Below are 56,894 nucleotides of genomic sequence, written 5' to 3' on the forward strand. Positions count from 1 at the left end.
CTCTGCTGGGAGCGGGTGCGGCCTGTAGCAGCAAAGCACCGGAGAACAAGGCGGTCGTTGACCCCGGGCCGGTCAGCCTGCGGCTCGGAACCGCGGACGACTCGGACGCGCCGGGTGGTGCAGCCATCACAGAGTTCGTCCGCCTGGTCCGAACCGCGTCCGGCGGGAAGCTGTTGATCTATCCGGTGTGGCAGGCCTCCGGCTCCGAAGTCCGCGAATGGGACCAAGGGGTCGCGCGGATGGTCAAGAACGAACAACTGCCCATGGGAATGATCCCGGCCAGGGCGTGGGATACCGAGGGAGTGACCAGCCTCCGCGCACTCAACGCGCCGTTCCTGGTGACCTCTGACGCACTCGCGGACGAGATCGTGGGTACTTCGGACCTTGCGGGGGAGATGATGGCCGGCCTCGACAAGGCGGGCGTGTCGGGGCTCGCGTTATTGCCGGAGGGGCTGCGCCATCCGTTCGGATTCGGGCACGCGCTGGTTACGCCCAAGGACTACGCCGGCAAGGGCGTCCGCGCGCCGCGCTCCGACCTCGGGGACGCGACGATCCGCGCGCTCGGCGGCAAGCCGGATGACGCGGTCGGAGACGGGTACGCCGCAGGTGCCCGAGACGGAACGCTGACCGGTGCGGAGACTGGGTTCGTCCTTTCCCTCGACCTTCCCGCCCCGGCCGTCGCGGTCGCCAACCTGACCTTCAACACCAAGGTGAACACGCTCGTCATCAACTCGAAGGTGCTGAACGGGCTGTCCGCTGTGAACCGGAAAATCCTGCAGGACGCCGCGACCGCAACCCAGCGCTGGGTCCTCACCCACCGAACCACGGAGTCAGCCAACGCGACCGCCTTCTGCAACAACGGCGGAAAAATCGTCAACGCAACACCCGCACAACTACAAGCCGCCACCCAGGCCGTCCAACCCCTCTATACCGCCCTCGAAAAAGACACCGCCACCAAGACCCAACTCGACCGCATCCGCCAACTCAAACAATCCCTCAAGATCCCCGCCGAGGACAAAGCCACCCTCTGCCCATGAACTGAGCTGCTTCCCCGGAGCCGCTAGAAGCTGAGCTGCCGCGGCGGCAGACCGACTGACATCTCTTCGATGGCCGAATACAGGTGATGCCAGCCGAGAGTGATCGCGACGGTGCCGTGCCCTGGGTACAGCCCGGCGGGCTTCAATTCGGCAAGTCGGCGGACGGTCTGTGTGGAGTCGGCAATCGAGCAGTCCCAAATGTCCTGGAGGAGGATCCGTCCATTGGCGAAGGCAGCGTCCCCGCTGAACAGGTCGACACCCCCGGAGCGGTGCAGGGCGTAGGAGATATGGCCGCTGCTGTGGCCTGGGGTCGAGAGCACCTCGAGCTCCAGAGCGCCGAGAGTGAGGCGTTGGCCGTCGGTCAGCTCAGCGTCTACTGGGCAGGCCCGGAAGCTGTAGTCGTCGGGATAGCCGCCCGGACGCTTCATCCGGTCGAAACTTGCTGCCCGTTCGTCACCGTCACGCAAGTACGACGCAACCTCCGGTGAAGCCAGCACCTCCGCATCAAGCGCGTCACGGAGCGCCGCGGCCCCGCCGGAGTGGTCGGCGTGTGCGTGCGTCAGGACAATACGGCCGACGGCCGACCGCAGTACTCCGCTGCGCTCGATCTGCGCGAGAATCGGTGCAACGTCGACACCGGCACCCGCGTCGATCAGCACGGCATCCCCTTGGTCAGCCACCAGGTAGACATGGCAGTCGCGGGGATGCGTCATCGAGAAGCCACTCGCACCGCTGCCGACGAGCCAAATGTTGTCGGTCAGTTTCATGAACCCGAAGCCTAGACGCAGCCCTCGCATCCCGCGGACGTATTCAACGCCGTACGGCTCGAACACCAGCTGCTTTGTTGCGGCTCGATGCACTTGATGAGGATGCGAGTGGTCTGACTTTCGTCCGCCAAGGTGTTCCTCCGGGGAAGCATTCATCGAGCTGTTGCGGGCGGGAATTCGATGCCGGCGGGTTCGAGTGCGACGTTCAGGAGGGTGGTGCGTTGGAGGGCGGTGGTGCAGCGGGGGCTGACGAGGATGGACGTCTCGTTGGCGGGGGTGAAGATGTCGCTTCCGTCGAGTGTTGTTGGATCTAGGAGGCGGCCTGCGGGCGCGACAGGTCCGCATCGGCCGGTTACGCGGAGGACCTGCGAGAAGCGGGAACTGATGAGGAACAGGGACGCCCAAAAGGTTCCGACCAGGTCGCCCACTGGACCGTGCTCGTGTGCGACTGCGCGTAACGGAGGAAGGACGGCGGCTCCGGTCAACACACTGCGCGGATCGAACTCCGCCAGCGCCGGGATGTCGGCCCGAAGCCACGAATAGTCGTCCGTGGTGAGCCATCGGAGGTCGGCTGCCTCGACCTCGGAAGGGGACCTGGAAGCCATATCTCCCGCCCATCGTTCGTCCGAACCCCAAGGACAGTTACGAGCGTACTCGGCTGTTACGACGTCAAGCCTTCTAGTACCACGTCCGCTGCGGAGAAGACTGCGTAGAGCGTGTGGGTGCCGGTTGTCGGGGGGAGGGGGCCGGTGAATGGGGTGAGGTGGGGGGTTGGGGGGATTTGGGTGGTGGTGAGGAGCGGGCCGTGGAGGGGGTCGTCCAGGCGGAGTTCGATGGTGGCCTGGGTGGGGCCTCGGTTTGCGGCTGAGAGGGTGTAGTTGCTTTGGGCGTCCATTGCTACGTCGTGGAACGCCAGCCAGGCGTGGGGTTCCAGGGAGATGACGGCGTCGCCGCGCTCGGGGCTGCCGGTGGTCAGGGTGATGGCGCTGTAGTCGTCGAAGCTGGTTGCCGGGAGGTGGGCGAAGGAGCGGGGTGGGATCTGTTCGCCGATGACGTCGAAGGTTGCCGTCAGGCGGACGTCGGTGCTCGACCGGCCGACCATGATGCTGTGCGGGGCCGTCTCGACGCAGTGGCGGTCGCGGGTCACGTCCCAGAAGCCGAGGTCGGTCGCGGCGATGGTCAGCTCGACGTCGGTGCTCTCACCAGGGAGCAGCGGCACGCGCCGGAAGCCGCGGAGTTGCCGTAGCGGTTGCTTGACGCGCGACCGTTGCTGGTGCGTGTACAACTGAACGACTTCGCATCCGGCCCGGTCGCCGGTGTTCGTGACGGTGAACGTGACCCGGACCTCACCGTCCGCCGGTATCGACGGTGTGCTCAGCCGCAGATCGCCGTACGTGAAGGTGGTGTAGCTGAGGCCGTGGCCGAAGGGATAGAGCGGGGTGCCGCGGTAGTACAGGTACGTCGCATCAGCCGCGATGATGTCGTAGTCGAGCAGGCCGGGCAGGTCCGCGGCGGAGTGGTACCAGGTCTGGGTCAGCCGCCCGGACGGGTCGTGGTCGCCGAACAGGATGTCGGCCAGCGCGCGCCCGTACTCCTGCCCGCCGTGCGCGGACCAGAGGATCGCCGGCAGGTGCCGCTCGGCCCAGCCGATCGCGAACGGGTAGCTGCTGCTCAGGACCAGGACCGTCCGCCGGTTCGCGGCGTGGACCTGACGAATCAGCCGATCCTGGGCGGCCGGCAGGTCGAGGCTGTCCCGGTCCTCGGTCTCCCGGCCGTTCACCAACGGGTGGTTGCCAGCGACAACGATCGCGACGTCGGCGCCGGCCGCGAGCTCGGCGGCCCGTGCGGCCCCGTCGACCACGACATCGAGCACGAAGGCCGAGCCCTCGTCGGCGAGAACGACCGTTCCGTCCAGGTGGACAGATAGGTAGCGACCACTGTGCCGATGCTGGATCAGCACCTCATCAGCCTGCCGGACGAGCCGGAACGTCTGCTTGACCTCCCACCCGTTCGGCCCCGGCTGATCCGCTACGACCTCGCCGTCATCGTCAACGCTCACATGGAGCCCGTTCAGCACTGACCGCAGCGCCCACGCACCCCCGCCCCAGTCGAACAGGTCGAACTCATCGCGCTCGGCGCTGGTTCGCAGTACCGCGTCCGGGCCGACGGTGACGTACGACGACGTACCGGCAACCCGGAGCGAGATGCGGTCGACGCCCTCGTGGTACTCGACCCGGTGGTGACCCAGGCGTTCGAGGAGGCCGTCGAGCGCGGTGATCTGATAAGGCAACGTGCCGGCGTACGCGTCCGCGGACAGCGCGCCGGCCAGCGGGCCGATGACGGCAACCCGTGTGAGCGTCGACGCAGCGAGGGGCAGGGCTTGACCGTCGTGCTTGAGCAGCACGATTGCCTGCCGGGCCGCGTCGTGGGCCAGCTGACGGTGGGCGGGGCAGTTGACCACTTCCGGCTCGAGCGCGTGGTACGGGTCGAGCTCGGGCGGATCGAACTCGCCGAGCCGGAACCTGATCGCGAGCACGCGCCGTACTGCGGCTTCGAGGTCTGCAGGCGCGATCAGGCCGCGGTCGAGCGCCGCCGTGAGATGTTCGATCGTCGGGCCGGAATCGGAGTCGTCCTGCGTGAAACTGTCCACGCCGGCGACGACCGCGGCTGCGTACGCGGTCGGGCCGTCGGGCAGGTAGTGCTGCAGGCCGAAGAGGTTGGCGGGCGCGTAGGCGTCGCTGACCACGAGCACGTCGTCGGTCGTCCAGGTCCGGAGTACGTCGTTGATCAGTGGCGTGAGGTGGGCGGGCCGTCCGTTCACCAGGTTGTACGACGGCATCACCGCGACGGCCGCGCCGGCCTCGATCGGCGCGCGGAACGCAGGTAGCTCATAGTCGTGCAGCACCCGCGGGGGCAGGTTGCTCGAGCTCGTGCACCGGCCGGTTTCGTTGTTGTAGGCAAGGAAGTGCTTGAGCGTCGGCGCCGTCTTCAGGTACCGCTGGTCGTCGCCGGCCAGCCCACCGCCGTACGCCGTGGCGATCACCCCGGTCAGCCACGGATCCTCGGCGTACCCCTCCTCGTTGCGGCCCCAGCGCGGGTCACGCAACGGGTTGACCACCGGCGCCCAGACGTTCAGCCCGACACCGGCCGGGTCCTTCTGGTGGAACACGCGGACCTCGTCGCCCACCGCGTCGCCGACCGCGCGAACCAGGTCTGGACTCCAGCTCGTGGCAAGGCCGATCGCCTGCGGGAAGACCGTTGCAGGCCCGTGCCAGGCGACGCCGTGCAGGGCCTCGGTGCCGGTGCGGAACGCCTCCAGGCCGAGCCGCGGGACCGGCGCCTGGTACTGGTGCAGCAGCGCGATCTTCTCGGCCGGAGTGAGCCGGGCGAGCAGGTCGGCGATCCGCTCACCGATCGGCCGCGCCGGGTCGCGGAACGGGGGAGCTGGAGTACTCATGGCGATCGACTCCGTTGGCTGGGTGAGTCGAAACGTCTCGACGGTGCCCTGACAACGGCGGTTATCGAAGCGCTTCGACAAAACGGGCTGAACCGAGGGTTGCATCCCGCGCGCCCAGGGTCAAGACCTCGGGCACTGGCCCGAGGTACGCGTTTTCCCGAGCGCTCAGCCGGGGAGGCGCCCGCTGGTCAGCGGGGTGAAGGCGTGCGCAGTGGCGCCCAGGGGAGTAGCGGTATGAGGGAAGGTCGACGCGACGACGGTGCAGCCGCCGGCATCAGGGGCGATGGTGGCTTCGCGCAGGGCCTTGTCGATCGCGGGAACCAGGTGGTCAGCGAGCAGGGCGTAGGCCCCGCCGAGCACAACGACCTCCGGGTTGAGGATGTTGACAAGGGCCGCGATGCCGTGGCCGAGGTGGGTGCCCGCCTCGGTGAGCACTTGGATGACGTCCGCCTCCCGGTCATCGGCACGCCTCAGCAGCGCCTCGAGTTGGTGCTGTGAGTCGTCCTCCTCCGCCGAGGCGTCGACGCGGGCGAGGATGGCGGGGAGGCTGGCGAGGGCTTCGAGGCAGCCGTGGCGGCCGCAGGGGCAGAGCGGTCCGTCGGGGATCAGGCGGAGGTGGCCGATCTCCCCGACGTACCCGAGATGTCCTTCCAGCGGCCGGCCGTCGGCGATGATCCCGGCGCCGACGCCGGTGTCCCCGGTGAGCTGGATCAGGTTCGGCGTACCGGCGTACTCGCCGTACAGGTGCTCGGCCAGCACCCCCAGCGACGCGTCGTTGTCCACGGTCACGGGAATGTCCGGCCGCGCGAGCGCCGCGGCCAGTTCGGCACACAGCGGCACGTCCCGCCATCCCAGCCCGGCGGCCAGCACGACCGCACCCTCGCGATTCACCAGCCCTGGTACGCCGACCGTGATGCCGAGCACCCGCCGCCCGGTCGACTGCACCGACGTGATCGCGCGGCGAGCCAGGGCAGCGAGCGCCGCGATCGTCTTCGCCGGCCCGGCGTCGACGCCCGGTCCGGCGCGGTGCCAGCGCAGTACCTGCTCGCCGGCCGCGTCGCAGCCGATCGCGGTCAGGCCGCGGGCGCTCACCTCGAGCCCGATCGTGGCGTACGCCGATCCGTCGAGCACGAGCAGCGTTGCCGGCCGGCCGACGTGGTTCTGGGTCTGCTGGGTCTCGCGGACCAGCCGCCGGTCCAGCAGCTCGCCGACGATGCTCGTCACGGTCGCCTTGTTCAGCCCGGTCCCGGACGCGATCGCGGCCCGCGAGCAGGGCGCCGTACGGCGCAGGAAGCCCAGCACGGCCGCCAGGTTGGTGGCGCGGATGTCGGTGTGGTCCGCGGTCTGTGTGATCAAGGTCCGTCCCGTCGAAAGAAGTTCTGGGTCAGTTCTACACCTTGTCGTACCGTCTGCTCTGCGTTAATTTGTTTGGCTACCAGCCCAACTAAGTCTAGGGGATGCGACGTGACCCGACCAGTGATCGGCGGAACCAGCCGCCGGACCTTCATCACCCTGCTCGGCGCCGGTGCGGCGGCCGCCGCCGGCGGGGTCACGCTGACCGGCTGCTCCAACGGCAGCTCAGGTTCCAGTACGACGGGGCGCGCCGAGACCGAGGACAAGCTGTCCGGCCTGTTACCGAAGTACGTCCAGTACGAACCGGTGAAGCCGGACCTGCCGGGGGAGAACGGCGCGTCGCCGGGGTTCACGCACTACCCGAGCGAGCTGAAGCGCGCGGTGCCGGACAAGATGGTGCCGAGCGGCAAGGAAGTGTCGGCGATGACGCCGCTGTGGAGCCCGATCCCGCCGCTGGCCAACAACTCGTACTTCGACGCGAACAACCAGCGGATCGGCGCGCCGGTCAAGTTCAACATCCTGAACGGCAACGACTACGGCGACAAGCTCGGCCCGATCCTTGCGGCCGGCAACGTCCCGGAGCTGCTCTGCATCCCGGGCTGGAACATCTCCGGACTGACCCGGTTCGGGCAGGCCGTGGACAAGCTGTTCGAGGACCTGACGCCGTACCTGGCCGGCGACAAGGCCTCGGCGTACCCGATGCTGGCCAACCTGCCGACCCGCGCCTGGGCCTACGGCGTCTGGAACAGCCAGCTCAAGGCCGTCCCGTTCCCGTCGGACGGGTTCCCGTGGATGATGATGTACCGCAAGGACCTCTTCGACCAGCTCGGCGCGGAGCCGCCGAAGAACGCCGACGACCTGCTGGCGCTCGGCAAGCAGCTGACCGACTCCAAGGCCGGCCGGTGGGCGTTCGGCAGCGTCTCCGACGAGGTGATCCGGTCGTTCGGAGCACCGGGCGGCTGGCGCAAGGACTCCAGCGGCAAGCTGGTCAACAAGATCGAGACGCCGGAGTTCGAGGCAGGCGTGGCCTTCGTCCGGAGGCTGTTCCAGTCCGGGTACGTGCACCCGGAGGTCGTCGCCGGCGGCGGCGCGGACGAGAACGCACTGTTCGAGGGCGGCAAGTTCCTGATCCGGCAGAACGGCCTCGGCGGCTGGCACGAGTCGCTGCAGCGGCAGCTGCCGATCAACCCGAAGTTCAACCCGCAGCCGGTGCTGCCGTTCGCCCACGACGGCGGTACGCCGATCGTCTGGAGCGGTGAGCCGGCCGGGATCTTCACCTTCGTGAAGAAGGGCCTCGGCGAGGCGCGGGTCAAGGAACTGCTCGGTGTCCTGAACTACACCTCCGCGCCGTTCGGGACCGAGGAGTACCAGCTCTACAACTACGGGGTCGAGGGCAAGCACTACACGCGGCAGAGCAACGGCGCGCCGAAGCTGACGCCGCTCGGGCAGAAAGAGGTCTCGCAGACCTACATCTTCCTCGGCGGACGTCCGCTCGCCATCACCGAGAGCGAGTACCCGGGGTACGTCCAGTCGATGTGCGGCTGGCAGAACGCGGCGATCAAGGTGCGGGAGAAGAACCTGTTCGAGGGCATCCGGGTGGAGCAGCCGGCCAAGATGGCCGCGCTGGCCAAGCCGTTCGACGACGCGCTGCAGGACATCTACCGCGGCCGCAAGCCGGTCAGTTACCTGAAGACTGCCGTCAAGCAGTGGCAGGACAACGGCGGCAACGAAGGCCGTGACTTCTACGCCAAGGTTCTCAGTGACAACGGTCGTTAAGCCTCCGGTGGAGGCGGAGCAGACACAGGAGACCAAACAGCCCAGCCATCGGCGCAAGCGCGGTGGAGCGACGTTCCGGCACCGGTTGCGGCGGGACTGGCCGTTGCTGGTGATGGTGGCACCGGTGATCGTGCTGCTGGGCGTGTTCCACTACTTCCCGACGCTCGGCAACGTGATCGCCTTCCAGGACTACTCGCCGTACGCCGGGATCCGCGGCAGCGACTTCATCGGGTTCGCGAACTTCGGCCGGATGTTCGCCGAACCCGCGTTCTGGCGCGCGGTCGCGAACACGCTGTCGATCACCGCGGTGCAGCTGGTGTTCTTCTTCCCGATCCCGATCGGGCTGGCGTTGCTGCTGAACGGCGTCCTGTCCGCGAAGATCCGCAACGTTGTCCAGGGCATCGTCTACCTGCCGCACTTCTTCTCCTGGGTGCTGGTCGTTTCCCTGTTCCAGCAGATGATCGGCGGCGCCGGCCTGCTCTCGCAGACCCTGCGCGATCACGGTCACCAGGCCGTCGACCTGATGACGAAACCCGACACCTTCATCCTGCTGGTCACCGCGCAGGCCGTCTGGAAGGACGCCGGCTGGGGAATGATCGTGTTCCTCGCCGCGCTCTCGACTATCAACCCGGAGCTCTACGAGTCCGCCGCGGCCGACGGCGCGAACCGCTGGCGCCGGTTGTGGCACATCACCCTGCCCGGTCTGCGCCCGGTGATCGTGCTGCTGCTGATCCTGCGCCTCGGCGACGCGCTGACCGTCGGCTTCGAACAGTTCATCCTGCAACGCAGCGCCGTCGGCGGCAGCGCCGCGGAGGTGCTCGACACATACGTCTACTACCAGGGCCTGCTCGTCGGCGACTTCGGCTACGGCGCCGCCGCCGGCCTCTTCAAGGGCGTCGTCGGTCTCGTCCTGGTCCTGGTGGCCAACCGATTCGCGCACATGGTGGGCGAACAGGGGGTGTATTCGCGCTCATGACGACACGAGCTGTCTGGGAGGAAGAACCGACGATCATCGATCGTCTGAGCAAGCCGGTCGTGCTGACGCTGATAGCGCTCGCGGTCGCGTTTCCGCTGTACGTCGTCGTGGTGACCAGCCTGTCCTCGACCGAAGCCGTGACGCGAGCCGGCGGGCTGGTCGTCGTACCACGGGAGCTCACTGTCGCGGCGTACGTGCAGCTGCTCTCCGGCGGGGTGGTCACGCGGGCGCTGGTCATCAGTGTGGCGATCACCGCGATCGGTACGGCGTTCAGCCTCGGAATCACCGTGCTCGCGGCGTACGGGCTGTCCCGGCCGGGATCGTTGTTCCACCGGCCGCTGCTGTTCGTTGTCCTGCTGACGTTCCTGTTCGGGCCCGGCATCATCCCGAGCTACCTGCTGGTCAACTCGCTCGGACTGATCGACCACTACGCCTCGCTGATCCTGCCGGCCGCGATCTCGGCGTTCAACCTGATCGTGATGCGGTCGTTCTTCATGGGCATCCCGACCGAGCTGATCGACAGCGCCCGAATCGACGGAGCCGGTGAGCTCGCCATCCTGCGCCGGATCGTGCTGCCGCTGTCGAAGGCTGTCGTCGCGGTCGTCGGTTTGTTCTACGCGGTCGGCTACTGGAACGCGTTCTTCAACGCGCTGCTCTACATCAACGACAACACCAAGTGGCCGCTGCAAATGGTGCTGCGGACCTACATCGTGCAGCAACAGGCCCTCCCGACCGGGGCCGGCGGCATCGCGACCGGCGTCGGCCTGGGCCTGCAACCGGCACCTGGGCTCGCGATCAAGATGGCGATCGTGGTGATCGCGATCGTGCCGGTGTTGCTGGTCTACCCGTTCATCCAGCGGCACTTTCAGAAGGGCGTCATCATCGGCGCGGTGAAGGGGTGAGCATGAGCTTCGGACGCAGACAGTTCCTTGCCCTGGGCACCGGTACGGCGTTGGTCGCCGCCGGGGGCACTCAAGCGGCTGCGTCGCCGTCGACATTGGCTGGGGGCTATCGCTGGCGCAATGTGGAGATCGTCGGTGGCGGCTTCGTCACCGGGATCATCCACCACCCGGCGAAACGCGGCGTGGTCTATGCACGGACCGACATCGGCGGCGCCGCCCGCTTCGACGGCCGCACCCAGCGCTGGGTCCAGCTGCTGCACTGGATCGGCTGGGACGAGTGGAACTGGACCGGGGTCGAGAGCCTCGCGCTCGACCCGAAGGATCCGCAACGGCTGTACCTGGCGGTCGGCACGTACACGAACGAGTGGTCGCCGATCAACGGCGCGATTCTGCGGTCCTGCGACCAGGGCCGGACGTTCGAGCGCACTGACCTGCCGTTCAAGCTCGGTGGCAACGAGCCTGGTCGTTCGATGGGCGAGCGCCTGGTGGTCGATCCCCTCGACGGCCGCGTGCTCTACCTCGGCACTCGCAACCAGGGCCTCTGGCGGAGCGCCGATCGCGGGGTCACCTGGGCGCGGGTGGACAGCTTCCCGGCCGTCGGCAGCCCCGGCATCGGTATCGGCTTCGTCTTCGTGGACCCGCGCAACGGCACCGTCTACGCCGGCGTGTCCGACCCTGCGAACCCGCTCTGGCGCAGCACGGACGCCGGCGCGACCTGGTCACCGCTGGCGGGCCAACCGACCGGTCTGCTTCCGCACCACGGTGAACTAGGGGCCGACGGCAACATCTACGTCACGTACGGCGACCTGCCGGGGCCGTACGAGATGCATGACGGCGCCGTCCACAAGTTCAGCACCGCAACCGGCGAGTGGACCGACATCACCCCGCTCCGGCCGAACACCGGCGGCGAGTCAGGGTTCGGGTACGGCGGTCTGTCGACGGATCCCCGCAGTCCCGGCACCGTGATGGTGTCCACGATGAGCCGTTGGGGACCGGTCGACGACATCTTCCGCTCGATCGACGGGGGCCGGACCTGGCATTCGATCGGTGAGCGGATCGTGCTGGACACATCGGGAGCGCCGTACCTGAACTTCCACGGCACGGCCAAGCTGGGCTGGATGATCGGGGACATCTCGATCGACCCGTTCGACTCGGACAGGGTCCTCTATGTCACCGGCGCGACGATCTTCGGTACGGACGACGTGACCGAGGCGGAGGCGGGCCGCAGTACGCACTGGTCCGTCGCCGCGCAGGGGCTCGAGGAGACCGCCGTACTGGACCTGATCAGTCCGCCGTGGGGGCCGCCGTTGATCAGCGCGCTCGGCGACATCGGCGTCTATCGGCATGACCGGTTGGACGTCGTACCGCCGGACGGACAGGCGGCGAATCCGGTCAGCGGGACGTCTCCAAGTCTCGACTATGCGGCCCTGGCACCGGGCTTCGTCGTCCGGCTGGCGAATGCGAACGCCGGCGAACGCGGCGCCTATTCGACCGACGCCGGGAAGAGTTGGCAGCCGTTCACCGGCGAGCCGGCCGGGATGACACAGACCGGCCGAGCCGCGGTCGGTGCCGACGCGCGGACGATCGTGTGGTCGCCGGGTGACGTCGTCGCGCACTATTCCCGGGACCGTGGGGCGACCTGGACCGAGATCACCGGGCTGCCGGTCACTGCGGTGGTGGTGGGGGATCGGGTCGATCCGGCGATGTTCTACGCCTTCGATCCCGCGGCCGGCCAGGCGTACGTCAGCTCGAACGGTGGCGCAACCTTCACCGCGACGGCAGGCGGCCTGCCGATCGGAGCGGGGAAGCTCGAGACCGTGCTGGATCGTGCCGGCCACTGCTGGCTGGCGACGGGGGCGGGCGGATTGTTCCGCTCGGTCGACCGCGGGCTGACGTATTTGCCCTTGGCATCGATCCAGGAGGCGTACACGATCGGTTTCGGCAAGGCCGCGCCGCGGCGGCGGGAGATGGCTGCGTACACGTCGGGCAAGGTCGCCGGGGTGCGCGGCATCTTCCGTTCGGACGACAGCGGTGCGTCATGGGTGCGGGTGAACGACGACCGCCATCAGTACGCCTCGACCGGCGAGGCGATCACCGGTGATCCGCGCGTGTACGGGCGCGTTTACCTGTCGACCAACGGCTTCGGCATCCCGTACGGAGAGCCGGCCTGACCAGTTCTGCTTCATCTCAACGCCCAAGGATGAGAGGAACCGTAATGACAAAGTGGTGGAGAGCCGTAACAGCAGTGGTGGCAGTACTCGCGGCGGGCGCGGCGGGCCTGGTGGCCGCCGTACCGGCGAACGCCGCGGCCTGGTCGTCGTCGGACAAATGGGCCACCTGGTCCAACGGCGGCTACACGATCCGCAACGACGTCTGGGGCGGCGGCGCCGGCCCGCAGACGATCTGGGCCAACTCCTACAGCAACTGGGGAGTCTGGGCCGACCACCCGAACACCGGCGGCGTGAAGGCGTACCCGCACTCCGCCCGCAACATCGGCCGGCGGGTCAGCGCACTCGGCAGCCTGACCAGCAACTTCTCCGTCAACAGGCCCGGCAGCGGTGCGTACACGACGACGTACGACATCTGGGCCGACAACAACGCCTACGAGATCATGCTCTGGGCCAACAAGCAGGGCGCCGTCGGCCCGATCGGCTCCAGGCAAACCACGACGACGGTCGGCGGCCACACCTGGGACGTGTACCGCGGCAGCAACGGCTCGAACGCCGTCTTCTCCTTCGTCCGCACGTCCAACACCAACTCCGGAACCCTCGACATCAAGGCGATCCTGAACTGGATCCGCAACGCCGGCTGGATGGGCGACGCCACCGTCGGCGAAGTCCAATTCGGCTTCGAGATCACCTCCTCATCCGGCGGCCAGAACTTCACCACCAACTCGTACTCCGTCAGTTCCTCCTAACCCCCCAGCCGGGGCTCCCTGACACCGCTGCCCCTCAGGGAGCCCCACCGGCGGGACTCCTGTGTGCGCTCGAGTCGGGCGTCATGGGCGTGGGCGTTGTTTGGTTTGGGCTGCGAGTAGGTTGACCACTTCAGCGATGCGGGCTGCGCGGAGATCTGGTCGGCGGGTGGTGGCGTCGATCCAGCGGAGGTACGCCTTGCGGTAGAACTGCGCCAGGGTGTCGAAGAAGGCGGCCGCGGCTGGGTCGGCTTCCAGTGCTGCGGCGATGTCGTCGGCAAGGTCTTCGCGTTGCGGGCCCTCGGGGGCCAGCTCGACCGTCACCTCATCGCCGATCGCGACGCCGGTGTCTCGTAACCACAGCGGGGTGACGGTCAGTACCCATCCGCTCCCGGTCGACGTCAGCCTCCCGCGGACCCGCCTGCCGTCGATCGTGCCACCGACGGGATGATCGGCCTTGGCGCCCCACGTCTGGTCCGGATCGAACGGCACAACGATGACCGCGCGGTCACGCGGACCCGCGGCGACTACGGCGCGAAACTCCTGTCGACTCACAACCTCGAGCCTGGCACGCTTCCGACAACCGTGAAAGGCCACCTCCGGGCTGTCGGGACCCGCGGTCTTCTGGGCCAACGCCTGGTTAGGGAACCAGGTGGATGTCGATGATTGCTTGGTTGTCGCCGGCGTACGGTGCGCGGAGGGTGACGCCGGGCGGGTCGTCGGATCGGGGTTGGATGGCGCCGATGACTACGGTGTCGCCGAAGGTGTGCGGGTCCGCGGTCAGAGTTCCGCTGCCGCCACGGATTGCTCCGGTCAGGGCGAAGGTGGCGGTGTCGCCGGCGACGGTAATCGCCAACGTGCTGCCGCGAAACTTGATCTTCTGGCCACTCCTGACCAGGACCTGGCAGTCACCGTCAGCACAGGCCGATAGGTTCCTGCCGTCTTTGGCGTGGGGTGCCGGTCGCGGCTTCGGGGTCGGCTTGGGCGGCGGAACGGGGGGCGGCGTGGCAGTTGGCGTCGGCGACGTGCCGGCTGGGGTGGATGGGCTTTGTGTACCGGTGGGCTCCTCGACGGAACCGCAAGCGGCGAGCAGGAGGGCGGCCAGTGCGACCGGTACGAACTTCATGACGGTCAGCATGACGAGCCACGCAGATCAGCTGAGCCGGTTGGCCGCAACCGGTCAGTCGGGCTGATCGGTTCTGGGTGTTGTTCTGCGCCGGCGCGGTCCGGCCGACCGCGGCGGTGTCCGACGCATGTGGTCTCGGGCGCGACCGAGGATATCGGCGAGGGTCTCGATGTCGGAGCCGGACAGCGGGGAGAACAGCAGGTCGTCGAGGACCGCGATGTGCCCCGGGAAGACCTTCGCGAGCACAGCCCGTCCGTCGTCGGTGAGGCTGACGGTGATGCTGCGCTCGTCGTCGGAGGACTGGATGCGGGTCACCAGACCCCGCTTCTCGAGCGTCTGAGCCTGGTAGGTCAGTCCGCTGCGGCTGTAGACGACGCCGTCAGCCAGATCGGTCATCCGCCGGCTGCCCGCCGGAGCGTCGCCCAGCGTGGCCAGCAGTTGGAACTGTACGTAGCTGAGATCCCCGGCGTCGCGCAGCTGCTGCTCAACCGCGTGCTTCAGCAGGCTGCTCGCCTCGATGAGGGCGAAGTAGGCGCCCAGCTGCGTGGCATCCAAGGGCCGCGGCGAAGAGGTCATGGGGTCATCGTATCAGTGCTTCTAATTCGAAGTACTTGCTTCTAGTTCGAAGCAATGCTACGGTCGATCTCAGTTGCTTCGAATCCGAAGCACATACTGAGGAGACAGATCATGAAGGCAGTACGGTTCCACCAGACAGGCGGCCCCGAGGTGCTGCGCTACGAGGACGCCGACCAGCCGCTTCCGGGCAGGGGTGAGGTGCGGATCCAGGTCGCCGGCTCGGCGTTCAACCCGGCTGACGGCGGGATCCGCGGCGGCTTCGTGCCGATCCCGGTGACGCTGCCGCACATTCCGGGGTACGACGTCTCGGGCACGATCGACGCGCTCGGCGACGGCGTGGACAGCTTCACGGTGGGCGAGAACGTCGTCGGATTCATCCCCATGAACGCCGACGGTTCGGCAGCGCAGTACGTCGTCGCTCCGGCGGACTCCCTGGTCACGGCTCCGACGCGCATCCCGCTGGCCGATGCCGCCGGGCTGCCGTCGGTCGGGCTCACCGCCTCACAGGCGCTCTTCGAGGCCGGCGGGTTGAAGGCCGGCCAGCGGGTCCTGATCAACGGTGCCGGCGGCCCGGTGGGCGGGTACGCGGTCCAGCTGGCCAAGCGCGCAGGTGCGTACGTCGTCGCCACAGCCAGCCCGCGCAGCATCGAGATCGTCAAGGCGGCCGGTGCGGACGAGATCATCGACCACACCGCGACGTCCGTGCTCGAGGCGGTGACCGAGCCGGTCGATGTGCTGCTCAATCTGGCACCGATCACGCCCGACGGGTTCGCTGCCCTGGTTCCACTCGTCCGGGACGGGGGTGTGGTCGTCTCCACGACACCTACGGTGCCGACACCCGGCGACGAGGCTCGCAACGTGCGCGCGGTAACGATCTTCGTCCATCCCGACGCCAACGTGCTCTCGCAGCTCGTGGCGCTGGTCGACAGCGGCGACCTCGACGTGGCGATCGCCCGGCGCGTGCCGCTGAGCGAACTACCCACGATCCACCAACAGGCCGAGGCAGGCGAAACCCACGGCAAGATCGTGGCCATCCCACCCGCCGTCTGACCATCCCTTCAAGGCCCCCGCCCCCTGGGCGGGGGCCTGGCGGATCATGGACCCGCCGGAATGGCAGATCCCCGGGGCTGATGTCGGCAGATTCGCAGGCCGGCGCGAGGCGAAGAACCTCCCCCAGCCGCCACACGAACAGGGCGGTGTACCCCGCGATCCTGGAGCCGGGCTTCGAGTTAGTCTCCGTCCAGAGTCGCGGACCGGCTGCGACGACGGTGCGAAACTCCTGTCGACTCACAACCGCTTGCCTGGCACGCTCGCAACGGCCGTGAAGACCACCTCCACGCACAGAGGGGGCTCGCTTCGAGGCACCAGGTGCCGCTCCCAAGTACGCCGCCCGATGTCGTAGGCATCCAATTGGAGACGACACTCGTATGAGTTCCCGCGAGAAGCGTTGCTATTGGGGCTCGACGTGGATGACGTAACGATTGTCGCCATTGTCCTCGTCGCGAACCAACTCAGGCAATTCCGGGATGTCTGCGAGGTGGATCGCCCAATCGAACCGCGCTTCGACGGCGCCACCAAGCACGTTCTCCTCGCAGACGACCCGCGCGTTCCAAGGGTGATATTGCTGGACTCCACGCAACTCTGACTGTTGCGCCTGGGTAGGTGAACCCGGTCCTGAAAGTATGCTCTTTCGGCCAACCCTCGGACTCTCCCTCTCCATCGTTCGACCTTCCCGACGCACTCTCGGACATCTCCTCCAGCTTTTCAATACCGAGAAATACTTCCACGCGTAGGTCCGGGAGAGCTGGACCGCGGACTCTGATCTTGCCTTCCAGGCAAATTCTCCCAAAGATCAGCGGAAAGCTGCCCGGCACGTTCTGAAACGAAGTTCCGCGCATGAAGAGGACGCTGGCGGCTCCTGGAGGAAGCGCTGTTATTCCAAGCTTCGCAGCGGGAAGTTCAATGCGGCCATCGCCATGAGGCTTGCCAATCTTCGCCAGCTGGTCGCGGTTGTAATCCACTGAATGGGACTTCTCGATTCGCAATCCAGGTACTGGCGATGACACTCGGTATCGGTATTCCTCGAAGTACCCCTGCGGCGCGCCCTCGGTTGAACTGATCAACCATGGACTGCGCGGCTCAGCCTCAACGCTGGAGATGTTGCGGCCAATCGATTCGTTGTCACACGTTACCTTAAGTGTTCGAGGCTTCTCTTCCCATTCCAAATATATCGTCCATTGTGCGCTCGTTGTGATAGCGCGCACCGACTCCAGTTCGAGCTGTAGATTACTTATATATTCCTGCGGTGCATTTGCCCCGAAGATCGTGGTGAGTGCAAGTTTAGCTATCTCTCGCACCAGAATAGATTTTAGTAGGCGATCAACTGTGAATCCTAAAATGCTGGCGACAAACAATCCCTCGGCCAGGGCGGAAACTCCCTCGGACCACCAAGAATCGCCGAAATCGTGGGTTGGCCCCCTGAGGAGCAGGGTCAATGCGGAGACGGCCATAACTAAACCAAGGAAAATATAGAAAGTCCAAGGCTTTTGTTCGCGTTGAGTTGCTCGTCCCGACCAATCTGTCACACTCCCACTCCGATCTCTCTACCCGCAGAACGCACGGACGGCAGTGCCCCCCACCTGTGTCTTGTCCTTGTATCGGAGCCTGAACTGTCCTCGTTACCATCCAGGCGAGCAGTGTGACTGAGCGCCACGCTGAGGACGGTTGGACGCGGATAGCTGAGGTCGGCCTATGTCAGGCGACACACTCTGCTTCCTTGACTCGAGGTGCCGGAGTCGGTCTTCAAGTCGTCAGCGGACCCCCTGCGCGAGGCTTCGCAGGTAGAACGTTCTGTCTTGACAGGGAGGCAGAACGATCGCCATCCTGTAGATGGAACGTTCGGTCTACCTGCTGAGCCGCGTCCGCTTCCACCACTTGAGAGGATCATCGTGACCACCGTTGACTCAACGACCGCCGGAGGAGTCGCCTCGGCGCTGCGCCGGCTGTACTTCGTGCGGTTCGCGTTCGCCATCGTCTGGGCCGCCCTGCTGTTCACCACGAAAACGCACCTCGGACCGCTCGCCGTCATCCTGGTCGTCGTCTATCCCTTGTTCGACGTCGCTGCGGCTGTCGTGGACGCTCGTTCGTCCGGTGCCGCCGGGTCGGCTCGCGGCCTGTACGTGAACATCGCGATCAGCCTGCTCGCCACCGTCGGCATGGCGATCGCCAGCTCGTCCGGTGTGCCTGCGGTCCTGCGTGTGTGGGGCGCGTGGGCGATCGTCGCCGGGCTGATCCAGTTGGTCGTGGCCGTCGGCCGCCGCAAGCTGGGCGGTCAGTGGCCGATGATCCTCAGCGGCGGCCTGTCCGTGCTGGCCGGCGGGTCGTTCGTCGCGGCCGCCTCCGCGTCGAACCCGGCGCTGACCAACATCGGCGGGTACGCCGTTCTCGGCGGCATCTTCTTCCTCGTCTCGGCGATCCGCCTCGGCCGCGCCGCCAAGAGGAGCTGACATGACCACGACGTACGACGTCGTCATCATCGGCGCGGGACCGGTCGGGGAGAACGTCGCCGACCGAGTCGTACAGGGCGGTCTGACCGCCGCCGTCGTCGAGCGTGAACTGGTCGGCGGCGAGTGTTCGTACTGGGCCTGCATGCCGACCAAGGCCCTGCTACGGAGTGCCGCGGCGCTCCGCGCGGCCCGGCAGGTGCCCGGCGCACGTGAAGCGGTGACGGGTGATCTGGACGTGGCCGCGGTACTCCGCCGTCGCGACTCCTTCGCCTCGCACTGGGAGGACGACGGACAGGCGTCCTGGCTCGCGTCGGTGGGTGTTCCGCTGTACCGCGGACACGGCCGGCTCAGCTCCGAGCGGGTTGTCGAGGTGACCGGAAAGGACGGCACCACGACGACACTGACCGCACGACATGCGGTCGTCGTCGCAACCGGCAGCGGCGCATTGGTCCCGGACATCGAAGGCCTGCGCAAGGCTGCACCGTGGACCAGCCGGGAGGCGGTCGCGGCGCAAGAGGTTCCGGGCCGGCTCGCCATCATCGGTGGGGGAGTGGTCGCCTCGGAAATGGCGACTGCCTTCTCCGATCTCGGGTCGTCGGTGACGATGCTGGCTCGCGACGGCGTACTGCACCTGGCGGAACCGTTCGTGGGGGAGCGAGTCGCGGAATCGTTGCAGGAAAAGGGTGTTTCGGTGCGCATCGGAGCCGAAGCGGTCGCGGTGAAACGCAACGAAGACGGAACGGTCTCCATCACGCTGGCCGACGGCGAGCAGGTCGACGCCGACGAGCTCCTCGTCGCGATCGGCCGTACTCCGAACACGCAGGACCTCGGACTGGACACCGTCGGCCTGACGCCGGGCGCGTGGCTCCTTGTCGACGGCACGATGCGGGTCGTCGGCGAGGACGGCGGCCTGATCGGTGACGGGTGGCTCTACGCTGCCGGGGATGTGAACCACCGCGTTTTGCTGACGCATCAGGGCAAGTACCAGGCCCGCGCCGTGGGCGACGTGATCGTGGCGCGTGCCAAGGGCAAAGAGGTCGACGACGGCCCGTGGGGCCGACACGCGACCACCGCCGACGAGCGCGCCGTACCACAGGTGGTGTTCACCGATCCGGAAGTCGCGTCGGTTGGACAGACCGCAGCCGCCGCCGAGGCCGCCGGGCTGCGGATCCGGGTCATCGACTACGACCTGGCCGCCACTGCTGGATCTTCTCTGCAGGCCGAGGGCTATCGCGGTCACGCCCGGATGGTCGTCGACGAGGATCGTCAGGTGATCGTCGGTTTCACCCTCGTCGGCCCGGACGTCGCGGAAATGCTGCATGCGGCAACCATCGCCGTAGCCGGCGAGGTTCCGCTGCACCGGCTCTGGCACGCGGTCCCCGCCTTCCCCACCGTCAGCGAGGTATGGCTAAGACTCCTCGAGGCGTACGGCCGCTAGATCGGATGCGTCAGGTGTCGGAGCGGTCGTGTTCGAGGCGGTTGCGGCGGTCCTGTTCGCGTTTGGAGTAGGCGGCGGCGCGGATGGCTTCATCCGACTCCAAGCCTGAGCCGAGGCCGCCGCCTACCGTTGCTGCCGATGCGACGAACCAGGCCAGGACGAAAAGGTCACCGTGGCTGATTGGAACATTGACGTAGCTGCGCATCACGCCCGGGTCGGGGACGAAGAACGCCCAGGCCAGGTTCACGACGTACAGGGCGGCGTAACAGATGAGTCCGCCGGCCAGCAAGGTCAGCAGCGTCGAGGTGTTGTAGAGGCGCGACCTTTCCCGTGCCTGTGGGGAGTCGTCGTCGGGCCGGTCCCACAGCTCGCCGTCGATCACGAGCCAGGCGGCGACGAGCGCGATCGAGGCGACGCTCGCGATCACCAGCCGCCACCACGACAGCGAGCCTGCCAGCAGCCAGATCGTGGAGTTGACGGTGGCTACGGCCCCCGTCGCCAGTGCCGCCACCAACGCAGACTTCAGGCCGGGCACCAGCAGCCACGGTCCGGTTGGCGAGCACCATACCCATCAGCAGGCGCCAGTGGCCGCGCACCCGCGGAAGGGGCACGCGGTGCTCGTCGTTCGTGGTTGGGTCCGCCATACCGCTGACCAGTGAGCGCACCGCCCGACGGGCGCGGCTGTGCATCCGGAGTCCGCCCAGCGCAGGCAGGGACAGTACCGCGGTCCGTTGCTCCGGGTCGGTGTCGACCAATAGGTGCCGGCCCTCATGGTCGTGCAGTGGAAGTTCGGTCAGACCGATCACGAGATCCCAGTCCCGCCGGCGCGCGTGGTCCTGCAGCCGGGCCACGGCGCGGTCGACGTCTTCGGAGCCGGTGGTGAACGGCTCACTCACCACGGTGACGTGCCAACTGTCCTGACCGTCGAGTGGGCGCAGATCGGTCAGTCTCTTGGCGATCTCGGTGGGCGCGGCCGGATCAGCCACCAGACCAACGCGAATGGCTCCCATTGCAACCCGGTACCCGTCACAGCATCGACGACACCGTGTGACTGAGCTCTAGAACACAACCGCGCTCGCGCTCCTGATCGGGTCGCTGGTCCTCGGGAAGGCGACGGCGGGGAGTCAGTCGCTGGCCGCCGCCGGACAAGTGTGGCTGACCAACGAAGTCGCCGGGGTCAGCCCTTGAGGCCGGAGAGGGTCATGGTGGCGACGAATTGTTTTTGGGCGATCAGGAAGAACAGGATGAGCGGCAACGTGGCGACGACGTTTCCGGCCATCAGCAAGGACCACTCGGTGCGGCGGGTGCCCTGGAAGTTCGCCAGGCCGAGCTGCAGGGTGAAGGCGTGGTCGTTGTTGATCGCGATCAGCGGCCAGACCAGGTCGTTCCACGAGCCGAGCAACGTGAAGATCGCCAGGGTCGCGAGCGCGGGCTTCGCCAGCGGGAGCACGATCCGGGCGAAGACCTGCCAGCGGTTCGCACCGTCGATCAGACCGGACTCCTCGAGCTCCTTGGGCAGCGACAGGAAGAACTGCCGCATCAGGAAGATCCCGAACGCCGACGAGAGCCAGGGCACGATGGCGGCGCCGAGGCTGTCGATCAGCCGCAGCCGCGAGAAGAGCAGGTACGTCGGGATCATCAGCAGCTGGGTGGGAATCATGATCGTTGCCAGGATCATGAAAATGCCGACCGTACGGCCCCGGAACGCCAACCGCGCGAAGCCGTACCCGGCCAGCGAGCACAGGACCAGATGAGAAACGATCGCCGACGTTGCCACCAGCATGGTGTTTCCCAGCCACAGCAGCGCGTCCGACTCGGTGAACAACGTCACGAACCCGCTGAAGTCGATCCGGGACGGGATGATCGGCGGCGGGAACCTGAGCAGTTCGGCCGCCGGCGACACCGACGCGAGGAACATCTGCACGAACGGCAGCAGGAAGAGCAGCGCCACCGGAGCCAGCAACAGGTGCCAGCCGGACGGACGTGACTTCGGGGCCATCTAGAACGCCTCCATGTTCTTTCGCCGCGAGTAGACGACGACCCCGATCGTGGTCAGCAGCGTGATCGCGAACAGCACGTACGCCGCCGCCGAGCCGTAGCCGAAGTCGAGAGACCTGAACGCCTTGTCCCACAGGAAATAGACGATCGTCCTCGTCGCGTTCAACGGACCGCCACGCGTCGTCGTGTAGACGAGGTCGAACAGCTGGATGGCGCCGATCGTCTGCCAGATGGTGACGAAGACGGTCACCGGCCGGAGCTGCGGCCAGATCACGCGCCAGAACGTCTGCCAGCTGTCGGCGCCGTCGACCCGCGCGGCCTCGATCAGCTCGCCCGGTACGTCCTGCAGTGCCGCAAGGTAGATGACCGTGGTGAACGCGGCCTGACCCCACAGCGACATGATTGCGATCACGACCATCGCCTGGGCCGGATCCTCGAGCCAGCCCTGGGCGGGCAGCCCGAGCATCCGGAGTACGTTGTTGACCAGGCCGTACTGCGGATTGAACAGGTACGTCGACAGGATCCCGGTGGCGGCCGCCGAGGCGACGAAGGGTACGAAGATCGCGGTCCGGTAGAGCCCGATGAAGCGAATCCTCCGGTTGAGCGCTACCGCCAGGAACAACCCGGCGAGCACCGACATCGGGACGAACATTGCCGTGTAGACGACCGTGTGCAGTACGGCGTCCGCGAACTCCGCATCCGTGACGAGCCGGCTGTAGTTCTTGCCGGCCACGAACTCGGGTGGGCTGAACCCGTTCCACTTCTCCAGCGAGAGAACGAACGCCCAGCCGGCCGGAAAGACCGAGAGCCCGAGCACGATCAGCGTTGCCGGGCCGACGAAGAGCCAACCCGTGAGCGCAGCCCGCCGGTCCTGCCGACGTCCGGAGCGATGCGGTTGATCGGCCCTTGACGGCGCAGTGGCGGTGGGCGGCAGCTCCGTGGTGGTCATCGCGCGGCCTCGAGCGCGGTGTTCGCCTTGGCGGCGGCCTTGTCCAGTGCCGGCTTAGGCTCGGCCCGTCCCTGCAGCACCTCGGAGATGGCTGCACCGATTGCCTGCGACAGCCCCACGTAGCCGGAGACGGTTGGCCGGACCTTCTTCGCGTTGGCGCCGTTCGCGGCCATGATGTCCAGGCCGGGGTACGTCGTGACCTGGGTCTTGAAGGCGGCCGAGCCGACCTCGGAGGAGCGCAGCGGTAAGTTGCCGACGGCCACGTTCCAGCGCTCGTCCTGCGCCGCCGAGGTCAGCCAGTTGGCGAACTCGTAGGCCCAGTACTCGCGGTTCTTGTCGTGGTGGTCGAACAGCGCCCAGAGGTCCGGGCCGGACGCGGTCTGGTGATCGCCGTTCGTCCCCGGCAGCAGCGTCACGCCGTACTTCGTGTGCGCTGTCTTGAGGTCGTAGAGCACCCAGGGTCCGGAGGCCATCATGCCGATCCGGTTGTTCCGGAACAGCTGCTCGTACTTGGTGTCGGTCTGATCGAGATACACGGACTTGTCGGTGACGGCCATGTCCCGCAGGAAGGTCAGCGCCTTGACCCCGGCATCGGAGTTGAACGCGGCGGTCTTCTGGTCCGGGCTGAGGATCTCGCCGCCGTTCTGCCAGAGCTGCGGCCACATCTTCCAGACGGTGTTCTCGGCACCGGACACCGAGTAGGCATAGCCGTAGGTGCTCGTCGCGGGGTTGGTGAGCTTCTTCGCGGCGGTCCGGAGATCGTCCCAGGTCCACTGGTCGGTGGGATAGGGCACGCCGGCCGCGTCGAAGACTGTCTTGTTGTAGAGCAAGGTGAGGTTGTCGACGATCGCCGGGAAGCCGATTGTCTTCTTGCCGGTCGGCCGGGCAGTGAGCCGGGCGCCCTCGGGGAACTCGCTCCACTTGACATCGGGCTCGGCGACGCGGCTGGTGATGTCGAGGGTACGGCCGGACGCCTCCAGCTCACTCGCCCAGCTTCCGTACGCGTAGGAGATGTCCGGGTAGCTGTTGCCGACGAACCCGGCGGAGAGCTTCTGCAGCAGATCGTCGGTGCTGGAGGCCCCGGAGGACACGTCGATCGAGACGTTCGGATGGGCGGTGTGGAACTCGGCGGCCAGTCCTTCGAGGATCTTCTCCGAGTTCTCGGTCTGCCCGGTCCACAAGGTGAGCGAGACGTTCGCGCCCTTGTCCAGGCTGCTCGCACCCTGGCCGCTCGATCCGCAGGCGGACAGCCCGGCCAGACCAAGCGTCACGAGTGCCGTGACGACGGAGACAGTGGTACGACGCTTCATGACAAGCTCCTTCGAGGCCGGGTCGTCGTGACTCAGCTGCGGTTCGATACGTCGGACAGATCGAGCTCCACGCCGCCACCGAGCGTTGACGGCAGCAGGTCCTGATGGACCTTGAACAGCTCGTCGACGAGTGCGGCGAGCCGGTCCGGGGTGAGCGTGGAGCTGGCGTTCGGATCGACGAGCATCGCCTGCAGAACCAGCTCCCGCGAGCCGGTCAGGGCGGCCTCCACAGCGAGCTCCGCCACGGACAGGTACGTCCGGTTGTGTACTGCGCCCTGGACCGGGATCGCACCGACGGCGATCGGCGCGATCCCCGATCCGTCCACCGTGGCCGGGACCTCGACGACCGCGCCTTGGGGCAGGTTCGAGATGAGGCCGCGGTTGGGGACGTTCACATGGATCTCGCGCTCGGTGCCGGTGACAACGGAGTGGATGATCTGCGGCGCGTACTCCGCCGCGCCACCCTCGTCCTCGAGGTCCAGGTCGCGGCCCTCGGCGAGCGCCTGCTGGGCCGCGTGGAACTCGGCCAGGTTGCGCCGGTCGGTGTCGAGATGCTGCATCGGCCGCAGCCGGAAGCGCTCGATCTGCTCGTCGGAGCGCAGGAACCAGGACAGGTACTCCGCGCTGTGCTCGCTCGTCTCGGTCGGGTAGTAGCCGATCCGGCGGAAGATCTCCACCCGCACCCGGCGCTCGAGCTCCGGGTCCGCCGCGATCTTCTCCCGCAGCCGCGGGTAGAGGTCGGCGCCGTCCCGGCTCCACTCGTACAGCCACGACTGGTGGTTGACGCCGGCCGCCCGGAACCGGGTGCCTTCGAGCGGTACGCCGATCAGCGCGCAGAGATCGTGGACGGTCCAGAACACGCTGTGGCACAGGCCCGCCGTACGCAGGTCCGGCGCGACGGTCGCCAGCCACCAGATGTTCATCGCCATCGGGTTGGTGTAGTTGAGGAACAACGCTTCCGGACAGACCGCGCGCATGTCTCTGGCGATCCCGGACAGAACGGGGAACGTCCGCAGGGCGCGGAGTACGCCACCGATGCCGGTGGTGTCGCCGATCGTCTGGCGCAGCCCGAACTCGTTCGGGAGCTCGAGATCGACGCGGCTCGCGTCGACACCGCCCACCTGGATCATGTTCACCACGAAGTCGGCACCGTCCAGGGCCGTACGGCGGTCCGCCGCGGCAGTGATCCGGAGCGGGCGACCGGTGCGGGCGGCGAGCTGTTCCGCCGTACCGCGGGCCACGTCCAGGCGGGCCGGGCTGATGTCGTGGAGGACGAGGTCCAGTTCCGGCAGGTCCGGAAAGCTGAGCAGATCCGCGACGAGCTGACGGGTGAAGACGACGCTGCCTGCCCCGATGAACACAATGCGAGTCATCCACTGCTCCTCGATCGGTCGTGCTGACCTGTGATAGTGATTGCTGCAACAATAGTGCATATGCTGCATGCGCTTGCAATGGCTTGTTGCGACTACTTGGAGACACAATGACGATCGACACCCGCTTCACGGCCGAGGATCTTGCGGTCGAGGTCCATGGCAGTGAAGTCGCGATGGGAGTTGCCGCCGCCGACCGGGCCGCCCGCGTCCTGAGGACTGCCGTGGAGGCGCGCGGACAGGCGCGCGTCGTGATCGCGACCGGGAACTCGCAGTACGCGTTCACCGACGCCCTGGCCGACGAAGACATCCCGTGGGGGCAGGTCGAGGTCTTTCACATGGACGAGTACGTCGGGATCGACGACCGGCATCCCGCCAGCTTCCAGCTGTGGATCCGGAACCGGATCGAGCAGCGGTTCTCGCCGGCGCGGGTGCACTATCTCAGTGGTGTCGGCGATCCGCAGGCAGCGGCGGACCGCTACGAGCGGGAGCTCCGTTCAGCGCCGCTCGACCTTGTCTGCATGGGCATCGGAGAGAACGGTCACTTGGCCTTCAACGAGCCCTTCGACGCCGACTTCGACGATCCGCGGTGGGTTCGGGTGGTTACGCTGACGCCGGAGTCGAGGCGTCAGCAGGTCGACGAAGGTCATTTCGCGTCGCTGGACGACGTACCCGGGCAGGCGATCTCGCTGACGATTCCGGCGCTGCTGTCGGCGGATCAGGTCCAGGTGTGCGTGCCGGAGCGCCGCAAGGCGGCCGCGCTGCGCGCAACGCTGGTCGAGGAGATCGGTCCGCACTGCCCGGCGACGATCCTGCGCCGGTCGCCCAACGCCGTCCTGCTGCTCGAGCCTGCCTCGGCGTCGCTGCTGGACCGCGCCGACGTTCGCTGAACGCCGGCGCTGCGAGGTCTCAGGCGGTGGTGTCAGGTGGTGCGCGCGGGGCCGGTGGAACTCCGCACGATCAGCCGCGAGTCGAGGACGACGTGCTCGTCGTCCTCGACCTGCCGGTCCTCGATGATCGCGAGCAGCGTGTCGACCGCCTGGGAGCCGGCGGCGTCGCCAGGAACGTGGACGGAGGTCAACGTCGGATACGCCATCGCCGACATCGGGCTGTCGTCCACCCCGATCACACTGATGTCTGCACCGGTCCGGACGCCGCGCTCGGTCAGCCGCGCCATCACGCCGAGGGCGATCAGGTCGTCGTACGCGATCACGCCGGTGATGCCGCGCGCGATCACCAGGTCGGCGGCATGGACGCCGGACTGGACCTGCGCCTCGAACGGTCCGAGCTCCACGAGCTCGAGGCCGAGCCGGGCGCTTGCTGCCAGGACGGCGTTGCGGCGCTGGGTGTTCGACCAGGAACGCTTGGGTCCGTTGAGGTACGCGATGTTGCGATGCCCAAGAGCGGCGAGGTGCTCGACCGCCTGATCCATCCCGCCGGCTTCGTCGATGACGACACTCGCCGCGCCCGGAACGGCCCGGTTCACGAAGACCACCGGACCGAGGGCGAGCAGCTCATCCATCAGGTCGTCGGGGGTGCGGGGCGAGGCGATGATGAGACCGTCGACCTGCCGGCGCATCGTCCGGGCCCGGGGCAGCTCGTCGGCGGGGCGCTCGTCGACGTCGGCGATCAGCACCGTCCTGCCGTGCTGCATGCCGCGCGCCTGTACCGCCTTGATGATCGGCGGGAAGAACGGATTGGCGATGTCCGGCACCATCAGCCCGATCAGGTCGGTGCGGCCCGCCGTCAGCGACCGCGCGCTGTGGTTGGGGACGTACCCCATCTCGCGCGCGATCCGCTCGACCCGCTCGCGGGTCGTCGCGTTGACTTTCTCGGGAGCCGAGAGCGCCCGGGAAACGGTGGAACCCGACAGCCCCGCCGCAGCCGCGACGTCCGCCAGCGTGACAGCCATGCCGCTCCTCGAAGAACAACCGTGCTGCGGTTGCAGCAACCGCTTGCAGTATAACCAGGCGCTGTCCGCGGGTCCGGGCAGGCTTACGCCTCGGTTGCCGGTTGGGTTATCCGGCGCGAGGTTGGTGAGGGGGAGAACCGGAGGCCGGGGAGGTTGCGGCGGCGGATCATGAGTTCGGCTACGACGATGTTCGGCAGCCAGCAGAGGAAGGGGACTGCGGCGTAGGCGTTGTTCATCAGCTGGTCCGGGTCGACCTCCGAACCTCGCACGGCACCGGCGGCGAATGGCCTTGGCGAACTGGAACGGACCCAGGGCCAGGGCGAGACCCGCCGAAACGATGTGGACGTAGAACGCGGCCTGCACAAAGGCCGGCTTGTCCGCGTAGTTCGCCGCGAGGCCGGTCTGTTGGGCTGCCAGTGCATCGAGACTCCCGGTCGCGCACTGGCCGACGAAGAATCCCGAAATCGCCAGCTACAGCAGGGTATCGGGGCGATCTGCGCGCTGCCTTGGTCGAGGCTGGTATCGCCCTTGCTCGCGACGGCGGCCCGCGCGCGGGGGTCTTGCGGGAGGTTGCCAGGGTCGTCGGCGTCGCGCCGAACTCGGCGTACAGTCACTTCGCGACCTTGACCGCGCTGCAGCAGGCGGTCGCGGAGAGGGCGCGTGTCGACATGGCCGTGGCCATGAAGCTCCACCTCGATGCCGTTGCCTCAGCTGCACCTGAGGACGCGCAGGAGGCGGCGAAAACGCTCCTGCCGGGTGACAGCGGGGTCCTTCCGACGGGGAGGCTGCGTCGGAAGGACCCGCCGTCAGGTGTCCGCTGGCTGCGGACAGCTGCGCTCAGCGGACGGTGATGCCGAGCGGCGCACTCTGCGCGGACCGATTGAGCGACGGGTCCACGGCCTCGACGGTGATGTCGTGCGGACCGCTCGTGATCCTGCACAGCAGAACCAAGGTTTCGATGTCGTACGTCGTCGCGGTCGGCCGCGCGCGCTGCTGGCCGTCGACCAGGACCCAGTAGTGGCGGACCGTACCGGAATCGTCCGTCGACGGATCCCAGCTGATGATGGCCTGTCCGCGATCCTCACCGGACACATGGAGATTCTGCGGTACTGAGGGTGGAGTGACGTCGGTGGCCGCAGCGGCGACGGACGGTGCGGCCACCAGGCTGCCTCCGGTGATCACGACGGCCGCGACGAGGCGAGGTATGGGCGAGAGCATCGGCAACTCCTTCGGCGGGAAGTAACGCGACGCTAGCTTCGGCCGGCTTCAGATTGTTTTCAGCGGGCGGGTTCGGACCGGGCGTGACGTGCGGGCGTTGAAGTCGGGTTGAAGTCGTTGTCGGCAATGCTCGGGTCGCGCGTTCGGCGTGCAGGTCACCGATTCGACAGGGAGTTCGTCATGACCGTCGTAGACAAGGCAGTGCTGGTTACCGGCGCCAACCGCGGCATCGGGCAGGCGCTGGTGGAGGAGGCTCTCCGGAGGGGTGCGCGACGCGTGTACGCCGGCGCGCGCCGGCCGTTCGCCCACCCGGACGGCAGGGTCGAGGTGCTGACGCTGGACATCACCGATCCGGAGCAGATCGCTCAGGCTGTCGAGCAGGTCGAGTCGCTCGACCTGCTGATCAACAACGCCGGTCTGGGGTTGTCCGAGGACCTGAGTGATCGCGCCGTACTCGAGCAGCACCTCGCCGTCAATCTCTTCGGCACCTTCAGCGTCACTCAGGCTTTCCTGCCGTTGCTGAAACGATCTCGGGGCGCCATCCTCAACATCTCGACGCTGGCTGCCTTCGCGGCCGTACCGGTGCTCCCGGCGTACTCGGTGTCGAAGGCCGCCGCGTTCTCGCTCACGCTGGCTCAGCGTGCCCTGCTCGCCGGTGACGGCGTACGAGTTCACGCCGTACTCGCAGGTCCGGCTGACACGGACATGACTCGTGACCTGGAGATCCCGAAGTTCGCGCCGGAGCTCCTTGCCCGCGGTGTGTTCGACGGTTTCGAGAACGGCGAGGACGAGATCTTCCCCGATCCCTTCTCGGCATCGCTGGCCGACGGCTGGCGCAACGGCGTGGCAAAGGCGCTCGAGCGTCAGAACGCGATGATGCTGAACGCACCGTCCGGCACCGCGTAGCCAAGGCCGGAGCGCGGCGATCGTTGCTATCAGCAATGGACCGCGGATGCTGTCGATGATGGTGAGGTCGTTACTGGGAGCCGGTCGGACAGTGCTTGGGCAAGGCGTTCGATCTGCCGGCGATCTCCTGTCATCGGGTACAGCACGACGTCTGTGACGCCCGCATCGGCGAGCAGGTCGAGCTCCTCGCGGACTCGAGCCGCGCTGGTGAGTGTGTCGGCGCGCGCCGCCGGGAAGAACTGTTCGCCGTAGTAGTGCCGCAGGTAGTCGTCGGCGACGCCGTCAGCGTCGCCGAGACCGAAGTAGCGCCCGGTCACGATCCGGGGCCGGCCGGTGCGTTCGGCATCGGTCCAGGCCTGGCGAACGGCTTTGGCTCCGTCCCGCAGGAACTGTAGGCCGAACAGTGGCGCGACCCAGCCTTGCCCCTCGGTCGCCGCGCGAACGTACGCTGCCGGGACGAGGCCGCCGAACAGCAGGGTCGGCCGGTCGGCCGGAAGGCGTCGCATCGGTCCTCCGCCGCCTTGCAGCTCACCCGCCCACGCCTGGCGCATCGTTGCCAGCGCCGATGTCATCCGGGCACCACCCGCTGACGTCGGCACTTCACTGGCCACGAAATCGTCGGGCCAGCCGCCCAGGCCTAGTCCCGCGGTCAGCCGCCCGCCGGACAAGAGCTCGACCGAAGCGATCTGTTTCGCCAGCAGTACTGGATTCGCTCGCCAGCCGACGTTCAGCACGGTGGTCAGCAACTCCACCCGTTGGGTGCGGGACGCGGCCGCGGCGAGCGCGGTCAGTGGCTCGATGTTGTCGTAGACCAGTCGGTCGATGACGCCTACCGATGCGAACCCCGCCTGCTCGGCCTCTGCGGCCCAATCGCCGATGGTCGTTGCGTCCACGTCCGGTACGGCTGCCGGCAAACCTACGCCGATTCTCATGCCAAACTCCTCGGGCTTCACTTGTGCCGTTGCGCTCGGTGCACGCAGGTCAGATTTTCCAGTTGATGGGGTAGTTGATGATCGGCGTGAACGTCGCGCCCGCTGCCTCCGCCTCTCCGCGGGCATCGACGATCATCTCCTTCAGGTGATCCAGCTGCTTCGCATGCTCTTCGGTGTCCCAGACGCTGATGTGTACGGCCGAGCCCGCTGGTGAGACGCCGGCGTAGAAGTGGAGGAGCCCTGGCAGGCGTTGGATGGCTGGGATCAGGTACTCCGAGATTCGGGTGTTCATGGCGTCGACCTCACTGAACCGCGGTGGGTCGAAGGTCGCACGCGAGAGGCGGACGACGGCGGCCGGAGGCAGAGATTCGGTCATAGCGATTCCAGTCACTCGATAGATACGTGTCTAAATGATGGGCAAAGTGCGCGTGCACGTATTGAACGTTTCGGACATGCCGGCCAGGGGACTGATGGCTCAGGAATGGAAGAAGCGGGTGAAGAGGTCGGTGACGTAGGTGGGGTTCTCTTCGATGAGCCAGTGATCGGTGCCAGGGACGATGGCGGTGGTGACGTTGGTCGCGACGCGCGGGAGGTCCTGGCCCACCAGGCCGCCCGAGCTGTTCTCTCCGCCGACGCCGAGCACCGGGATCGTCAGCTTCCCGTCCTTGGCGATCAGCTGGTCGACCGCGTGCAGGCCCTCATCCTGTTGCCGGAAGAACTCGAAGCCCGCATGCGTACTCGACGGACGGCTGTAGGCGGCGATGTACTCGTTCTCCTCCCGGCGGCTGATCGCGCCGTTGGCAGTCTCGTAGAACGGCAGATAGAACTCCCGCTCGCGTCCGGCGACGAGCTGTTCGGCCAGATCGCCTCGAGGGCCATTGATGAACCAGTCCCACCAGAACGCGCGCGGGTTCTGCTGGACGAGATTCAGGTAGTCGCTGGTCGGCGGTGCTTCCAGGAGGGCGAGCCTGCGTACGTCGTTGCGATGGGCAACGGCGTACGCCAGCGCCACTTGGGCGCCCCAGTCATGGCCGGCGATATCGATCGTGCCGAGGTGCAACCGCAGTACCACCGAGCGTACGTCCGAAGCCACCGCCAACGCGGTGTAGTTCCCGGCGTCGGTGCGGGCCGGCTGCGAGTCACCCAGACCGCGGAGGTCGATCATGACGACGGTGTGATCGCGGGTCAGGTTGGGCGCGACCTTGGCCCACGTCCGCCAGGTCTCAGGCCAGCCGTGCAGGAGAACCAGGGCCGGACCGTGACCGCCCACGACGTAATGGACCCGTGTTCCCAGGTTGTCCGCATAACCGTCGCGGAAGCCCGAAGGCGAGGTCGCAATCGCAGCAGACGCCGCGCTGGGCACGAGCAAGAGAACAATGGCCGCCAGGAGCGCGCCGAGACGATGACGCATGAGCTGTCCCTTCGATGTTTTGAGCACGTTCAGCGTCTCGGCGATGGCTCGATCGATCAACGGCGATCTGCTAAACCGGCGTTCAGCAGGGAGTACATGATCATGTCGCGGCGTTCCTGACCTACCGGCTGCCAGCTGCGCAGCAGACCCTCGGGCTGGAAACCGACGCTCTCCGCTGTTCGGCTCGACGCGGTGTTCCAAGGTTCGACGTACAGCTGGAGACGGGGCATCCGCAGGTCGTCAAGACCCCATGCTGTAACGGCCCGCAGAGCCGCGGCGGCGACGCCTTGGCCGCGAGCGGCCTGCACGACCCAGTAGCCGAGCGATGCACGCCCTTGGTCGGCATCCCTGAGCCAGAGTCCGATGGCTCCGATCGGCCGGTTGTCGTGAGTGATGACGAAGGGATAGCCGGCACCCGTTGCTGCCCGGTCCCATTGACGCTGGACGAAGGCGTTGCCCGCCTCGGGTGAATACTCAGCGGGGATGGTTGTGATCAGCGGGATGTATTCGTCGGCGGATGCCTCCTGGACGAGAGGCAGATCATCGAGCTGCCAAGGCCGGAGTACTAGATTGTCGCCCGCGGCCAAGCGCGGGACATCCAAGGGCTGGACCATGGCAGCATCGTGCTGGAATTTGGCGATTGGAGGTGTACGGCGGTGCCCGAGCAGGAGTATCGCGTCCAGTTCGACGCGGAATTGTCCTTCGCGAACGGTGGGGGCCTTCAGACCCAGGGGTTCCGACTCGATGCGCCGCGCGCGGACGTCACCGAGGACGAACTCGCGGACCTGTTCATCCGGCACCTCGGCCTGCTCATGGTCGCGGACATCCGGTTCAGCAACGTGCAGGTCATCGCCGAGCCACACAAGGGATCCCGCGGCGGTCCGTCCGACCAATTGGCGAGCACTGATCCGCGAGAACTGCTTGCCGACCTGCCGACCATCGTCGTACGCCTCGGCGGCGTCACCAGCCGTGCGATCGGACCCGAACTGCTCCGGCCCCTCCAGGTTTCCGGGCATGCCGTCTTGCTGGACACCGACCGGCATGAGGCCGGTGCAGAGGACGGCCGAGGCGCACCCTTTCTGACCGGTCCGGCAGCGCAGTTTCTCGTTGATGCGGGAGCTCGACTGGTCGGCATCGACGGCGCGACCATCGACGATCCGGAGGATGACGCGCGGCCGGCTCATTCCTTGTTGCTCGCGGCGGGAATCCCCGTACTGGAGCACCTGACCGGACTGGATCAGGTTCCCGTGACCGGTGCGCGACTTCATGCCGCGCCACCCCGGATCGTTGAGTTGGGCACCCTTCCTGTCCGCGCGTACGCCGTGGTCCCTGGACAGCCGGAGTGAAGCCGATCTGAAGCCATCACCAGGGAGCGTCGTAGGATGAAACGACTCGTTGTGTGGTTGATCGCGTCCTGCCTTGTCGGCGCGCTGGTCACATCGGCCTCTTCGTCGGTTGCGTCGACCAGCAGCGCTCCGGACTCTCATTCACGTTCCGCCACGGTGACCGTGCCGGGCGCTGATTTCTTCCCCGAAAGCATCGCGTCCACGCCGGACGGCACGCTGTTCGTGGGCAGCATCGTCACCGGCGAGATCCTGCGGCTGCGGTCACGCTCATCCACAAGCGAGTCGTTTGTCCCGCCGGGCGTCAACACCAATACCGCGGGTCTCCTCGTCGACCTCGCCCGAAGGGTCCTGTGGACCTGCGCTGTCGACCTGCAGTTCGTCAAGCCGACGGCGCTGCGCGCGTTCGACCTGCAGACCGGGAGGTTGCGCGCGAGCTACGAACTGCCGGATCGAGGGGTCTGCGCGGACCTCACCCTGGCGCGCGGGAACGTCTACCTCACCGACACCACGAATCCGACCGCCGCAACGCGACTGCCCGGACGGATCCTCAGGCTGACGACACCTCACCGGCAGTCGCCAGGCGGAGGCTCGCTGACGGTGTGGTCCGCGGACCCGCTGTTCACCCGGCCGGTGTCGTTCATCCAGATCAACGGCATCGCGTTCGACGGAATCGCCACCATTTACACGACCAACCTGAGCACCGGAGAGCTGCTGCGCGTTCCGATCCGGTACGACGGCTCCGCCGCGCCTGCGCAGCTCGTGCAGCTCGACCGGGACCTGGTGCAACCGGACGGGATCCGAATGCTCGACCCCGCGAGGCTCCTGGTGACGGAGGGAATCGGACGGTTGACGCTGGTCGACGTCAGGACCGGCACGACCTCGGTCGTTTCCGGCGCGCTCGATCAACCGTCCTCGGTGACGATCGCGCGCGGGAGTCTCTGGGTCGTCCAAGGCCAGATCTGGCGTCTGCTGGGCGGCCGGCCACCGGTCCTTCCCTTCACGATCGTTCGCCTCCGCCGTCCGGCCGGGTAGCTTCGATCCTTGCCGCCTGCTCGGACGCCACGGCAGCGAACGCCCGGATGCGGGCGTTCTCGTTCCGCGTCGTCCAGACCAGACCGAGCGGCAGCGGTGGCAGGTCGCGGATGGGGACGTACGTCACGCCGCGGCGGGCGGGAAGGGCGCCGGCCGCGGTCGGATGGACGATCCGTCGGCGCCTGATCAGCGACAGGATCTCGTACACCGTGCCGATGCTGTGCGTCCGGGGGATCGTTCGTCCGGACGGTGTGGACGGCGGAACGATTCGGTCGTACAACAACTCGGGAAAGTCCGGCGGTCGATCACAGACCTCTCGATCGGCCAGATCCTCCACCGAGACCGAGGACCGTCGGGCCAGCGGGTCGGAGGCGGCGACGGCGAGGACTCGGGGGCGCAAGGCAACGATCGGCCCGGCGGTCAGGCCAGGTTCCCCGACGACGAGCCAATGCACCAGGATTTCGATCTCGTCCTGCCGCAGCGCGGCGTACGGTTGCACGCTGTGGATCTCGTGCAGCCGGACCTCGCAGGTCGGGTGCCGCGACTCGAAGACCTCGACCAGCTGGGCCAGCTCGTCGCCATCGGTGGTTCCGGTGAAGCCGATCCGGAGCTGTCCGACGGTCTGTCTGGCGGCAGCGCGTGCCTCGTCGAACGCCAGGTGCAACTGCTCGTAGGCAGGGCGTACGCCTTCGCCGAAGCGCCGGCCGAGCGGAGTGAGCTCGACTTTGCGACTGGTCCGCTCGAACAAGGCTCCGCCGACCTGACGTTCCAGCCGGCGGACGAGCTGGCTGACGTGTGAGGTCGATACATGCAGCCGCTCGGCAGCCCGGCCGAAGTGCAGCTCGTCGGACAGGGCGAGAAACACTTGGATGTCTCGCAGCTCCACGGAAGGAACCTATGCCGTGGCTGGTTCCGGCCGGCTTCACATCGGCTTCACCCGATCCGTTGCGCTACGACCGCTTGCCGTTCGTGCGGGCGGTCGGACAGGCCTTGACAGTGGACCGCATCGAGGATTGATACTGGTTTAGTTCAGTATGCCGTGACCGTGATCGCGAGGTGGGTGATTCGTGCGGCCCGACCCAGGCGTTCCCATGATGGCGGGGCAGCAGGTCGACTTCCGGGTGCTCGGGGCGCTCGAGTTCGCTGTCGACGGCGCAACGGTGGAGATCGGCTCGCCCAAACATCGCGCCATGCTGGCGATGCTGCTCGTGCACACCGGACGATCGGTGCCGATCGTCGAGCTCGCCGAGGCCATCTGGGGCGCGGGCGGTCCGAGCGACCCGCGGCGGGCAGTTCAGCTGTATGTCACCAGGTTGCGCGCGGTGTTCCGGGACACCGCCCCGACGATCACCATCGCCAGCCTTCCGAGCGCGTACCGGCTGGACGTTGGAGCGGACCGGGTGGACCTCGGCCGGTTTCACCACCTTCTGGACGCCGCCAGGAAGGCCGGCAAAGAGGGGGACGCGGATCTGGAGTCCTCGCTTCTCGCCGAAGCGCTGACCGAGTGGCGGGGCGCGCCGCTCGCCGACGTGCCGTCGGAGTTCCTGCAACGTGAGGTGGTGCCGCTGCTCGTCGAGGAGCGGGTCCAGGCGTTGGAGCGGTACTTCGACATCGAGCTCAGCTCGGGACGCGCCGCGGAGGTTGTCGGCGAGCTGAGTGCGTCGGCCGCCCGGTACCCGCTGCGCGAACGGTTCGCCGCGCAGCTGATGATCGCCCTGTTCCGCACCGGCAGGCGGGCCGATGCGCTCGAGGTCTACCACGATGTCCGGCAGCGGCTCGCCGATGAGCTCGGGGTCGATCCCGGGGATGAGCTTCAGGCGCTGCATGCGACCGTGCTGGCCGGACGACCGGCGGCTGACGATGCCGCCGAACGAGCCGGCTCGATGCCGGTCCCACGCCAGCTACCGCCTGATATAGCAGCATTCGCGGGCCGCGAGGACGAGTTGACTCAGCTCGACAGGTTCCGGCGCGAGACCGCAGGCGGAGTGGCGATCGTGGCCGGTATGGCTGGTGTCGGCAAGACCTCGCTGGTTGTGCACTGGGCCCGCCGGGTCGCCGATCGCTTTCCGGACGGTCAGATCTGGGTGAACCTGCGCGGGTACAGCGCGGAGCCTGCGCTGCGGCCGGAGACGGTACTCCGGCGGCTGCTGCACGCGCTCGGCGTACCGGATCAAGAGATCCCCACGGAGCTTGACGATCGGGCCGCCATGTACCGGTCGCTGATGGACGGCCGGCAGGCGCTCGTCGTTCTCGACGATGCGCGCAGTCCTGATCAGGTCCGGCCACTGATTCCTGGCTCCGCAGGGACGTACGTCGTCGTCACCAGCCGCAATCAGCTGACCGGTCTCGTGGCGAGCGAAGGCGCGGTCGTCGTCGGGCTCGATCTCCCCAGCCGCCGTGACGCCGGCAGAATCCTGGCCGACCGCGTCGGCCGCCAGCGCGTTGCGGCCGAACCGGCGGCAGCGGACGAGATCGTCGACCTCTGCGCGCGGCTGCCGCTCGCGCTCGCGGTCAGCGCCGCGCGGGCGGTGGCGAACCCCACCTTCGCGCTCAGCGCACTGGCGGCCGAGTTACGCCGTACCCGGGGGAGTCTGGACGGGTTCTGGAGTCTCGATGATCCGACCGAGGTCCGGGCCGTCTTCTCCTGGTCCTACAACGCACTCAGCGACGGCAGCGCGCGCCTCTTCAGGCTGCTCGGCCTGCACCGCGGCCCTGAGCTCGGCGTCAACGCCGCCGCGAGTTTGGCCGGTGTCGCCGCCCCCGATGCCAGGCTGCTGCTGGCCGAACTCTGCGCCGCGAACCTGATGGTTCAGCCGGCACCGGGACGCTACGCGTTCCACGACTTGCTCCGTGTCTATGCCGTCGAACGGACGGTCGCGGTCGACTCGCCGGCGGACCGGAACCAGGCGACTCGCCGGCTTCTCGATCACTATGTGGGTGCAGCGCTGACCGCGACCCAGCTCCTGCGTCCCTGCGACCCGATTCGGTCCCGACCGGTGCCCGCCGGAGTCACTGTCGACGACGTGACCACTGCCAAACAAGCCCGGGCTTGGTGGGCTGCCGAGCAGGCGGGGCTGTTCGCAGCGATCCGTCAGGCCACGGAGACGGAACTCGTCGAGCACGCCTGGCTGATGTCGTGGGCTGCCGGCGATTTCCTGTGCCGGCAAGGACATTGGCGCGATTGGATCGCGGTGACGGAGTCTGCGCTGGGTCTGGTCGTGCGCCATGGTTCGGAGGCCGATCGGGCCTATGGGCATCGCCAGCTGGCGAAGGCGTGCGCGCGTCAGGGCCGCGCGGAGGATGCCTGGCAACAGTGCCGGCTGGCGCTCGAGCTGGCTGAGCGGAACGGCGGCGACGGCCGGGAACTCGCCATCACGCATCGCATGGTCGGATCCGTACTGCGCGCCCAGCGACGCGGGCGCGACGCCCTCGAGCCGGAATCGAAGGCCCGCGAACTCTTCCGGAAGCTTGGCGATCCCGGCGGTCAGGCCCGGGCTCTGAACGCGATCGGCTGGACGTACGCGACCCTCGGCGACTACGACCAGGCGCTGACGAACTGCCAGCAGGCGCTCAGCCTGGCGAGCAACGGACCTGACACGACTGGCACAGCGGCGACCTGGGACACCTTGGGGTACGTGCACCATCAGCTCGGCGACCACCGGTCCGCGATCAGGTCGTACCGGCGGGCCCTGCCGCTGTTCCGCGAGCTCGGCGACCGGTACGCCGAGTCCGAGACGCTGACCCGTCTCGGCGACACCCACCGCGCGCTGGGCGACGACACGGCGGCGCGGACGGCGTGGGCGGCCGCGCTGGACATCCTCGCCGACGTGCGGCACCGCGCCGCGAACGAGGTGCGGACGAAACTGCGCGAGCTCGACAGCAGCGCCGTACGTCCGGCCCGCTGGCGCGGACGGCGTCGCCCGGATTCCGCGGAGGTCGTCTGAAGGCGATCTGAAGCAGCGCGCGCGTACCGTCGAGTCTCCGCAGGCCACCAGGGAAGGGACGCGTGGATGCTGCTCGAGAACAAGGTTGCCGTGGTCTACGGGGCTGCCGGTGCGATCGGGAACACGGTCGCCCGGACGTTCGCTCGCGAAGGTGCCCAGGTGCACCTGGCGGGACGGACCAGGACGACCCTTCAGGTGATCGCGGACCAGATCACGGAAGCCGGCGGCTGCGCGACCGTCGGCGTGGTCGACGCGCTCGACGCGGAGTCGGTACGGCGTCATGCCGCGGGCGTGATGGCCGCATCCGGGCGGATCGACGTGTCGATCAACACCGTCGGATTCGATCATCAGCAAGGCGTTCCGCTGCGTGAGCTGTCGTTGGCGGACTACCTGTACCCGATCACGGGGTACACCTCGACGCAGTTCCTGACCGCGACCGCGGCCGCGCGGTACATGGCGGACGCGGGCGGCGGGGTGATCCTCACGATCTCGACGACCGCCGCGCAGGTGACGCTGCCGGTGGACGGCTTCGGACCGGCCTGCATCGCGGTGGAGGCCTTTACCAAGCAGCTCGCGAACGAGGTCGGACCCTACGGCGTCCGGGTGGTCTGCCTGCGCGCGGACGGGATCGCGGAGTCGGTTGCGGCCGGCTCGTACGTCGGCGCACTGTTCCGGCGGATGGCGTTGCGATTCGGTGTCTCCGTCGACGAGATGCTGGCCGACCCGGGCGCGCCGGGCCGGATGCTGCCCCGAGGTACGACGCTGGCGGATGTGGCCGAGGCCGCGACCTTCCTGGCGTCTGATCGCGCGGGTGGCATCACCGCGGCGGTCACCACAATCGCCGGCGGCTCGGTCCTCGGCTGAAGGGTGTTCGAGCGATGAGCGGATCCGATGACTACAACGCGAGCATCATCGCGGAGTTCCGGGCGAACGAGGGACAGGTCGGCGGGCCGTGGGCCGGGTACCCCGTCATTCTGATCCACCATGTCGGTGCCAGGTCCGGCGTCGAACGGGTGACGCCGTTGGGTTGCTTTCCTCAGCCTGACGGAAGCTACGTGGTCGTCGCCTCCAACGGCGGCTCAGCCAACCACCCAGCCTGGTACCACAACGTCAAGGCGAACCCCGTGATCCGGGTGGAGTTCGGCGCCGAGTTGTTCTGGGTGACCGTTCATGAGGTGCGCGGGGCAGCGCGCGCCAGGCTGTGGCCGACGCTGGTGGCCGAGGCCCCACAGTTGGAGGACTACCAGCAGAAGGTCGAACGGCGGATCCCGGTCCTCGCGCTGACGCGTGGGCGGGGCGTGGCTCAGGTCGGGTTGGGCGGGCGGACGGCGCGGCGCTGAACGTCGTACCGGTCGCCGCGATACACCGAGCGCCCGTACTCGATCAGGCGGCCGTCGGTGTCGGTGCTCGTGCCTTCGAAGGCGAAGCACGGTTGGGCCGTGGTGATCTCGAGCAGTTGGGCTTCGGCGGTGTCGGGGAGCACGCTGGAAATCGTGTGCGTCGCGCTGCCGACCTGCACGCCCCAGTGGTGCTCGATGGTGTCCCACAGCGACACGTTGTCCAGCAACAGTGTTTCGAGACCGGGGAAGCGGGCCGCGGGCAGGCTCGTCCGCTCGACTGCCATCGGCTCACCATCGGCCGTGCGGATCCGGACGAGACTGATCACGCGGGCGCCGCGCTCGAGTTCCAAGGCCCGGACTGCAGCTCGGGACGCGCGTTCGACGGCCACGGAGATCACCCGCCCGCCTGGCTCGATCCCCCTGGCCCGCATGTCTTCGGAGAACGAGTACAAGGCATCGGACTGCACCAGCTTCGGGCTGGCGACGAACGTTCCCTGGCCGTGATGACGACGTACCAGCCCCTCGGTGACCAGGCGGTCGACCTCCTGCCGGACGGTCAGGCGTGCGACGCGGTACAAGTCTGCGAGCACACGTTCGGACGGCAGTAGGTCGCCCGGCTTGAGGGTGCTGATCAGCGCGAGCAGAATCTCCCGGAGCTGGGCGCCTTTCGGGCGAGTGTCCTCGAGATCGACGACCGCCAGCATCCCCGGCTCTGGTTCGCGGCGGTACCGAGCCACGACGCTCCCTCCGGTTCAGCGATACTGTCCTATACAAGTATAGGGTGCGCCGCTAGCGAGGTTCGAAGTACTTCCAGGTCTTGCCGTGGTCGGTGCTGGTGATGACGTGATTGCCGTTGTACTGCATGCCGTAGACGAAGTCGCCGACGGTTTCCAGTTCGCCGAGGTCGGTCGGCGGGGTGAACGGTGCGCCGGCACCGGGACGGAGGAGTTCGCGTTTCTTGCCCTGGTAGAGCGCGAGTCCCGTGCCGTTGTCGAAGGCAACAGGTGACGACAGGTACGGCGCGCTCCGAGCGGACACCGTCGTCCAGTGTTCGCCGCGATCGGTGGACAACCGTAGCGGCACCGGGTCATCGCCTTGGGTGACCCGGGGGTCGCGGCCCGGAATCAGCACCATGGTCCTGCCGTTGGGGCTGACGCCCAACGCGCCACCCATGCTGCCTCCGCCGACGCCTGAGCGACCCCAGGTCTTACCGTGGTCGTCGGTCCAGTAGACGTAGCGGACGCCGCTGTTCTTGGCGCCGACCAGCCACCACCGCCCGGTCGTGTCGCGGAACGGCTCGTAGGCGTCGTCGGCGCCGGGGATCTTCACCTCTCGCAGAGTGCCGGTCTCGCGGTTGAGTGCTCGGAGCGTGCCGGCCGCCAGCAGTACGTCGTCATCGGTGAACCTGTCCGTCGGCGGAGCCCAGTGCAAGGTCTTCTCGATCCGGCCCCGATCCGTCAGGCGGACCATCACGGACTGGGCCCAGGTCGGATCGGTCGCCTTCATGCTCGTCGGCATCGACAGCGCCAGTGCCTCGTCCCCGTCCCGCAGCACGAAGTACTGGTTCTTGCGCACCGGCGCGGTGGCCCGCACCCCGTCCCGGCTCAGCACCGCCGCATAGCTGTAGGTGTATCCGGGCTGAGGTGACGACCACAGCGAGGCCCACCGCGTCGGTGTGCCGAAGGCGATCGCGGCAGCGCCCGACTTCTTGTCGTGGATCAGTCTCTCCGCCGCCTGGTCGACCGGGATCGCCGTCCGGCCGGCGGCGGGCGGCTTCGCGGTACCGGTCACGTTCCCGAGCGGCAGAACGGCAGCCAGTGCGGCGAGCGTCACCGCCGCGACGACGCCCGCGCCGGTCAGCGCCTGCCGACGGCGACGGCGGCGCTTGCCGCTGCGCTCGATCGCCTCGAAGGGCACCGGCTCGACGGTCTGCTGGATGTCCCAGGACAGTTCCTTCAGCTCAGACATGGTTGACCTCCTCGGAGTCGTCGGCGAACTCGTGGACCAGCGGGGCCAGCCGTGCCCTGCCTCGAGCCAGGCGTGCCTTGACCGTCCCTTCCGGAACGCGCTGCTGTACGGCGATGTCGCTCACCGGCAGGTCGACGATGTGGTGCAGCACGATCGCCTCACGCTGCTCGTACGGGAGCTGCCGCAAAGCCTCGACCAAGGCGATCCGGTCCGCAGACAGCCCGGCCACCGTGGTCTCGGGAACATCCACACGGGAGAGCAGCCCATGGAACCGGGCCGCGCGGCGGTAGCGCCGGCGTACGGCGTTCAGCGCGACCGTCCGCAGCCACGCCTCCGGGTTGTCGAGCTGAGCGAACCGCCGCGGTTTCTCGACCGCCCGAACGAACGCCTCCTGCACCGCGTCCTCGGCCTCACTCAGATTCCCGCAGACCGCGAACAACTGCCCGACGAGCCGCCGGTAACACCCGTCGTACAGCTCGCGCACTCTGTCGCCCTCAGCCATCACCACTCCCTGGATCGACCCCTTTCCCCTCACGAGTCCCACCAAGCCCATCCGGTTGCATCATGGGCGTGAACTACAGTCGGACAGCCGTACCACGCCACCGGTGCCAGGAGGGTTGTTGTTGTCCGAGCGCATGAAGCGTGTCGTGCCGGTGGTTTGGCCTGTGCTGCTCACGGCTGTGATCACCGGGCCGCTGCTCGCGCCGGGGTTTGTCGTCAGTTACGACATGGTGTTTGTGCCGGACCTCCCGCTGCGGCTGGAGCTGTTTGGGGTTTCGGGGGCTCTGCCGCGGGCGGTGCCGTCGGATGTTGTGGTGGCGGTGCTGGACGAGCTCGGCGGCGGGCAGTTGCTCAGCAAGGCCGTTCTGGTTGCTATCCCCTTGCTGGCGGGGCTGGGGGTGACTGCGTTGTGGCGGGAGCTCAAGCTTGGCAGTTGGTTGGCGGGAGTTGCGGCGACGACGCTGTATGTCTGGAATCCCTTTGTTGCTGAGCGTTTGCGGCTCGGTGCCTGGGCTCTGCTGCTTGGGTACGCCGCTCTGCCCTGGCTGGTCCGGGGCGCTGTCAGGCTGCGTGAAGGGAAGGGGTGGGTCGGCATCGTCCTGGCGGCGGCGCTGTGTGCGCTGACGGCGTCGGGTGGTGTGGTGGCGCTGCTCGTGAGTGGCGTGGTCCTGCGCTGGCGACCAGGGGCCTACAGTCGATGGCCCTTGGGAGCCGCCTTGCTGTTGAACGCGCCCTGGATCGTGGCTGGCGTCACGCACTCGGGTTTGGCGAGCGACGGTGCCTCGGTGGCGGCGTTCGCGGCTCGTGACGAGGGCTATGGGGGTACGCTCCCGACGCTGCTCACGCTCGGCGGTGTGTGGAACGCGGACGTCGTTCCGGGCGACCGTGGTGAACCGCTCGCGCTCGTCCTCGCGTTCGCGATGCTGCTGCTGTCGCTGGCCGGCGTGCGGCTGTGGTGGCGCAGAGATCGTTTCGCCGGCGCGCTGGTGGTACCTGCGGTCGTGGCGCTGCTCATCGCGCTGGTCGGTGTCGTCGTACCGGGTCTGTTCGCGCAGGTGGTCCAGCACGTCCCGGGTGCCGGCCTGTTCCGCGACGGTCAGCGCTACCTGGCACCGCTCGCGCTGCTCGAGGCAGTCGGCTTCGGTGTCGCTGTCGCGTGGCTGCAGGACCACGTCAGACCAAAGCTGGTTATCGGCCTCACCGCAGCCCTGGTACCGGTCGCCGCCCTACCTGCCCTTGCCGCTGGTGCTGGCCTGCACCTGTCGCACTACCCGAGCGACTGGCCGCAGGCCAAGCAGGTGTTGGCCGGCCGCTTCATCCCCTGGCCCTTCGAGGCCTACCGTGCCCCCTCCTGGAACGGCCACCGCCCGGTGCTCGATCCGATGCCGAGGTACTTCGGTGCGCAGCCGTCGATCGTGCCGGACGAGCTGATCGTCGCCGGCCGCCGGCTCGGCGGCGAGGACCCGCAGGCGGCCGACGTCGCGAACGCCTTGCGAGCTGGGACGGACCCAACACGGGTCCTGCTCCGGAACGGCGTCGGCTGGATCGTGGTCGACCGCGAGGCCCGTGGACCGGCGCCGGACACCGTGATCCGGGGTCTCACCAAGAGGTTCGAAGGCCCGACGGTCGCGGTCTACCAGCTGGCCGGTACGCCGATCCCGCAGCAGGCACCGGTCTGGCGAACGGTGACCGTCCTGCTGGCCTGGGGGATCGCCGTACTGACCTTGCTCCCGGCCCTGGTGTCGGTGGGACAGCGTTGTTACTCTGCGGTTCACTTGATCGGGAGGGGACGCTTTTCATGGGATCGCTGATCGGTGCGGCCATCGCCGTACTCGCCGGGCTCGCAGTGGCTACGACGACCGTTGTCGGGGTGGTTCAGTCGGTGAAGGACGACCCGGCGCCGCCGCAGGGTCAGACGCAGGGGCAGGCTGACGTTCCGCTCGTGAACTACGGCTCGAAGTAGGCGTCAGCACGCTGTCGAACGCGAGCGCGGCCGCGCGCCACGTGAACCGGCCCGCGCCCGCCAGTGCGCCGGCCGACAACCGCTGCCGCAGTACAGAGTCCACGAGCAACGAGGTGATGGCCGCCGCGAACTCGGACCGGCTGTCCACCAGCACCCCGGAGACCCCGTCGTGGACGGACTCGGTCGGGCCACCGGCACTGCGATAGGCAACGGTGGGTACGCCGTGCCCGGCAGCCTCACCGACGACGAGACCCCAGCCCTCCTTGAGACTCGGCAACGCGAGCACCCAGGCCTCGTCGTACGCCGCGTGCTTGTCGGCCTCGCTGACCTGCCCGCGGAACTCGACGGCGTGGGTCAGCCCTCGCGTCTCGACGTACGCGCGGAGCGAGTCCTCCCACCACCCGGAGCCGACGACGACGAGTCGGGCCTCTGGCAGGGTTTCGCGCGCGACTGCGATCGCATCGACGGCATGCTCGATCTGCTTGTGCGGGACGATCCTGCCAACGCACACCACCGTCGGTACGGCGGCTCGCGCGCACTGCCGCGCCGGTGCCGGGTCGGTCCCGTTGTGCACCACTGTGATGTCGTCGACTCCGAGATCGGCCAGCTCGTCGCGAGAGGCCGACGACACCGTCACGTAAGGACAATCCGCATACAACGTTGGTGCCACCCGCGACTCCAGCCACCAGCCGAGCCGGCCGCGCCAGCCCGGGTAGACGACCTGCCACTGCTCCCGGTGGACGTGGTGCACCAGAACGACGACGGCGCGCCGGACCAGCCGGGTGAAGAACGGCAGCCCGTTCTGGACGTCGACAACGCGGTCCGGCCGATGCAGCCAGGTGTAGAGCAGGCCATGCAGGTACACGGTCACCTTGGTGCCGCGGTACACGTACCGAACCTCGCCACGGAACGCCTCCCGCGGACTTCCCGGGTACGCCGCACACAACACAGTCACCGCCCAGCCCAGCACCGCAAGGCCGCGCGCGATCTCCTCCACGTAGCGTTCCGAGCCACCGCCTTCCGGGTTGGTCGTGTCACGCCAGTTCAGCAACAGCACGCTCTGTGCACGCACCTGATCAGCCCCACCCCTCTGGTTACCTCCCCCGAGGTATGGGCGCGGACGTTACCAAGGAGTAACGATCTCCACCAGACCTCGGAAGTTCCGTTAATGTCCGGCTGTGCAGGGGATGACGAACGCAACAGCGCGCCGGGGGTGGCGGGCCGATCTCAGCCGATCGGTGCGGCTGCTCCGGGCCTTCGGCGTAGAGCAGTCGGACCCGGATCGCTTCTATGAAACGCTTGCTGAAGACTCGGTCGGCCAGCTGCGCGAGTACGTCGCGCTGGACGGCGCGTTGATGCTCGACGTCGGCGGTGGTCCCGGCTACTTCGCCGACGCGTTCCGTCGGGCCGGTGCGACGTACTACGCCGTCGACTCGGACCTGGGTGAGCTCAGCGGTCGTGGTGCTCCCGCCCCGGGCACTGTGCTCGGCAGTGGGATGGCCCTGCCGGTGGCGGACGCCTCGATCGACGTCTGCTTCTCGTCCAACGTGCTGGAGCACGTCCCAGACCCCTGGCTGATGGCTGACGAGCTGGTGCGGGTCACTCGGCCCGGTGGAACTGTCTTCTTGTCCTACACCGGTTGGTGGGGACCGCACGGCGGCCACGAGACCGCGCCCTGGCACTACCTGGGCGGTCACCGCGCGGCCGCCCGCTACCAGCGACGAATGGGTCGTCCACCGAAGAACAGGTTCGGTGAGTCGCTCTTCCCGATCACCGTCGCGAGCGGATTGCGCTGGGCGCGTACCTGTCCGGACGTGGACCTCGTGGCGGCTTTGCCTCGGTACCACCCGCGCTGGGCGTACGGCGTACTTGCTGTGCCCGGGCTGCGCGAGGTCGTCACCTGGAACCTCGTCCTGGTGCTCAGGCGCCGATGAAGGTCATCTGGCGGGCGCGGGTCGTCGTTGGCTGCCTGGCTCTGGTCGCGCTGTGCTTCCAGCAGGCGCCCGGGAAGATCGTCCCGGATACCAAACTCGACCTCACCGCGGGACCAGGTGCCTTCCTCGGACGGGCGCTGCATCTGTGGGACCCACAAGGCGCCTTCGGCCAGCTGCAGAACCAGGCATACGGTTACCTGCTGCCGATGGGTCCGTTCCACTGGCTGCTCGACCTCCTGTCCGTGCCGGACTGGATCATCCAGCGGCTGTGGTGGTCAGTGGTCCTCTGCGTTGCCTTCGTCGGTGTCTGGAAGCTCTGCAACGCCCTGCAGTACGGCGTCCCCTGGTCGCGTTTCGCCGTCGCACTGCTGTACGCCGCGAGCCCTCGGATGCTCGGCGAGCTCTCCATCACCTCCATCGAGGTGTGGCCTCTCGCGATGGCACCGTGGGTCCTGCTGCCGCTCGTCACCCCGACTGGACGCTCCACCTGGTGGCGGGTCTGTTGGTCAGCTGTGGCGTTCGCACTGGTCGGCGGAGTCAACGCAGTGGCGACCGGCGCGACGCTGGTTCTTCCAGCGCTCTGGCTGCTCACTCGCCGTGGCACGGTGAAGGTCACCGCGGCTTGGCTGACGTGCATTGCCGCCGTCTCGCTGTGGTGGCTAGTACCGCTGGTTCTGCTCGGCCGGTACAGCCCGCCGTTCCTGGACTGGATCGAGAACGCTGCGGTGACCACTGGCAGGGCGAGCGTGTTCGAGTCGTTCCGCGGTACGTCGCAGTGGCTGAACTTCTTGTCCGGCGGTGGCGGACCGAGCTGGCCGGCCGGCTGGCTGTACGTCACGCAGCCGACCCTGATCCTGGTCAGCGCAGCGATCGCTTTGGTCGGCCTGCTTGGTCTAGGGATGGGTTCGCTGCCGCACCGCGGCTTTCTCCAGATGTCCTTCGTCGTCGGACTCCTACTGCTGACGCTGGGACATGCAGGTACGGCCGGCTCGCCGTTGGCACCGCAGCTGCACGACCTGCTCGACGGATCACTCGCAGCGCTTCGCAACACCCACAAGTTCGAGCTGGTCGTGCGACTGCCGCTGGCGCTCGCTGCGGCGCACTCGCTGCACAGGCTCACCCAGCTGGCGACAGCACGCGGCATCCACCGCCGCGTCGTACCCGTGCTCGTCGCATGTCTGATCGTCTCGGCGGCAACACCGGCCGTCCTCGGCCAGTTGCCCAGACGGGAGGGGTACGACGCTATACCGGCGTACTGGCGTGACGCTGCCACCTGGCTCGATCGACAGCCCGCGCCGGGCTCGGTGCTCGTGGTGCCGGCCTCGTCCTTCGCGGACTTCACCTGGGGCTCGACGAAAGACGAACCGTTCCAGGCGTTGCTGAAGCGCCCGATGGCCGTGCGCGACGCAGTGCCGCTCGGGTCCGCCGGGGCGACACGCTGGCTCGACGAGATCGAGCGCCGGCTCGGCTCGGGAGTGGGGGACGCGACCCTGCGACAGGCACTGACCCGAGCGGGCATCAGGTATGTCGTGGTCCGCAACGACCTGCGGTACGACGCGCAGGCGACGCCGCTGCTCGCCGTCCACGAGAGTCTCGCGGACGCGGGCATCGAGCGCGTCGCGCAGTTCGGACCGGTGACGAGCAGCACGATCGAGCAGCCGGACGCCACGCTCGACGGGCACACGCGGCTGCCGTACCCGAGCGTCGAGATCTTCGATGCGGGCGAGACGAGCTCCGCCGTACTGCTGCCGCAATCCCGGTTGGTCGAGGTCCAAGGGGCACCCGAGGACGTACCGGCCGCGCTGACTGCTCTGGGCGGCAACCGGGACGCGATCACCTCGTCCGACGCGGCGGGCAAACTGACCGGTCTGCCGCTGATCCAGACCGACGGCGTGCAGCGCCGCGAGGTGTCGTTCGGCCGGCCGGCGGACAACTACTCACCTGTGCTGGCCGCCTCTGATCCCGGCACCCAGGCCCGCCGAGTCCTCGGGTACGCGGTAGCCGGGAAGGAGACGACTCGGGCCTGGAACGGCGACCTTGTCGACGTTCGCGCGTCCTCGTCGGCTGCCGACGCTGCCGCGTCCTTGCACACCGGCGCAGGCAACGGCCCGTTCGCGGCTGTGGATGGCGATCCGTCGACGCGCTGGATCTCGGGGCGGTTCGGTCGCGCGAGCGGCGAGTGGCTCGAGCTCACCTTCACCGCACCCCGCGCGGTCGACGGCCTGACGGTGCAGTTCTCGTTGGCCGCGCCAACGACCGAACCGGTGCGGACGCTGCGGGTCGAGACCGACACGGGGGTTCTGACCTCGGTGGTGGCGGGAACGGGCGATCCACAGCATCTACCGGCACCACCAGGCTTGACGCAGCGGCTCCGACTCAGCATCGCGACCACCGACGGCAAGGACCCGAACGGGGTGTCGATCGCAGAGGTGACCGTGCCGGGAATGATGGCGGCGAGCAGGCTGGTGGTGCCGGCGGCAGGCCGGCAGCCGAGCGCGCTGGTGTTCAGGAACCAGCAGATCGGGCGGTCCGCTTGTCTGCACGTTGGTACGCGGCCGCTGTGCCGTGAGAATCAGGCCGCAGACTCGGAGGAGTCCGCCGGGCTGATGCGGAGCGTCGACGTACCGCACAGTGCGACGTACCAGCTGTTCGGCACTGCGCTGCCGAAGGACGGCGACGGGCTGGAGCGGCTGCTGGTCGTGCCGGGAGCGATCACGGCTACCGCGTCGTCCAGGTCTGTTGCGGCCCCCGAAGGCCGGCCCGGCGCGGCCGTCGACCGTGATCTGGGGACTGGCTGGGTGGCCGCTCCGGACGACACCGCGCCGCGACTGACGCTGCGGCTGCCGGCACGGAGGAGCGTCACCGGTCTGCAGTTCCTCAGCGATCCGTACCTCACGGCGTCCCGTCCGACCGAGGTGGCGCTCGCGTTCGACGGTGGGCCGCAGTTGCGCGGCACGGTCGATCCGGAAGGGTACGTGCGGTTCGCGGCACGGAGAGCACTGACTGTCGAGGTGACGTTCACCCGCGCGAAGCCGCTGCTGGACTTCGACTCCGCCACGGGCCTTGCGCGCACCGCGCCGGTCGGCGTTGCCGAGGTTCGCGTCGTCGGAGCGGACGAGCTGCGCAAAGCGCTCGACCCGTACGGTCGGTCGGGCGCCGTCTGCGGCTACGGACCAAGTGTGCGGGTGGACGGCGTACCGGTCGACACGCAGGTCAAGGCCACGGTCCGGGACCTGTTGCAGCGAAGGCTTGTCCCGTTCACGGCGTGCGGGAAGGACTCCGGCGTTCTGCTCCGGGCGGGGCGTCACGCCGTGGACTTCCTGGCCGGCGGTGGTTTCGTTCCGGTCCGGGCCAAGCTGACCGTCCGTGCGTTGACGGCGACCTATGTGCCGCCCGAGCGGAGCGTCGGCGTCGTGCGCTCGAGTCCGGCCGAGTTGAGGACCGAAGTACCGGCAAGGGACGAGCAGTCGGTACTCGTGGTCGCGCAGAACTACAACGACGGGTGGGAGGCGTACGACGACAGCGGGCACAAGCTCACGCCGATTCGGGTCGGTGGCTGGCAGCAGGGCTGGATCCTGCCCGCTGGCGCGGAGCAGTTGGTGACCGCACGCTTCGGACCGGACCGTGGCTACCGGACCGGTCTGCTGGTGGGTCTGCTGGCCTGCCTGCTCGTCCTGAGCGTCGCACTGCTGTCGCGGCGGGCAGGACCTGAGCCTCCCAGTGGAAGACGTCGTCCGCGGCCCTGGGTCGTTGTTGGCATCGCAGTAGTCGCGGGCCTGTTCATGTCAGGGTGGGTAGGCCTCGCTGCAGTCGCTGCTGCGGTCGTCTGCTCGTGGCTGGTACCGCGACGCATCGCCTTCGGGTTGGTGGCGGCCGCGGTGGGCGTTGGGACGCTGGTGGCCGCAGCTCAGCCCTGGCCGGGCGGTGACGCCGGAGTGACCTCGGTCGTGGTCCAGGCGTCGGTGCTGTTCGGCTGTGCGTTGGCGCTGCTCGTTGGCGAGACGTCGTACGACCTGTCTCGTCTGCCGAGGCGCATGATGGGTCGCTCGATCCCGTAGTAGCTAGCCGCAGCAACCAGAGCGGAGATCACCAGTGTGGGCATGAAGAGCAACAGGAAGTGACCGCTGAACAAGGTGTAGCTCGTGACCTGCTCGACCAGGCCGAGCACGATCAGGTGGTACACGAAGACTCCGTACGAGATGTCACCGGCGACATGCCCCGCTCGGCCGCCCAGGACCCGAGCGGATCGTGGTGTCGGCGTCAGTGCGGGGAAGAGGGCGCACGCCGCGATGGCTGTATAGAGCAGGCTCTTCATGAACGCCTGTCCGGCGGAGGGCGCTGTCAGGTTGTACGGACCGGCCAGAGGGGTGGTCGCGATCAGCAGGAGAGCTACTGCCGCGGTCCACACCGTGCCTGGCGCTCTGGTCAGAGTGTCCTGGGTCGGGGTGGTGAGAACGCCGTACTGACGTGCGACCTGCCAGAGGGCGAACCCCATGCCAACCGCGAACCAGCCGAGGTACCCAGGCAGCCAAAGACCTGCTCGTGGATGTCCGGTGGCCGTTATCCATGCCATCCATACTGGACCGACAAGCGCTGGCACTGCGAGTGCGGAGAGACGCGTTGCGATACCACGCCGGCTCGGGCGACCGCGTCCGGTCAGTAGCCTCGCCAGGAGCGGTAGCAGCAAGTAGAAGGCAACCTCGGTCGCAAGGCTCCACAGCTGGGTCAGACCGTCCGCTGGAGGTCCGTCGAGGTAGATGTGTGTCAGCGTCGCGTGCCGGAGATAGATGGCCCACGTGACGTCGGCACTGTGCGGCAGGAGCAGCGCAGCCAGCAGTACGGCGATCCACAGCGCGGGCAGGATCCGCAGCGCACGGTTCCGCAGGTACGGCGTCGTCCTGGGCCGCGGAGCGCCTTCGAACCACGCCGCGATATGCGGGCGGGAGAGCAGGAAGCCGGAGATCGCGAAGAAGATCGCGACACCGACGTCCAGCCGAGCCAGCAGTCCGGCGAACGGGCCGTTCAGCGACGCGCCGGTGTGGAAGCCGACGTGGGTGGTCAGTACGGCGAGCGCCCCGATCGCACGCAACCCGTCCAGGGCCGGGAAGCGGACCTTCATCGGGGGAGTCCGACCTGGAGGTTGGCAACGCACAGGTTGGTCGCGGGATCGGTGGAACGCAGCCGGAGCTGAGTGGGCCGGATCCGCTCCGACGGACCGAAGTACATCGTGCCCTTGCCGCCCGGCCAGTTCTTGGCCGGTAGCGCGGCGACCCGGCCCGTGGCGTCGACCAGCTCGACGGACACCTGGTTCTCGCGGTTCGAGAAGTAGGGGGCCCGGACGAACCACTCGGCGGTTGCGAGCTCGTTCTGCGTCGAGGCCAAGGGGATGACGAGGGGTCCGGTCCCGTGCAGCAACAGGTTGCAGAAGTTGTTCGGCCGCGCCGTCGGCTGGTCCCGGTACCAGGTTGCGAACTGGGCCGGCCGGATGTGGCCGGTGTCGTCGACCAGCAGCGGTTCGCTGCCCGGTTCCTGCAACTGGAACCGCTGCCCGGCCATCCGCAGGACCGGCGACAACCGCCGGTCGGACATGAGCGCACTGGCGATCGGAGGCGGCATCGTCGTGTCCCACAGGTTCACGTTCGGGCCGGTCCGTTCCAGCTCCGCGTCGACGGTCGCGAAGTACGCCTTGGCCGGATTCTTGCCCCACTCAGCGGCGAAGCCGGCATCCGACACCACTACTGCGGCGAGCGCACCGACCAGAACCACCGCCGGCACCACGATCCGCAGATTCTGGGCAGTCAGTACGACGGCCAGCGTCAACGGGATCGAGAGATCGGACCAGTAGTGGTAGTGCACGGTGAAGACGGACCCGAAAACCCCGAACCGGCCGTACGACAAGAGCGCGACCGTCGCGAGCACATAGCCGATCACCGCACCCCAGAGCAGTAGCGCCCGGCGATCCTGCCGCCAAGCGACGACCAGCAGCAGGGCGGTGACCAAACCGCCCAGCACGATCGCAGCGATCGGCGGATCGGCGAGGCTGAACGGCTGCCCGGTGCTGCTCCAGCGCCACGGACCACCGACGACCGCGGCCAGCGGGACCTCGAAGCTGCGCGCGACCAGGCCGCCCAGGTCTCGTGCGGACGGTACGTGGCCGGCCGACGGGTTGCCATGGGTCAGGTAGAGGGTCCCGAATCCGATCACGGCGACGCCGAGCGCGGCGGCGTACGGCAGGGTACGGCGCAACCAGCTGCGGAGCGGTTCGTCGCGCAGATAGAGGGCAAGGGCAACGGTAGTGAAGAGGATCAGGCCGGACTTCTCCCAGCAGGCCAGCGAGATCAGGAGCGACAACGGGCCGTAGGCAACGGCTCGGCGGCGGTGCCCGGCGTACCAGTCGATAGTTGCATGAAGCAACAGTAGGCCGAAGACGTGGGCGGACAGGTTGTTCACGCCGCTCGACAGCGACAGGAACGACGGCATGCTGACCGGCATCAGCGCGTAGATCGCCGTACCGATGGCCACCCACCAGGTCGGGCCGAGGATCCGGAGCAGCAGCAGTCCCATCAGTACGGTCGCGATCGCCTGCATCGCCATCCGCCAGCCGATCGTGACGTCGTGGTTGAGCGGCGCGATCGCGGCGAAGGCCGCGTAGACGAGCCGCACGCCTGGCGCGATGTGGTCGTTCAGCGGGGTCAGCAGTTCCTTGGGCGCGAAGCCGCGGCCGCCCTGGACGAGGAACTCGAGGTCGTCGGTGAGCCAGGATCCGCGGCGCGCGAGGAGGCCGAGCACGACGGCCTGCAGCACCGCGACCGCGACCACCAAGCCGCGGAGAACCGATGTCTCCGGCGTCGCCGGCCTGGCTGAGATCCCCCTCATGGGCCGCGACTATATGCCAGTCCGGGCCGTTGTGAACTCGTCGTCTCCGGCGTCTGGTCAACGTCGCTACCCGCTGGTAGCGTCCCGCGCACAGACCTGGAGGGGATGCAGTGGGGACTCGTAGTCGTGCGGTGCTGGTGGGGCTCGGAGTGTTCTTCGTCGGCGTTGCGGCGCTGGCCAGGTTCTATGCGTATCCGGCGTTGGCGGTCGCGCCCGCGGGGCAGGTTGCGCACACCGTGTCGACCGGACCGGATGCCACCATCTTCAGCGCCGCGGACCTGAAGCAGAAGGACCACGTCGACCTCGAGGCGCGCCGGACCGTGCGCGGTGACGTCGTCGCGGCCGAGAAGATCAGCAAGGCGCTGAACCGCAAGGTGGTCGTGTTCGACACCGCGGTCGTGACGGACGACTCGAAGAACTACCACTTCCCCAAAGGCGCGTCCAAGACCGCCGAGCTGCCGCTCAGCTTCGTCCAGGAGCGCGTCGTACTGGATGCGAAGACGGGTGAGTCGGTGCGCTGGAACCCGACCGGCGGCGACAACAGCGGCGAGTACATCACGACCACGCTGGACAAGGCGGACCGGCTCAAGCCCAACCCGAACAGCGCCCTCTTCAAGGGCCATGAGGGCCTGGTGCTGAAGTTCCCGTTCGGCACGCAGAAGAAGAGCTACACCTTCTGGGACACCGCGCTGCGCAAGGCCTTCCCGATCGACTACAAGCGGGTCGACCATCTGGACGGGCTCGAGGTGTACGTGTTCGAGCAGGTGATCCCCAAGCAGGACCTCCCGCTGGCGAAGCCGCTGATGGTTCCGGGCGCGCTCGTCGACGACCGCAGCCGGCCCTCGGTCGCGGTGCAGCGCACGTACCAGAACACGCGGACGCTGTGGATCGAGCCGCTGACCGGCGCCATCATCAAGGGCCAGGAGGAGCAGTTCGCGACCATCGCGTACAAGGGCGACGACAAGCTGACCGCCACCAAGGTCACCATCGCGTACGACGACGCCACCGTCCACAAGAACGTCAAGGGCGCCAAGGAAAACGACATCGCGGAAGGCGGCTACCAGGCGAAGGCAGCGCAGCTCCAGGCGATCTCGGTCTGGATCCCGCTCGGATCGCTCATCCTCGGCCCGCTACTCCTCGGCTTCGTCATCGTGCGCGAAGTCGGACCACGAGTTTCACGCTGAGGAGTCGGGGTTGTTCTAGGCGGGTGGGCCGGCGGCGATACGGCAATGGAGCTCGGCCGGCGGGATCTCGGACCCGTCCTGGAACCACCAGGTGACGCCGGCCTCCTCGTACCGCTTGGCCGCTTCCGCGTTGGGTGCGTACTGCTCGCTCGGGGACCAGATCGCGATGTCCGCGTGCGCGTTTCCACCGGCCTTCTCGAAGTCGGCGCGGATGGTGGCCAGTTCGTCGATGGTGGGCAGCCGGAAGTCGTCGGCCTCGTCCCTGATCTGCGGGAACAGTCCAGTCGCGTTGCGCGCACCCCGTACCGGCCCAGTCCGTGGCCAGAATCCACTGGTCCAAATGGGTACGTTGCTAGCCGGCATACGGACATCTGTGGCGCGGTAGTACTTGCCGGCGTGCTCAACAGGCTCACCGGTAAGGAGCTGGTGCAAGAGCTCGGCCCCCTCGTCCAGCCGTTCGGCGCGGTCCTTGCGCCGCGCGGACTCGCCGAACCGGGTGTAGTCCCATCCGGCTCCCGTTCCGAGGCCGAGAATCAGCCGCCCGTCCGACAGCTCCTGCAACGTGCCGGCCTCGAGCGCCACCTTCGCCGGCCGCCGCCGCGGCAAGGGCACCACCATCGGACCGATCAAGATCCTGCTGGTCGCCTCAGCGATCGCGGCCAGCGCGACCCAAGGATCCGCAACCGGTGGCTCGTAGGCAGGTGACGTGAGCAGATCCCAGACGAAGAACCCGTCCCATCCATGCTGCTCGCTCGCAACAGCAAGGTCCCGCAGCACCTTCGGACTCCCGTACTCACCGAACGACTTGGTATAGACCCCATAGCGCATAGTGCAGACAACCTTCCTCTTCTGGACGCTATTCCTCAGGAGAACGGCCCCTTACCCGCGCCGGTACGCCGTAGGTGTGGTGTGGGTGAGGCGTTTGAAGGCGGTGGCGAAGTACTGGGTGGTGGCGAAGCCGAGGGAGTGGGCGATCTCGGTGACTGGCAGCTCGGTCGTGGTGAGCAGGGTGCGGGCGTGCTCGATCTTGCTGCGGAGTACGAACTCGCCCGGTGGCATGCCGAGCTCCTGGCGGAAGCGGGCGTGCAGGCGGGCCGGCGACAAGCCGGTGGCGTGGCTGAGCATCGGTACCGTAATCGGCTCGCCGAGGTGATCGGCGACGTACTGCCTGCTCCGCTCCACCACCGCCGACACCGGCCGGACCTGGTCGGCGAGGCTCGCCGTCACGGTCCGGACCAGGAACTGCCCGAGTGACATCGCCGCCTGCAGGCGGGCGAGCTCCGTCGGCGGGCCGTTGAGCTGAGCGATCGCGTCGTCCAGCAGGAACCCGGCATCGGGGTGTGCCCGGAAGTGCCGGCCCGGGATGCCGAGCAGAGCCTCCGTCAGCTGTCGCCGCCGGGCGCTGTCCAGGTAGAGCAGCGGCGAGTCTCGTACGCGGACGATCAGCCAATACAGCACGCCTTTGTCCTCCGGTTCGTCGGCGCTGTCGTGGCGCTCGTCCGGGAGAGTGACGAACTGGTCGCCGCCGCTGAGCTGGTAGACCCGGTCGCCCAGCCGGTAGCGCTGCCGTCCCCGGGCCAGGAAGCAGATCTCGACGCAGCCGGGATGTGCGTGCGCGGCCAGTACGTCGTGCGCGTACGAGTACCGATACCGGCCGAGGGTGACGACTCCGGGCACGCCAGGATCCTGCAGCTCGAGTCGGTCGGCCATGTTCGATTTTCTCTCGCGTTCGATTCCGGACGCAAGCAGCCGGAGTCGTCCCTAGCGTGGTGGCCATGCTGACAACAGACGATGTGGCCCGCTACCACGACCAGGGTTTCCTCGCGCTCGAGTGCTTCATCTCCGCCGAGGAGGTCGAACGGATGCGCACGATCTACGACCGGCTCTTCGCCGAGCGGGCCGGACGGTCGGCCGGCGACCAGTTCGACCTGGCCGGCGCGGACGACGACGCGAGTACGGCCAACCTCCCGCAGATCCTCAACCCGTCGCGGTACGCACCGGAGCTGCTGCGCAGCTCTACGGTCGACCGCGCGAAGGAGGTGCTGGCCGAGCTGCTCGGGCCGGATGCGACGGTCGGCGGTGACCATGCGATCAACAAGCCGCCGCGCAACGGGGTCGAGACGCCCTGGCACCAGGACGAGGCCTATTGGAATCCGGCGGTCAGCTATCACTCCCTGAGCATCTGGATTCCGTTGCAGGAGGCAACGATCGAGAACGGCTGCATGCATTTCGTTCCCGGATCGCATCGCGGCGCGGTGGTCCCGCACCGGCCGATCGGCGGCGATCCGCGGGTGCACGGCCTCGAGGTGGAGCCCGGGGCGGTCGACGTCTCGACCGCCGTCGCGTGCCCGATCCCTGCCGGCGGGGCGACGATCCACGCCAGCCGGACCCTGCACTACACGTCCCCGAACAGGACCGCCGACCACCGCCGGGCGTACATCATCAGCGGAGGCACCCCGGAGGAGAAGGCCGCCGAGCCGCGTGAGTTCCCGTGGCAGGCCGCCCGGCACACCGCACGCGAGGAGCGAGCCAACTCGGTCTAGTCCCATACCTGACAAGGGTTGTCAGGGTATGGGCCTTACTGTCCGGGAATGAACAACGACTTCGCATTCGAGACCGGAACCTGGACGGTCACTCATCGGCAGTTGCGAGGGGAGGAGTGGGTGGAGTTCACCAGTACAGCCTCGGCGCACGGCTTCTTCGAAGGGAACGGGAGCTTCGAGGAGCACGTGTTCCACGAGCTGGGCACGCGCGGTACTGCGTTTCGGCTGTACGACCCAGCTGTGCAGGAGTGGGCGATCTACTGGGCCAGCAGCCGGGACGGCAAACTACAGACACCTGCGCGTGGGCGGTTCGTGGACGGGGTGGGGACCTTTGTCGATGAGGACGGGACCGGCCGATTCCACTGGAAGGACATCACGCCGACGTCCGCGCACTGGTATCAGGAGCACTCCGAGGACGGTGGCACCACC

49 protein-coding genes and 2 pseudogenes (2 of these 51 only partly in view) are annotated in these 56,894 nt (G+C 67.8%); 23 read left to right on the forward strand and 28 right to left on the reverse strand.

Going from position 1 to position 56,894, the window contains the following annotated elements:
* On the forward strand, nt 1-1,037 hold the 3' portion of the coding sequence (locus tag AB0E69_RS26520) for a hypothetical protein (protein WP_360151440.1). The gene continues 43 nt to the left of window position 1, outside the view; the window shows 1,037 of its 1,080 coding nt (coding positions 44-1,080); the start codon falls outside the window, past its left edge; its stop codon occupies nt 1,035-1,037.
* A 23-nt stretch (nt 1,038-1,060) separates the two neighbouring features.
* On the opposite strand, the gene AB0E69_RS26525 is transcribed toward AB0E69_RS26520, so the two are convergent.
* The 3 genes from AB0E69_RS26525 to AB0E69_RS26535 form a co-directional block, all read right to left on the reverse strand.
* Nucleotides 1,061-1,804, reverse strand: coding sequence for an MBL fold metallo-hydrolase (locus AB0E69_RS26525; RefSeq protein ID WP_360151443.1), 744 nt, complete (start codon nt 1,802-1,804; stop codon nt 1,061-1,063).
* A gap of 661 nt (nt 1,805-2,465) precedes the next feature.
* Entirely contained in the window at nt 2,466-5,261 is a 2,796-nt protein-coding gene (locus AB0E69_RS26530) for a glycoside hydrolase family 3 C-terminal domain-containing protein (RefSeq protein WP_360151446.1), read from the reverse strand.
* Between the two features lie 165 nt (nt 5,262-5,426).
* Complete coding sequence (locus AB0E69_RS26535; RefSeq protein ID WP_360151449.1) at nt 5,427-6,617, reverse strand: ROK family transcriptional regulator; 1,191 nt, start codon at nt 6,615-6,617, stop codon at nt 5,427-5,429.
* A gap of 108 nt (nt 6,618-6,725) precedes the next feature.
* Here AB0E69_RS26535 and AB0E69_RS26540 point away from each other — a divergent pair, with 108 nt between their 5' ends.
* From AB0E69_RS26540 to AB0E69_RS26560, 5 genes are read left to right on the forward strand one after another with little or no spacing between them, the layout of a single operon-like run.
* Nucleotides 6,726-8,390 (forward strand): extracellular solute-binding protein, encoded by a 1,665-nt coding sequence (locus tag AB0E69_RS26540; RefSeq protein ID WP_360151452.1) that lies wholly within the window; start codon nt 6,726-6,728, stop codon nt 8,388-8,390.
* Entirely contained in the window at nt 8,374-9,366 is a 993-nt protein-coding gene (locus AB0E69_RS26545) for an ABC transporter permease subunit (RefSeq protein ID WP_360151455.1), read from the forward strand. The genes AB0E69_RS26540 and AB0E69_RS26545 overlap by 17 nt, the downstream gene beginning before the upstream one ends.
* The gene (locus tag AB0E69_RS26550) at nt 9,363-10,268 is read left to right on the forward strand and encodes a carbohydrate ABC transporter permease (RefSeq protein ID WP_360151458.1); all 906 of its coding nucleotides are present in this window, start codon (nt 9,363-9,365) and stop codon (nt 10,266-10,268) included. The genes AB0E69_RS26545 and AB0E69_RS26550 overlap by 4 nt, the downstream gene beginning before the upstream one ends.
* Nucleotides 10,269-10,270: 2 nt before the next feature.
* Nucleotides 10,271-12,439: a carbohydrate-binding protein gene (locus AB0E69_RS26555; protein ID WP_360151461.1), complete on the forward strand. Its 2,169-nt coding sequence runs from the start codon at nt 10,271-10,273 to the stop codon at nt 12,437-12,439.
* A 44-nt stretch (nt 12,440-12,483) separates the two neighbouring features.
* Entirely contained in the window at nt 12,484-13,185 is a 702-nt protein-coding gene (locus tag AB0E69_RS26560; protein WP_360151464.1) for a hypothetical protein, read from the forward strand.
* An 81-nt stretch (nt 13,186-13,266) separates the two neighbouring features.
* Here the strand turns inward: AB0E69_RS26560 and AB0E69_RS26565 are convergent, their stop codons facing one another.
* From AB0E69_RS26565 to AB0E69_RS26575, 3 genes are all read right to left on the reverse strand, one after another.
* Nucleotides 13,267-13,737 carry a YdeI/OmpD-associated family protein gene (locus tag AB0E69_RS26565; RefSeq protein WP_360151467.1) on the reverse strand — a complete coding sequence of 157 codons (471 nt, stop codon included), beginning with the start codon at nt 13,735-13,737 and terminating at the stop codon, nt 13,267-13,269.
* A gap of 85 nt (nt 13,738-13,822) precedes the next feature.
* Complete coding sequence (locus tag AB0E69_RS26570) at nt 13,823-14,308, reverse strand: hypothetical protein (RefSeq protein WP_360151470.1); 486 nt, start codon at nt 14,306-14,308, stop codon at nt 13,823-13,825.
* A gap of 54 nt (nt 14,309-14,362) precedes the next feature.
* Entirely contained in the window at nt 14,363-14,884 is a 522-nt protein-coding gene (locus AB0E69_RS26575; RefSeq protein ID WP_360151473.1) for a MarR family transcriptional regulator, read from the reverse strand.
* A gap of 111 nt (nt 14,885-14,995) precedes the next feature.
* Between AB0E69_RS26575 and AB0E69_RS26580 the strand changes: the two genes are divergently transcribed.
* Nucleotides 14,996-15,934, forward strand: coding sequence for an NADP-dependent oxidoreductase (locus AB0E69_RS26580; protein ID WP_360151476.1), 939 nt, complete (start codon nt 14,996-14,998; stop codon nt 15,932-15,934).
* Between the two features lie 461 nt (nt 15,935-16,395).
* On the opposite strand, the gene AB0E69_RS26585 is transcribed toward AB0E69_RS26580, so the two are convergent.
* Nucleotides 16,396-17,469 (reverse strand): hypothetical protein, encoded by a 1,074-nt coding sequence (locus AB0E69_RS26585; RefSeq protein ID WP_360151479.1) that lies wholly within the window; start codon nt 17,467-17,469, stop codon nt 16,396-16,398.
* 363 nt (nt 17,470-17,832) lie between these two features.
* Between AB0E69_RS26585 and AB0E69_RS26590 the strand changes: the two genes are divergently transcribed.
* Both AB0E69_RS26590 and AB0E69_RS26595 read left to right on the forward strand, forming a co-directional pair.
* On the forward strand, nt 17,833-18,390 hold the full coding sequence (locus AB0E69_RS26590; protein ID WP_360151482.1) for a hypothetical protein: 558 nt from the start codon (nt 17,833-17,835) through the stop codon (nt 18,388-18,390).
* Between the two features lies 1 nt (nt 18,391).
* The gene (locus AB0E69_RS26595; RefSeq protein ID WP_360151485.1) at nt 18,392-19,828 is read left to right on the forward strand and encodes an NAD(P)/FAD-dependent oxidoreductase; all 1,437 of its coding nucleotides are present in this window, start codon (nt 18,392-18,394) and stop codon (nt 19,826-19,828) included.
* 10 nt (nt 19,829-19,838) lie between these two features.
* Here AB0E69_RS26595 and AB0E69_RS26600 read toward each other — a convergent pair whose 3' ends face one another.
* Nucleotides 19,839-20,339 carry a hypothetical protein gene (locus AB0E69_RS26600; protein WP_360151488.1) on the reverse strand — a complete coding sequence of 167 codons (501 nt, stop codon included), beginning with the start codon at nt 20,337-20,339 and terminating at the stop codon, nt 19,839-19,841.
* A 259-nt stretch (nt 20,340-20,598) separates the two neighbouring features.
* On the opposite strand from AB0E69_RS26600, the gene AB0E69_RS26605 reads away from it, so the two are divergent.
* A complete protein-coding gene (locus AB0E69_RS26605; protein ID WP_360151491.1) occupies nt 20,599-20,883 on the forward strand; it encodes a hypothetical protein in 285 nt (94 codons plus the stop codon).
* Between the two features lie 122 nt (nt 20,884-21,005).
* Here AB0E69_RS26605 and AB0E69_RS26610 read toward each other — a convergent pair whose 3' ends face one another.
* The 4 genes from AB0E69_RS26610 to melA are packed head-to-tail and all read right to left on the reverse strand — an operon-like array spanning nt 21,006 to nt 25,458.
* Nucleotides 21,006-21,827: a carbohydrate ABC transporter permease gene (locus AB0E69_RS26610; RefSeq protein WP_360151494.1), complete on the reverse strand. Its 822-nt coding sequence runs from the start codon at nt 21,825-21,827 to the stop codon at nt 21,006-21,008.
* Complete coding sequence (locus AB0E69_RS26615) at nt 21,828-22,775, reverse strand: sugar ABC transporter permease (protein ID WP_360151497.1); 948 nt, start codon at nt 22,773-22,775, stop codon at nt 21,828-21,830. It abuts the gene before it with no gap.
* Complete coding sequence (locus AB0E69_RS26620; RefSeq protein WP_360151500.1) at nt 22,772-24,085, reverse strand: extracellular solute-binding protein; 1,314 nt, start codon at nt 24,083-24,085, stop codon at nt 22,772-22,774. The genes AB0E69_RS26615 and AB0E69_RS26620 overlap by 4 nt, the downstream gene beginning before the upstream one ends.
* Before the next feature lie 32 nt (nt 24,086-24,117).
* Nucleotides 24,118-25,458, reverse strand: a complete 1,341-nt coding sequence (gene melA / locus AB0E69_RS26625; RefSeq protein ID WP_360151503.1) for an alpha-galactosidase — start codon at nt 25,456-25,458, stop codon at nt 24,118-24,120.
* A 107-nt stretch (nt 25,459-25,565) separates the two neighbouring features.
* On the opposite strand from melA, the gene AB0E69_RS26630 reads away from it, so the two are divergent.
* Nucleotides 25,566-26,345, forward strand: coding sequence for a 6-phosphogluconolactonase (locus tag AB0E69_RS26630; protein WP_360151506.1), 780 nt, complete (start codon nt 25,566-25,568; stop codon nt 26,343-26,345).
* Nucleotides 26,346-26,377: 32 nt separating this feature from the next.
* Here the strand turns inward: AB0E69_RS26630 and AB0E69_RS26635 are convergent, their stop codons facing one another.
* The 3 genes from AB0E69_RS26635 to AB0E69_RS26645 form a co-directional block, all read right to left on the reverse strand.
* A complete protein-coding gene (locus AB0E69_RS26635) occupies nt 26,378-27,367 on the reverse strand; it encodes a LacI family DNA-binding transcriptional regulator (RefSeq protein ID WP_360151509.1) in 990 nt (329 codons plus the stop codon).
* An 83-nt stretch (nt 27,368-27,450) separates the two neighbouring features.
* Nucleotides 27,451-27,636, reverse strand: coding sequence for a hypothetical protein (locus tag AB0E69_RS26640; RefSeq protein ID WP_360151512.1), 186 nt, complete (start codon nt 27,634-27,636; stop codon nt 27,451-27,453).
* A 568-nt stretch (nt 27,637-28,204) separates the two neighbouring features.
* The gene (locus AB0E69_RS26645) at nt 28,205-28,585 is read right to left on the reverse strand and encodes a fibronectin type III domain-containing protein (RefSeq protein WP_360151515.1); all 381 of its coding nucleotides are present in this window, start codon (nt 28,583-28,585) and stop codon (nt 28,205-28,207) included.
* Nucleotides 28,586-28,765: 180 nt separating this feature from the next.
* On the opposite strand from AB0E69_RS26645, the gene AB0E69_RS26650 reads away from it, so the two are divergent.
* Nucleotides 28,766-29,491: an SDR family NAD(P)-dependent oxidoreductase gene (locus AB0E69_RS26650; protein WP_360151518.1), complete on the forward strand. Its 726-nt coding sequence runs from the start codon at nt 28,766-28,768 to the stop codon at nt 29,489-29,491.
* A 29-nt stretch (nt 29,492-29,520) separates the two neighbouring features.
* Here AB0E69_RS26650 and AB0E69_RS26655 read toward each other — a convergent pair whose 3' ends face one another.
* The 4 genes from AB0E69_RS26655 to AB0E69_RS26670 form a co-directional block, all read right to left on the reverse strand.
* The gene (locus tag AB0E69_RS26655; protein WP_360151521.1) at nt 29,521-30,423 is read right to left on the reverse strand and encodes an LLM class flavin-dependent oxidoreductase; all 903 of its coding nucleotides are present in this window, start codon (nt 30,421-30,423) and stop codon (nt 29,521-29,523) included.
* A 49-nt stretch (nt 30,424-30,472) separates the two neighbouring features.
* Nucleotides 30,473-30,799, reverse strand: a complete 327-nt coding sequence (locus AB0E69_RS26660) for a hypothetical protein (protein WP_360151524.1) — start codon at nt 30,797-30,799, stop codon at nt 30,473-30,475.
* Nucleotides 30,800-30,898: 99 nt separating this feature from the next.
* Nucleotides 30,899-31,834, reverse strand: coding sequence for an alpha/beta hydrolase (locus AB0E69_RS26665; RefSeq protein ID WP_360151527.1), 936 nt, complete (start codon nt 31,832-31,834; stop codon nt 30,899-30,901).
* Nucleotides 31,835-31,890: 56 nt separating this feature from the next.
* The gene (locus AB0E69_RS26670) at nt 31,891-33,102 is read right to left on the reverse strand and encodes a GNAT family N-acetyltransferase (protein ID WP_360151530.1); all 1,212 of its coding nucleotides are present in this window, start codon (nt 33,100-33,102) and stop codon (nt 31,891-31,893) included.
* A gap of 234 nt (nt 33,103-33,336) precedes the next feature.
* On the opposite strand from AB0E69_RS26670, the gene AB0E69_RS26675 reads away from it, so the two are divergent.
* Nucleotides 33,337-34,212, forward strand: coding sequence for a hypothetical protein (locus AB0E69_RS26675; RefSeq protein WP_360151533.1), 876 nt, complete (start codon nt 33,337-33,339; stop codon nt 34,210-34,212).
* Here AB0E69_RS26675 and AB0E69_RS26680 read toward each other — a convergent pair.
* Nucleotides 34,178-35,098 carry a LysR family transcriptional regulator gene (locus AB0E69_RS26680; protein ID WP_360151536.1) on the reverse strand — a complete coding sequence of 307 codons (921 nt, stop codon included), beginning with the start codon at nt 35,096-35,098 and terminating at the stop codon, nt 34,178-34,180. The genes AB0E69_RS26675 and AB0E69_RS26680 overlap by 35 nt on opposite strands.
* Nucleotides 35,099-35,306: 208 nt before the next feature.
* Here AB0E69_RS26680 and AB0E69_RS26685 point away from each other — a divergent pair, with 208 nt between their 5' ends.
* The 3 genes from AB0E69_RS26685 (at nt 35,307) to AB0E69_RS26695 (ending at nt 39,496) form a co-directional block, all read left to right on the forward strand.
* Nucleotides 35,307-38,156: a BTAD domain-containing putative transcriptional regulator gene (locus tag AB0E69_RS26685; protein WP_360151540.1), complete on the forward strand. Its 2,850-nt coding sequence runs from the start codon at nt 35,307-35,309 to the stop codon at nt 38,154-38,156.
* Nucleotides 38,157-38,222: 66 nt separating this feature from the next.
* A complete protein-coding gene (locus AB0E69_RS26690; protein ID WP_360151543.1) occupies nt 38,223-39,020 on the forward strand; it encodes an SDR family oxidoreductase in 798 nt (265 codons plus the stop codon).
* Between the two features lie 14 nt (nt 39,021-39,034).
* On the forward strand, nt 39,035-39,496 hold the full coding sequence (locus AB0E69_RS26695) for a nitroreductase family deazaflavin-dependent oxidoreductase (protein WP_360151546.1): 462 nt from the start codon (nt 39,035-39,037) through the stop codon (nt 39,494-39,496).
* Here the strand turns inward: AB0E69_RS26695 and AB0E69_RS26700 are convergent.
* From AB0E69_RS26700 to AB0E69_RS26710, 3 genes are read right to left on the reverse strand one after another with little or no spacing between them, the layout of a single operon-like run.
* A complete protein-coding gene (locus tag AB0E69_RS26700) occupies nt 39,460-40,233 on the reverse strand; it encodes a GntR family transcriptional regulator (protein ID WP_360151549.1) in 774 nt (257 codons plus the stop codon). The genes AB0E69_RS26695 and AB0E69_RS26700 overlap by 37 nt on opposite strands.
* Nucleotides 40,234-40,285: 52 nt before the next feature.
* Nucleotides 40,286-41,464 (reverse strand): hypothetical protein, encoded by a 1,179-nt coding sequence (locus AB0E69_RS26705; protein ID WP_360151552.1) that lies wholly within the window; start codon nt 41,462-41,464, stop codon nt 40,286-40,288.
* Entirely contained in the window at nt 41,457-41,966 is a 510-nt protein-coding gene (locus tag AB0E69_RS26710) for an RNA polymerase sigma factor (protein WP_360151555.1), read from the reverse strand. The genes AB0E69_RS26705 and AB0E69_RS26710 overlap by 8 nt, the downstream gene beginning before the upstream one ends.
* A gap of 163 nt (nt 41,967-42,129) precedes the next feature.
* On the opposite strand from AB0E69_RS26710, the gene AB0E69_RS26715 reads away from it, so the two are divergent.
* Complete coding sequence (locus AB0E69_RS26715) at nt 42,130-43,776, forward strand: hypothetical protein (protein ID WP_360151558.1); 1,647 nt, start codon at nt 42,130-42,132, stop codon at nt 43,774-43,776.
* Nucleotides 43,764-43,862 (forward strand): annotated as a pseudogene (locus tag AB0E69_RS26720) (DUF2613 family protein); the annotation flags it as partial. The gene AB0E69_RS26715 and the pseudogene AB0E69_RS26720, both read left to right, overlap by 13 nt.
* Here the strand turns inward: AB0E69_RS26720 and AB0E69_RS26725 are convergent.
* The gene (locus tag AB0E69_RS26725; protein WP_360151561.1) at nt 43,816-45,000 is read right to left on the reverse strand and encodes a glycosyltransferase family 4 protein; all 1,185 of its coding nucleotides are present in this window, start codon (nt 44,998-45,000) and stop codon (nt 43,816-43,818) included. The pseudogene AB0E69_RS26720 and the gene AB0E69_RS26725 sit on opposite strands and share 47 nt — an antisense overlap.
* 115 nt (nt 45,001-45,115) lie before the next feature.
* On the opposite strand from AB0E69_RS26725, the gene AB0E69_RS26730 reads away from it, so the two are divergent.
* Entirely contained in the window at nt 45,116-45,862 is a 747-nt protein-coding gene (locus tag AB0E69_RS26730; protein ID WP_360151564.1) for a class I SAM-dependent methyltransferase, read from the forward strand.
* Nucleotides 45,859-47,835: pseudogene (locus AB0E69_RS26735) on the forward strand (alpha-(1->3)-arabinofuranosyltransferase family protein); the annotation flags it as partial. The gene AB0E69_RS26730 and the pseudogene AB0E69_RS26735, both read left to right, overlap by 4 nt.
* A 1,934-nt stretch (nt 47,836-49,769) precedes the next feature.
* On the opposite strand, the gene AB0E69_RS26740 reads toward AB0E69_RS26735, so the two are convergent.
* Nucleotides 49,770-50,981: an acyltransferase gene (locus tag AB0E69_RS26740; RefSeq protein ID WP_360151567.1), complete on the reverse strand. Its 1,212-nt coding sequence runs from the start codon at nt 50,979-50,981 to the stop codon at nt 49,770-49,772.
* Complete coding sequence (locus AB0E69_RS26745) at nt 50,978-52,738, reverse strand: hypothetical protein (RefSeq protein ID WP_360151570.1); 1,761 nt, start codon at nt 52,736-52,738, stop codon at nt 50,978-50,980. Before AB0E69_RS26745 ends, AB0E69_RS26740 begins: the two co-directional genes overlap by 4 nt.
* Before the next feature lie 110 nt (nt 52,739-52,848).
* Here AB0E69_RS26745 and AB0E69_RS26750 point away from each other — a divergent pair, with 110 nt between their 5' ends.
* On the forward strand, nt 52,849-53,922 hold the full coding sequence (locus AB0E69_RS26750) for a DUF3068 domain-containing protein (protein ID WP_360151573.1): 1,074 nt from the start codon (nt 52,849-52,851) through the stop codon (nt 53,920-53,922).
* A gap of 15 nt (nt 53,923-53,937) precedes the next feature.
* Here AB0E69_RS26750 and AB0E69_RS26755 read toward each other — a convergent pair whose 3' ends face one another.
* Together AB0E69_RS26755 and AB0E69_RS26760 are read right to left on the reverse strand one after the other, a co-directional pair.
* Nucleotides 53,938-54,750, reverse strand: coding sequence for an LLM class flavin-dependent oxidoreductase (locus AB0E69_RS26755; protein WP_360151576.1), 813 nt, complete (start codon nt 54,748-54,750; stop codon nt 53,938-53,940).
* 51 nt (nt 54,751-54,801) lie between these two features.
* Nucleotides 54,802-55,632, reverse strand: a complete 831-nt coding sequence (locus AB0E69_RS26760) for an AraC family transcriptional regulator (protein WP_360151579.1) — start codon at nt 55,630-55,632, stop codon at nt 54,802-54,804.
* A 65-nt stretch (nt 55,633-55,697) separates the two neighbouring features.
* On the opposite strand from AB0E69_RS26760, the gene AB0E69_RS26765 reads away from it, so the two are divergent.
* Together AB0E69_RS26765 and AB0E69_RS26770 are read left to right on the forward strand one after the other, a co-directional pair.
* Nucleotides 55,698-56,465, forward strand: coding sequence for a phytanoyl-CoA dioxygenase family protein (locus tag AB0E69_RS26765; RefSeq protein WP_360151582.1), 768 nt, complete (start codon nt 55,698-55,700; stop codon nt 56,463-56,465).
* 48 nt (nt 56,466-56,513) lie between these two features.
* On the forward strand, nt 56,514-56,894 hold the 5' portion of the coding sequence (locus AB0E69_RS26770; RefSeq protein ID WP_360151585.1) for a hypothetical protein. 84 nt of this gene lie beyond the right edge of the window; the window shows 381 of its 465 coding nt (coding positions 1-381); its start codon is at nt 56,514-56,516; its stop codon lies off the right edge, out of view.

Origin of the sequence: Kribbella sp. NPDC026611 (assembly GCF_040638345.1) — a bacterium.
In the GTDB taxonomy this organism is placed as follows: Bacteria; Actinomycetota; Actinomycetes; order Propionibacteriales; family Kribbellaceae; genus Kribbella.

Excerpts from the sequence above, each read along its gene's own strand:
- AB0E69_RS26615 (WP_360151497.1), bottom strand. The coding sequence starts at position 22,775 with ATGACCACCACGGAGCTGCCGCCCACCGCCACTGCGCCGTCAAGGGCC.
- AB0E69_RS26620 (WP_360151500.1), bottom strand. The coding sequence starts at position 24,085 with ATGAAGCGTCGTACCACTGTCTCCGTCGTCACGGCACTCGTGACGCTT.
- AB0E69_RS26695 (WP_360151546.1), top strand. The coding sequence starts at position 39,035 with ATGAGCGGATCCGATGACTACAACGCGAGCATCATCGCGGAGTTCCGG.
- AB0E69_RS26630 (WP_360151506.1), top strand. The coding sequence starts at position 25,566 with ATGACGATCGACACCCGCTTCACGGCCGAGGATCTTGCGGTCGAGGTC.
- AB0E69_RS26650 (WP_360151518.1), top strand. The coding sequence starts at position 28,766 with ATGACCGTCGTAGACAAGGCAGTGCTGGTTACCGGCGCCAACCGCGGC.
- AB0E69_RS26690 (WP_360151543.1), top strand. The coding sequence starts at position 38,223 with ATGCTGCTCGAGAACAAGGTTGCCGTGGTCTACGGGGCTGCCGGTGCG.
- AB0E69_RS26705 (WP_360151552.1), bottom strand. The coding sequence starts at position 41,464 with ATGTCTGAGCTGAAGGAACTGTCCTGGGACATCCAGCAGACCGTCGAG.
- AB0E69_RS26570 (WP_360151470.1), bottom strand. The coding sequence starts at position 14,308 with ATGAAGTTCGTACCGGTCGCACTGGCCGCCCTCCTGCTCGCCGCTTGC.
- AB0E69_RS26580 (WP_360151476.1), top strand. The coding sequence starts at position 14,996 with ATGAAGGCAGTACGGTTCCACCAGACAGGCGGCCCCGAGGTGCTGCGC.
- AB0E69_RS26635 (WP_360151509.1), bottom strand. The coding sequence starts at position 27,367 with ATGGCTGTCACGCTGGCGGACGTCGCGGCTGCGGCGGGGCTGTCGGGT.
- AB0E69_RS26670 (WP_360151530.1), bottom strand. The coding sequence starts at position 33,102 with ATGAAGTCGCGCACCGGTCACGGGAACCTGATCCAGTCCGGTCAGGTG.
- AB0E69_RS26665 (WP_360151527.1), bottom strand. The coding sequence starts at position 31,834 with ATGCGTCATCGTCTCGGCGCGCTCCTGGCGGCCATTGTTCTCTTGCTC.
- AB0E69_RS26550 (WP_360151458.1), top strand. The coding sequence starts at position 9,363 with ATGACGACACGAGCTGTCTGGGAGGAAGAACCGACGATCATCGATCGT.
- AB0E69_RS26575 (WP_360151473.1), bottom strand. The coding sequence starts at position 14,884 with ATGACCTCTTCGCCGCGGCCCTTGGATGCCACGCAGCTGGGCGCCTAC.
- AB0E69_RS26755 (WP_360151576.1), bottom strand. The coding sequence starts at position 54,750 with ATGCGCTATGGGGTCTATACCAAGTCGTTCGGTGAGTACGGGAGTCCG.
- AB0E69_RS26740 (WP_360151567.1), bottom strand. The coding sequence starts at position 50,981 with ATGAAGGTCCGCTTCCCGGCCCTGGACGGGTTGCGTGCGATCGGGGCG.
- AB0E69_RS26555 (WP_360151461.1), top strand. The coding sequence starts at position 10,271 with ATGAGCTTCGGACGCAGACAGTTCCTTGCCCTGGGCACCGGTACGGCG.
- AB0E69_RS26655 (WP_360151521.1), bottom strand. The coding sequence starts at position 30,423 with ATGAGAATCGGCGTAGGTTTGCCGGCAGCCGTACCGGACGTGGACGCA.
- AB0E69_RS26660 (WP_360151524.1), bottom strand. The coding sequence starts at position 30,799 with ATGACCGAATCTCTGCCTCCGGCCGCCGTCGTCCGCCTCTCGCGTGCG.
- AB0E69_RS26760 (WP_360151579.1), bottom strand. The coding sequence starts at position 55,632 with ATGGCCGACCGACTCGAGCTGCAGGATCCTGGCGTGCCCGGAGTCGTC.
- AB0E69_RS26685 (WP_360151540.1), top strand. The coding sequence starts at position 35,307 with ATGGCGGGGCAGCAGGTCGACTTCCGGGTGCTCGGGGCGCTCGAGTTC.
- AB0E69_RS26645 (WP_360151515.1), bottom strand. The coding sequence starts at position 28,585 with ATGCTCTCGCCCATACCTCGCCTCGTCGCGGCCGTCGTGATCACCGGA.
- melA (WP_360151503.1), bottom strand. The coding sequence starts at position 25,458 with ATGACTCGCATTGTGTTCATCGGGGCAGGCAGCGTCGTCTTCACCCGT.
- AB0E69_RS26595 (WP_360151485.1), top strand. The coding sequence starts at position 18,392 with ATGACCACGACGTACGACGTCGTCATCATCGGCGCGGGACCGGTCGGG.
- AB0E69_RS26525 (WP_360151443.1), bottom strand. The coding sequence starts at position 1,804 with ATGAAACTGACCGACAACATTTGGCTCGTCGGCAGCGGTGCGAGTGGC.
- AB0E69_RS26765 (WP_360151582.1), top strand. The coding sequence starts at position 55,698 with ATGCTGACAACAGACGATGTGGCCCGCTACCACGACCAGGGTTTCCTC.
- AB0E69_RS26730 (WP_360151564.1), top strand. The coding sequence starts at position 45,116 with ATGACGAACGCAACAGCGCGCCGGGGGTGGCGGGCCGATCTCAGCCGA.
- AB0E69_RS26610 (WP_360151494.1), bottom strand. The coding sequence starts at position 21,827 with ATGGCCCCGAAGTCACGTCCGTCCGGCTGGCACCTGTTGCTGGCTCCG.
- AB0E69_RS26710 (WP_360151555.1), bottom strand. The coding sequence starts at position 41,966 with ATGGCTGAGGGCGACAGAGTGCGCGAGCTGTACGACGGGTGTTACCGG.
- AB0E69_RS26745 (WP_360151570.1), bottom strand. The coding sequence starts at position 52,738 with ATGAGGGGGATCTCAGCCAGGCCGGCGACGCCGGAGACATCGGTTCTC.
- AB0E69_RS26605 (WP_360151491.1), top strand. The coding sequence starts at position 20,599 with ATGGTCGTGCAGTGGAAGTTCGGTCAGACCGATCACGAGATCCCAGTC.
- AB0E69_RS26560 (WP_360151464.1), top strand. The coding sequence starts at position 12,484 with ATGACAAAGTGGTGGAGAGCCGTAACAGCAGTGGTGGCAGTACTCGCG.
- AB0E69_RS26530 (WP_360151446.1), bottom strand. The coding sequence starts at position 5,261 with ATGAGTACTCCAGCTCCCCCGTTCCGCGACCCGGCGCGGCCGATCGGT.